The sequence below is a fragment of the Egibacteraceae bacterium genome (genome assembly GCA_040905805.1).
Lineage (GTDB): Bacteria > Actinomycetota > Nitriliruptoria > Euzebyales > Egibacteraceae > DATLGH01.
Window position 1 is genome coordinate 1 of record JBBDQS010000012.1, and the last position, 40,811, is coordinate 40,811.

General features: G+C 73.7%; 39 protein-coding genes. 17 read left to right on the forward strand and 22 right to left on the reverse strand.

The window, feature by feature from the left end:
- Positions 1-99 precede the first annotated feature (99 nt).
- Entirely contained in the window at positions 100-930 is an 831-nt protein-coding gene (gene otsB / locus WD250_02190; protein MEX2619006.1) for a trehalose-phosphatase, read from the reverse strand.
- A complete protein-coding gene (locus tag WD250_02195; protein MEX2619007.1) occupies positions 927-1,937 on the reverse strand; it encodes an NDP-sugar synthase in 1,011 nt (336 codons plus the stop codon). Before WD250_02195 ends, otsB begins: the two co-directional genes overlap by 4 nt.
- Positions 1,938-1,986: 49 nt before the next feature.
- Here WD250_02195 and WD250_02200 point away from each other — a divergent pair, with 49 nt between their 5' ends.
- Positions 1,987-3,912, forward strand: coding sequence for a DUF5995 family protein (locus tag WD250_02200; GenBank protein ID MEX2619008.1), 1,926 nt, complete (start codon positions 1,987-1,989; stop codon positions 3,910-3,912).
- A gap of 28 nt (positions 3,913-3,940) precedes the next feature.
- On the opposite strand, the gene WD250_02205 is transcribed toward WD250_02200, so the two are convergent.
- Positions 3,941-5,284 carry a replication-associated recombination protein A gene (locus WD250_02205; GenBank protein ID MEX2619009.1) on the reverse strand — a complete coding sequence of 448 codons (1,344 nt, stop codon included), beginning with the start codon at positions 5,282-5,284 and terminating at the stop codon, positions 3,941-3,943.
- Positions 5,285-5,343: 59 nt separating this feature from the next.
- On the opposite strand from WD250_02205, the gene WD250_02210 reads away from it, so the two are divergent.
- Positions 5,344-7,410: a protein kinase gene (locus WD250_02210; GenBank protein ID MEX2619010.1), complete on the forward strand. Its 2,067-nt coding sequence runs from the start codon at positions 5,344-5,346 to the stop codon at positions 7,408-7,410.
- Between the two features lie 3 nt (positions 7,411-7,413).
- Here the strand turns inward: WD250_02210 and WD250_02215 are convergent, their stop codons facing one another.
- The 5 genes from WD250_02215 to WD250_02235 form a co-directional block, all read right to left on the reverse strand.
- On the reverse strand, positions 7,414-8,319 hold the full coding sequence (locus tag WD250_02215; protein ID MEX2619011.1) for a glycosyltransferase family 2 protein: 906 nt from the start codon (positions 8,317-8,319) through the stop codon (positions 7,414-7,416).
- Entirely contained in the window at positions 8,309-9,157 is an 849-nt protein-coding gene (gene rfbD, locus WD250_02220) for a dTDP-4-dehydrorhamnose reductase (GenBank protein ID MEX2619012.1), read from the reverse strand. The genes WD250_02215 and rfbD overlap by 11 nt, the downstream gene beginning before the upstream one ends.
- Complete coding sequence (gene rfbB, locus WD250_02225) at positions 9,158-10,162, reverse strand: dTDP-glucose 4,6-dehydratase (protein MEX2619013.1); 1,005 nt, start codon at positions 10,160-10,162, stop codon at positions 9,158-9,160.
- Between the two features lie 75 nt (positions 10,163-10,237).
- Positions 10,238-11,110, reverse strand: a complete 873-nt coding sequence (gene rfbA, locus WD250_02230; protein ID MEX2619014.1) for a glucose-1-phosphate thymidylyltransferase RfbA — start codon at positions 11,108-11,110, stop codon at positions 10,238-10,240.
- A gap of 25 nt (positions 11,111-11,135) precedes the next feature.
- Positions 11,136-12,611 (reverse strand): LCP family protein, encoded by a 1,476-nt coding sequence (locus tag WD250_02235; GenBank protein ID MEX2619015.1) that lies wholly within the window; start codon positions 12,609-12,611, stop codon positions 11,136-11,138.
- A 198-nt stretch (positions 12,612-12,809) separates the two neighbouring features.
- Between WD250_02235 and WD250_02240 the strand changes: the two genes are divergently transcribed.
- Positions 12,810-14,105 (forward strand): TIGR03089 family protein, encoded by a 1,296-nt coding sequence (locus tag WD250_02240; protein ID MEX2619016.1) that lies wholly within the window; start codon positions 12,810-12,812, stop codon positions 14,103-14,105.
- 48 nt (positions 14,106-14,153) lie between these two features.
- Here the strand turns inward: WD250_02240 and WD250_02245 are convergent, their stop codons facing one another.
- Both WD250_02245 and WD250_02250 read right to left on the reverse strand, forming a co-directional pair.
- Positions 14,154-14,525, reverse strand: coding sequence for a CrcB family protein (locus WD250_02245; GenBank protein ID MEX2619017.1), 372 nt, complete (start codon positions 14,523-14,525; stop codon positions 14,154-14,156).
- Positions 14,522-14,956 carry a CrcB family protein gene (locus WD250_02250; GenBank protein MEX2619018.1) on the reverse strand — a complete coding sequence of 145 codons (435 nt, stop codon included), beginning with the start codon at positions 14,954-14,956 and terminating at the stop codon, positions 14,522-14,524. The genes WD250_02245 and WD250_02250 overlap by 4 nt, the downstream gene beginning before the upstream one ends.
- 71 nt (positions 14,957-15,027) lie before the next feature.
- Between WD250_02250 and WD250_02255 the strand changes: the two genes are divergently transcribed.
- The 7 genes from WD250_02255 (at position 15,028) to WD250_02285 (ending at position 21,954) form a co-directional block, all read left to right on the forward strand.
- The gene (locus WD250_02255) at positions 15,028-16,257 is read left to right on the forward strand and encodes a magnesium transporter (GenBank protein ID MEX2619019.1); all 1,230 of its coding nucleotides are present in this window, start codon (positions 15,028-15,030) and stop codon (positions 16,255-16,257) included.
- Position 16,258: 1 nt separating this feature from the next.
- A complete protein-coding gene (locus WD250_02260; GenBank protein MEX2619020.1) occupies positions 16,259-17,470 on the forward strand; it encodes a TrkA C-terminal domain-containing protein in 1,212 nt (403 codons plus the stop codon).
- A gap of 70 nt (positions 17,471-17,540) precedes the next feature.
- Entirely contained in the window at positions 17,541-18,002 is a 462-nt protein-coding gene (locus WD250_02265) for a hypothetical protein (protein ID MEX2619021.1), read from the forward strand.
- Positions 18,003-18,088: 86 nt separating this feature from the next.
- A complete protein-coding gene (locus tag WD250_02270; GenBank protein ID MEX2619022.1) occupies positions 18,089-19,303 on the forward strand; it encodes a RimK family alpha-L-glutamate ligase in 1,215 nt (404 codons plus the stop codon).
- A 64-nt stretch (positions 19,304-19,367) separates the two neighbouring features.
- Positions 19,368-20,093 carry a molybdate ABC transporter substrate-binding protein gene (gene modA / locus WD250_02275; GenBank protein ID MEX2619023.1) on the forward strand — a complete coding sequence of 242 codons (726 nt, stop codon included), beginning with the start codon at positions 19,368-19,370 and terminating at the stop codon, positions 20,091-20,093.
- On the forward strand, positions 20,090-20,905 hold the full coding sequence (locus WD250_02280; GenBank protein ID MEX2619024.1) for an ABC transporter permease: 816 nt from the start codon (positions 20,090-20,092) through the stop codon (positions 20,903-20,905). Before modA ends, WD250_02280 begins: the two co-directional genes overlap by 4 nt.
- Positions 20,902-21,954: an ABC transporter ATP-binding protein gene (locus tag WD250_02285; GenBank protein ID MEX2619025.1), complete on the forward strand. Its 1,053-nt coding sequence runs from the start codon at positions 20,902-20,904 to the stop codon at positions 21,952-21,954. The genes WD250_02280 and WD250_02285 overlap by 4 nt, the downstream gene beginning before the upstream one ends.
- Before the next feature lie 28 nt (positions 21,955-21,982).
- Here the strand turns inward: WD250_02285 and WD250_02290 are convergent, their stop codons facing one another.
- A complete protein-coding gene (locus WD250_02290; protein ID MEX2619026.1) occupies positions 21,983-22,546 on the reverse strand; it encodes a pyridoxamine 5'-phosphate oxidase family protein in 564 nt (187 codons plus the stop codon).
- 121 nt (positions 22,547-22,667) lie between these two features.
- Between WD250_02290 and WD250_02295 the strand changes: the two genes are divergently transcribed.
- Positions 22,668-23,270 carry an LmeA family phospholipid-binding protein gene (locus WD250_02295; GenBank protein ID MEX2619027.1) on the forward strand — a complete coding sequence of 201 codons (603 nt, stop codon included), beginning with the start codon at positions 22,668-22,670 and terminating at the stop codon, positions 23,268-23,270.
- 13 nt (positions 23,271-23,283) lie between these two features.
- Here the strand turns inward: WD250_02295 and WD250_02300 are convergent, their stop codons facing one another.
- The 9 genes from WD250_02300 to WD250_02340 form a co-directional block, all read right to left on the reverse strand.
- Positions 23,284-23,883 (reverse strand): response regulator transcription factor, encoded by a 600-nt coding sequence (locus WD250_02300; GenBank protein MEX2619028.1) that lies wholly within the window; start codon positions 23,881-23,883, stop codon positions 23,284-23,286.
- A gap of 572 nt (positions 23,884-24,455) precedes the next feature.
- Positions 24,456-26,318 (reverse strand): UvrD-helicase domain-containing protein, encoded by a 1,863-nt coding sequence (locus tag WD250_02305; GenBank protein MEX2619029.1) that lies wholly within the window; start codon positions 26,316-26,318, stop codon positions 24,456-24,458.
- A 157-nt stretch (positions 26,319-26,475) separates the two neighbouring features.
- Positions 26,476-27,633: an acyl-CoA dehydrogenase family protein gene (locus WD250_02310; GenBank protein MEX2619030.1), complete on the reverse strand. Its 1,158-nt coding sequence runs from the start codon at positions 27,631-27,633 to the stop codon at positions 26,476-26,478.
- A 457-nt stretch (positions 27,634-28,090) separates the two neighbouring features.
- Positions 28,091-28,267: a hypothetical protein gene (locus tag WD250_02315; GenBank protein ID MEX2619031.1), complete on the reverse strand. Its 177-nt coding sequence runs from the start codon at positions 28,265-28,267 to the stop codon at positions 28,091-28,093.
- Positions 28,264-29,196, reverse strand: coding sequence for a hydroxymethylglutaryl-CoA lyase (locus WD250_02320; protein MEX2619032.1), 933 nt, complete (start codon positions 29,194-29,196; stop codon positions 28,264-28,266). The genes WD250_02315 and WD250_02320 overlap by 4 nt, the downstream gene beginning before the upstream one ends.
- Positions 29,193-31,193 carry a biotin carboxylase N-terminal domain-containing protein gene (locus tag WD250_02325; protein MEX2619033.1) on the reverse strand — a complete coding sequence of 667 codons (2,001 nt, stop codon included), beginning with the start codon at positions 31,191-31,193 and terminating at the stop codon, positions 29,193-29,195. The genes WD250_02320 and WD250_02325 overlap by 4 nt, the downstream gene beginning before the upstream one ends.
- Positions 31,194-31,269: 76 nt before the next feature.
- Positions 31,270-32,058, reverse strand: coding sequence for an enoyl-CoA hydratase-related protein (locus WD250_02330; GenBank protein ID MEX2619034.1), 789 nt, complete (start codon positions 32,056-32,058; stop codon positions 31,270-31,272).
- Between the two features lie 122 nt (positions 32,059-32,180).
- Positions 32,181-33,809, reverse strand: coding sequence for a carboxyl transferase domain-containing protein (locus tag WD250_02335; GenBank protein MEX2619035.1), 1,629 nt, complete (start codon positions 33,807-33,809; stop codon positions 32,181-32,183).
- A gap of 88 nt (positions 33,810-33,897) precedes the next feature.
- Positions 33,898-34,269: a hypothetical protein gene (locus WD250_02340; GenBank protein ID MEX2619036.1), complete on the reverse strand. Its 372-nt coding sequence runs from the start codon at positions 34,267-34,269 to the stop codon at positions 33,898-33,900.
- Between the two features lie 162 nt (positions 34,270-34,431).
- Here WD250_02340 and WD250_02345 point away from each other — a divergent pair, with 162 nt between their 5' ends.
- Genes WD250_02345 through WD250_02355 form a run of 3 tightly spaced genes read left to right on the forward strand, consistent with a single transcriptional unit; the run spans position 34,432 to position 36,927 of the window.
- Positions 34,432-35,103, forward strand: coding sequence for a hypothetical protein (locus WD250_02345; GenBank protein MEX2619037.1), 672 nt, complete (start codon positions 34,432-34,434; stop codon positions 35,101-35,103).
- Positions 35,100-35,954: an LCP family protein gene (locus WD250_02350; protein ID MEX2619038.1), complete on the forward strand. Its 855-nt coding sequence runs from the start codon at positions 35,100-35,102 to the stop codon at positions 35,952-35,954. Before WD250_02345 ends, WD250_02350 begins: the two co-directional genes overlap by 4 nt.
- A 28-nt stretch (positions 35,955-35,982) precedes the next feature.
- Entirely contained in the window at positions 35,983-36,927 is a 945-nt protein-coding gene (locus tag WD250_02355) for a GerMN domain-containing protein (GenBank protein MEX2619039.1), read from the forward strand.
- A 13-nt stretch (positions 36,928-36,940) separates the two neighbouring features.
- Here the strand turns inward: WD250_02355 and WD250_02360 are convergent, their stop codons facing one another.
- Positions 36,941-37,648, reverse strand: a complete 708-nt coding sequence (locus WD250_02360; GenBank protein MEX2619040.1) for a DUF192 domain-containing protein — start codon at positions 37,646-37,648, stop codon at positions 36,941-36,943.
- Between the two features lie 33 nt (positions 37,649-37,681).
- A complete protein-coding gene (locus tag WD250_02365; GenBank protein ID MEX2619041.1) occupies positions 37,682-38,485 on the reverse strand; it encodes a biotin--[acetyl-CoA-carboxylase] ligase in 804 nt (267 codons plus the stop codon).
- Between the two features lie 57 nt (positions 38,486-38,542).
- On the opposite strand from WD250_02365, the gene WD250_02370 reads away from it, so the two are divergent.
- The 3 genes from WD250_02370 to WD250_02380 are packed head-to-tail and all read left to right on the forward strand — an operon-like array spanning position 38,543 to position 40,790.
- Complete coding sequence (locus WD250_02370; GenBank protein ID MEX2619042.1) at positions 38,543-40,099, forward strand: acyl-CoA carboxylase subunit beta; 1,557 nt, start codon at positions 38,543-38,545, stop codon at positions 40,097-40,099.
- Positions 40,096-40,584 (forward strand): PH domain-containing protein, encoded by a 489-nt coding sequence (locus WD250_02375; protein MEX2619043.1) that lies wholly within the window; start codon positions 40,096-40,098, stop codon positions 40,582-40,584. Before WD250_02370 ends, WD250_02375 begins: the two co-directional genes overlap by 4 nt.
- Positions 40,581-40,790 (forward strand): acyl-CoA carboxylase epsilon subunit, encoded by a 210-nt coding sequence (locus tag WD250_02380; GenBank protein MEX2619044.1) that lies wholly within the window; start codon positions 40,581-40,583, stop codon positions 40,788-40,790. The genes WD250_02375 and WD250_02380 overlap by 4 nt, the downstream gene beginning before the upstream one ends.
- Positions 40,791-40,811 lie beyond the last annotated feature (21 nt).

Genomic DNA, 40,811 nt, shown 5'->3' on the forward strand with positions numbered 1-40,811 from the left:
GTGCCGGGTGAGGCGGTCGCGAAGCGACCGCCATGGGATGCTGAGTCGCGCGGTCCCCGGGCCCCGGGCGGCAAGGATCGCCAGTGTCCCGATCACCCGCTAGCAGGGGTCAGGACCTGACACCGACCCCCCGTCGGGCACGAGCCCGTCGAGCAGGTCGCGCACCTGGTCGGGGGTGTCGAGACGGTAGTGGGCGGCGGTCGTGCGTGCGTCGTCTTCGCCGCACACCACCACGCCGATGCCGTCGGCGGCGATGGCGTCGAAGGCGTCCTCGTCGGTGACGTCGTCGCCCACGTACAGCGGGACGACATCGGGGCGGTCCAGGCCGAGGGCGTCCAGCAGCCAGCGCAGCGCCTTGCCCTTGTCCCACGCCACGGCCGGTCGCACCTCGAAGATCTTCTTGCCGCCGGTCTTGCGCAGCTGGCCCTCGGCGGCCGTGACGGCCTGGTCGACCGCCTCCTCGATGGCCTGGACCCGCGCCGGGTCGGCCTGGCGGAAGTGGACGGCGACGGCGAAGCGCTTGCGCTCCACCGACACCCCGGGGATCGCCCCGAGCACGTCCTCGAGCGCGGTCTGCGCCCGGTCGAGCGCGGGCAGGGCCTCGGGGGCGCGCTCGTGGCGCGCACCATCGGGCTCGACGATGTCGAAGCCGTGGCTGCCGGCGTAGGCGATGCCGTCGATGCCGACCATCGCCCGCACGTCGGCGAGGTCGCGCCCGCTGACGATCGCCACGGGCACCACCGCGGCCAGGGCGCGGATCGCCTCCCGTGTCGACGCGGGCAGGGTGGCATCGGCCGCATGCTCGACGATGGGGGTCAGGGTCCCGTCGTAGTCCAGGAACACCGCCGGCGTCACGCCGGCGAGACGCTCGGCGATCTCGGCGGCCCGGTCCACCGCCGAGGGCAGGTCGCGGATCGCTGCGCGGCTCATGCCGCCCCCGCGGGGATGCGCGTGCCGGCGGCGACGACCTGCCCGTCGGCCAGCACCACGTCGGGACCGACCACCGCGGTGGCGCCGATCCGGGCGCCGGGCCCGACGATGGCGCCGCGCACCTGGACCTCCGCGCCCACCGCGACCCCGGCGTGCAGCACGGCATCGGCCAGTCGGGCTCCCGGGCCCACGGTGCAGTCGGGGCCGACCACCACCCCCGGGCCGACGTCGGCGGTCGGGTCGACCTGCGCGCTGCTGTGCACCCCGGTGGCGCCCTGCAGGCGCAACCCCGCACCGAGCGGCCAGGCGCACCGACCCTCGAGCACCGCGCGGTGCCCGGCGAGGTAGCGCTCGGGGGTCCCGAGGTCCTGCCAGTGCGCGTCGGAGACGACGCCGAGCAAGCGCGCGCCGGCGTCGAGCAGCCCGGGGAACACCGCCCGCTCGAACGACAGGGGCCCGTCGCCGGGGAACCCGGCGAACACGTCGGGGGCGAGCACGTAGGTGCCGGCGTTGACCGTGTCCGCGTCGACGGTGCCCGGTGCGGGCTTCTCGACGAAGTCGCGCACGACGCCGTCGTCGTCGCAGACGACGACCCCGAAGCTCGTCGTGTCCCCGACGCGGGTCAGGGCCAGCGTGGCGGCCGCGTCGGCCTGCTCGTGCGCCGCGAGCAGCTCGGCGAAGTCCAGGTCGGTGAGGATGTCGCCGTTGCACACGAGCACCGGCCCGTCGGCACCAGCGCCCAGCAGCCGCCGGGCCGCGCCGGCGGTGTCCAAGGGGGTCTCCTCGGTGACCACCGTGACGTCGACGCCGTCGGCCTCAAGGCCCCGCCACGGGGTGGCGTCCGCGCCGACCAGGAAGGTCGCCCGGTCGCAGCCGACCTCGGCGAGGCGGCGCAGGAGGCCCACGGCGAAGGGCTCACCCATGAAGGGCAGGAGGGGCTTGGGCCGGGTGTCGGTGAGCGGGCGCAGGCGCGTGCCCTTCCCGCCGGCGAGGATGACGGCATGCATGGGTTCCCAGCGTAGAGCCTGCGAGCCGACCGCCTATCATCGCCGTGCCATGGGTGCAGACAGCGAGCCCTCGCCGGAGTCGGTCACGGCCGCTGCTCCGGGCGTCGCCGACGTGCGCATCGGCTTCGGCCAGCAGGACCCGCCAGCGGGCGGCTACACGCTGACCGGCTTCGACGACCGTCTCGCGACCATGGCCGAGCAGCAGGAGACCCTCGTCGGTGCCGGCGACTACCGTGCGGTGTTCCACCTCACCTACCTGACGTTCTCCCGGCGGGTGCGGGCGGCGCTCGCCGCCGGGCGTTTCGCCGACGCGGACTGGGCCGCGGACATGTCCTGCCGGTTCGTCGACGCCTACCTGGAACAGGTCCGCCGGTGGGGTCGGGGCGACCCGACCCAGTGCCGCGCCTGGCGGGTCGCGTTCGGCTCCGCCCAGTCGGGTCGGGCGAACGTCGTGCAGGCGATGCTCCTCGGGATGAACGCCCACATCCACTACGACCTGGCCTTCGTGACGCTGGGGGCGTGTCGTGCCGCCGGCGACCTCAGCGATCCGAGCCCGCCACGGCCCTCGATCTCGAGGGCCCGCGTGCCCGACGCCCGCTACCGTGACTTCCTGCTCATCAACCAGGTCGGGTGGGAGAGCATCCCCCACATCCAGGAGACGGTGCTGCGCACCTTCGCCCGGACGCTGGCGTGGGGCACCAAGCCGGTCGCGCGCCTCACCAGGACCCTGGGCCAGCGCCTGCTGATGGAGGCCCGGGACACCTCCTGGGCCCACACCAGCCTGCTGGTGCACGCCCCGACCGAGACTGATCGCGCGGCCGTCGCCGCGATGATCGATGCCCACGCGGCCAGCCACACCCACCTGGTCGCCGCCCTGACGGCCAACCCACGGCGCGCCGTCGGCGGGTCGCGGGGCTGGCGCGACCGCCAGACCGACCTTCCGGAGTCAGCCCGCGACCAGCTGCTCGCGATGGCCACGACCAACCCGGTCGTCGCCGACCTCGCGCTCCGCCAGCTCGCCTTCGCCGGCGCGGACCCGGCCGTGGTCCTGGACGCCCTGGTCGATGCGGACCAGGAGGAGCTCGCGGGCAACTTCGCGGCCATGGTCGCCCGGCACGCACCGGCGCGCCGGCGCAAGGACCTCGAGCGGTACTGGCGCCGTGGGGGTCGCCAGGCCCACGCCGCCCTGACCGTCGCCCTTGCCGGCGGGTACGTCGCCGCCGGGGACCTGCCCCGCCGCGCGGTCGCCAGGGTGCACGACGCCTGGCAGGCCGCCCTCGATGACGCCCGGCGATGCGTGGCTGTCCCCGAGATCGCCGCCACCCCTGACCTGGCCGAGGCGTTGCGGGACTACGAGCAGCGCCAGAGCGACCTGCTGGCCCGAACGGGTCGCCCTCCTCGACCGCTGCACGCCGACACCGCACCGCTGCCGCTCGTCCACGCACAGACGCTGCTCGCCGTCCATCCGGACCCGTGGGTGCGCGTATGCGCGGCGGGTCACGGGCTGACCGCGGACCACGAAGGAGGCCACGCCATGGCCCAGCTCATCGAGCAGGTGCTGTTCCTGAAGTCCACGGCCGTGTTCCTGGAGGTGGACCCCGCCTCGCTGCTGCCCGTGGCCGAGGAGCTGCAGGAGTGCACCTTCGGCGCCGGCACCGCCATCATCCGCAGCGGCGACTGGGCCGACGGCATCCACCTGATCACGGAGGGCCGCGTCCGGGTCACCCAGGACCGCGACGGCAGGCGGGTGGACGTGGCCGACCTCGGCCGTGGCGACGCCCTCGGCGAGCTCTCGGCGCTGAACGACGCCCCGGCGACGGCCGACTGCACGGCCGTCACCCCGGTCCGCACCGTGTTCCTGGCGACCGGCGTCCTCGCGCAGCTGCTGCACCAGCACCCACGCGTCGCCATCGGCCTGGTGCGCGTGCTGAGCCAGCGGCTCACCACGACCACCCTGATGCTGGCGGACGGCTGAGGCGTCCCGAACCGCAGGGCAGGGCGCGTCACTGCGGGGCGCGGCCGGCGCGCCAGCGGGCGAGATCGGGCTCGTGGCCGTGCGGGCCGGGCTCGTACAGGCGGCCCAGGCCGTCGGGGCCGTAGGGCTGGTCCACCCAGCCGCGCGGGTCGTCGTGGGGGTAGCGGTAGCCCGCCCCGTGGCCGAGCTTCGCGGCGCCCTTGTAGTGGGCGTCGCGCAGGTGCGCGGGCACCGGGGCGTTGCCGAGGCGGGCCACGGCCTCGTCGGCGGCCGCCAGCGCCAGGGTGACCCGGTTGGACTTGGGTGCCAGGGCGAGGTACACGGCCGCCTCCGCCAGCGCGAAGCGGGCCTCGGGCAGGCCGACGAACTCCAGCGCCTGGAAGGCCGCAACCGCGACGGTGAGCGCCTGGGGGTCGGCCAGCCCGACGTCCTCGCCCGCGAGGACGACCATGCGGCGCGCGAGGAACCGGGGGTTCTCCCCGGCGGTCAGCATCCGCACCAGCCAGTAGACCGCCGCGTCGGGATCCGACCCGCGCAGCGCCTTGATGAAGGCGCTGACCTGGTCGTAGTGGTTGTCGGCGGTCTTGTCGTAGCGCAGGTGGGGGTTGGCCAGCGCGGACCGCACCGCCTCGACGGTCACCGGGTCGGCCAGCGCCGCGGCGGTCTCCAGCCCGGTCAGGGCCACGCGGGCGTCGCCGTCGGCGGCCTCGACCAGCGCACCGAGCGCGTCCTCCTCCACGGTCACCCCGGGCAGACCGCGCTCGTCGCTGACCGCGCGGGCCAGCAGCGCCCGCACGTCGTCGGCATCGAGGGGCTCCAGGCGGTACAGCAGGCTGCGCGACAGCAGCGGCGGGTTGACCTCGAAGTAGGGGTTCTCGGTCGTCGCGCCGATCAGGACGACCGAGCCGTCCTCGACGCCGGGCAGCAGCGCGTCCTGCTGTGACGTGTTGAAGCGGTGCACCTCGTCGATGAACAGCACGGTGCGGCGCGGGCCGGTGGCGGGATTGGTGCGGCGGCCGGCGTGGGTGCGGCGGGCGCGGGCCTCCTCGACGATGCGGCGCACGTCCTTGACCCCTGCGGTGACCGCCGACAGCTCGGCGAACGCCGCCTGCGTCGACGCCGCGATGACGTGGGCGAGGCTGGTCTTGCCCGTGCCCGGCGGGCCCCAGAGCACCACGCTCGTGACCCGGTCGGCGGTGATCGCCGCGCGTAGCGGCCCCTTCGACCCCACCAGGTGACGCTGCCCCACGACCTCGTCGAGGGTCCGGGGACGCAGGCGCGCGGGCAGCGGGGCGCCGGACATGGCCGCGCCGGCCGGCGCCTCGGCGGTCCCCGCGCCGGCGGGGTCGTCGTCGAACAGTCGCTCGCTCATCCCGGGAGTGTCGCACCGTCCCCCGCCGGGTCGCCGGACCGATATGCTGAGGGCCCGTGATGAACGAGCTGCCGGTCGGAGCCCACCTCGCCGGCTACCGGATCGAGGGGGTAGCCGGTCGCGGCGGCATGGGCGTGGTGTACCTCGCCGAGCACATCCACCTCGGCCGCCGGGTCGCGCTGAAGACGCTGTCGGGCCCCCGCGGTGCCGACGAGGAGTTCCGGGAGCGGTTCATCCGGGAGTCGCGCATGGCCGCGCGGATCGACCATCCCCACATCGTGCCCATCTTCGACGCCGGGGAGGCCGACGGGTTGCTGTACCTGGCGATGCGCCTGGTGACCGGCGGGGACCTCCAAGGCATGATCGACGACCACGCTCCCCTGGCGGTCGACATGACGCTGGGCATGATGCGCCAGGTCGCCTCGGCGCTTGATGCCGCGCACGCGCAGGGCCTGGTGCACCGCGACGTGAAGCCGGGCAACGTCCTGTTGGAGCGCGCACCCGCCGAGCACGCCCCGCACTGCTTCCTGGCCGACTTCGGCCTCACCAAGCACTCCAGCTCGGACACGGCGCTCACGAGCGCCGGCCAGCTGCTCGGCACCCTGTCCTACGTCGCCCCCGAGCAGATCGAGGGGGCTGCGCTCGACGGCCGGGCCGACCAGTACTCGCTGGCCTGCATGCTCCACGAGTGCCTGACCGGGGCGCCGCCGTTTCGCACCGACAGCGACTCGGCGCTGCCCCTGATCGCCGCGCACCTGCACGACTCGCCGCCGCCGCTGAGCGCGGCACGACCCGACCTGCCCGGCGCCCTCGACGAGGCCCTGCAGCGGGCGCTGGCGAAGTCCCCGGCGCAGCGCTACCCCGACTGCACCGCGCTCGTGGACGCGCTCGAGGACGCGGCCGGCGCGCCCCACACCACCCCGGCGGTAGCGGTACCGAGGGAGCTCGAGGACACCATCGACTTCACCCGTGTCGACGAGGGCGAGCCCCCGACCGCGCGGGATCCCGCGCCGCCCCCGGCGGCTGCCACCCCGGACCCGTCCGAGGAGCAGACCTACACCGTCGACCGTCCCCAGCCGGCGGCGTCTCCGCGGCGCCCCGCCCCGCCGCCACCCGGAGGTCGGCCCACACCACCCCCCGCGCGGCGGGGACGGCTCGTGGCTGCGGTCGTCGGCGTGCTCGCCGTGCTCGCGATCGGCGGGATCACCGCCGCGCAGGTGCTCACCGGGGCGGAGACGTCGGCCGAGGACCCCCCGCCCGATCCCGACCCCGACCCCGAGCCTGACCCCGACCCCAACCCTGCCGAGACCGAGCCCGCCACGCCCACCGACGTCGCAGAGCTCATCGCCTTCGACAGCCAGCGTGACGGCAACCGCGAGATCTACGTCGTCCGTGCCGACGGCAGTGGGCTCCGCAACCTCACCCAGCACCCCGCCGATGACCGGCAGGCCGCGTGGTCGCCGGACCGTGACGAGATAGTCTTCGCCAGCAACCGTGGCGGTACCTTCGCGCTGTACGCGGTCCGGGTCGATGACGGCTCCGTCGAACAGCTGACCGATGGGGGGCCGGCAGGCGACTTCGATCCGACGTGGTCGCCCGACGGCCAGGCGGTGGCGTTCAGCCGCCAGGGGGCCGGCGGGCGTGATCTCTACGTCGTCGACGCGACCGGTGCGGAGCCACGCCCGCTGACCGGCGGGGAAGGCAGCGACGCGCGTCCGGCCTGGGCCCCCGACGGCACGCAGCTCGCGTTCCAGAGCGACCGTGACGGGCCGCTGGACATCTGGGTGATGAACGCCGACGGCACGGGGCTGCGCAACCTCACCGACCATTCCGGCACGGACTTCCACCCGTCCTGGTCGGCGGACGGCGAACGCCTCGTCTTCGGCAGTGATCGCTCCGGGGCCGACAACATCATGGTCGTCCGCGCCGACGGCAGCGGCCTGGACAGGCTCACTAGCTCCGAGGCCTACGACGACCTCGATCCGGAGTTCTCACCCGACGGACGGTTCGTCGTGTTCCAGTCAAACCGGGACGGCAACCACGAGATCTACGTCGTGGGCGCCGACGGTGGATCCGCGGTGCGGGTCACCGACCACTCCGCCGACGACCGCGATCCGGGCTGGTGACGCTCACCCGTGCGCGTGCGGCCGCCCGCGTAGCAACGACCACAGCATCGTGACCAGCACCCAGCCCGCCAGCCCGATCCGCAGCGGGAAGCGCAGCAGCCGGCGGGGCCAGGTGGCGTAGCGGCGCGAGAAGAACCGGTCGAGGGAGCGGGCGTGCTCGACCACCATGCGGAACCGCCGCCGGGAGACGGCGCCGCCGACGGCGTGGGTGACCTCGGCGACCGGGGAGAAGACGACGCGCCAACCCCGCCGGCGCAGACGGTCGCACAGGTCCACGTCCTCCACGAACATGAAGTAGGCGGGGTCGAAGCCACCGACGTCGTCGAACGCGTCCCGGCGCAGCGCCAGGCAGCAGCCGCTGACCCAGTCGACGTCGCGCTCGCTCAGATGATCCCAGTCGGTGAGCCGGTACGCCCGCGTCCACCGGTTGTCCGGCCTCCACAGGCCCAGCAGGGCATGGCCGATCGCCTGCCCCAGGGAGGGGAAGGCGCGGGCGGAGTGCTGCACGCGACCGTCGGGGAAGCGCACCATCGGCCCGAGTGCACCCACGTCCGAATGGGCCGCCAGGTGTGCGCCCATAGCCCGGACCGACCCCGGGGGGAAGAGGGTGTCGGCGTTGGCCACCACGACGACCGGTGCGGCGGTCAGCGCCACCCCGGCGTTGGCCGCCTGGCCGAACCCGACGTTGGGCAGCGCCAGGCGGCGCACGGTCGGGAACGCGGCGGCCACGGCCTGCATGCTGCCGTCGCTTGACCCGCTGTCGACCGCGACCAGCAGGTCGGCGCCCGCGGCCTCGAGGCTGCCCAGGCAGGCGAGCAGGTCCTCGCGCGTGTTGTGGTTGACCACGACCACGGCGACCTGCTCGGCTGCGCTGTCGCCGACCTCGGACCAGACGGGGTCAGCCGTCACCCCGGCCCATCTCCGCGAGCAACCGCTGCAACGAGGCCCGCCATGGCGGCAGGGGTGCCAGACCCGTCAGCCGCGCCAGGCGGTTGTCCAGGACGCCGAACGCCGGCCGCGGCGCCGGAGCCCCGAAGGCAGCGGTGTCGGTCGGGGTGAGGTCCACGTCCAGGCCGGCCTCCTCGAAGACCGCGCCCGCGAACTCGAACCAGGTGCAGTGCCCGGCGTTGGTGAGGTGGTAGGTGCCGTGACGGCCCGAGACGGCCAGGCGGCGGATCGCCGGTGCGAGGTCGAAGGTGAAGGTCGGCGAGCCGGTCTGGTCGTCCACCACCGCGACGGCCCCCCGCTCCTCGCCGAGTCGCAGCATGGTCCTGGCGAAGTTGCCCCCGTGGGCCCCGTGCACCCACGACGTCCGCACGATGTAGTGGGCCGGCAGCGCCCGGCGCACGAGCTGCTCCCCCGCCTCCTTGGTGCGCCCGTACACGGACTGCGGATTGGTCCGGTCGAACTCGGTGTACGGGCGATCCGCCAGCCCGTCGAAGACGTAGTCGGTGGACACGTACACCATCGCGGCTCCCGCCAGCGCGCACGCCCGGGCGACCCACCACGACCCGATCGCGTTCACCGACCACGCGGTGTCCGGTTCGGACTCGCACGCATCGACCTTGGTGAACGCGGCGGCATGGACGACCAGATCCGGACCGTGGTCGCGCACGGCCGCGACGACGGACGGCTCGTCGGTGACGTCCAGGGCGGCGTGGTCCACGCCGACGACCTCGTCGTCGGCGAACGCGGCGAGCAGGTCGTGGCCGAGCTGGCCGCCTGCCCCGGTGACCAGGACCCGCACCTAGGTCCTCAGCCCCTGACGGGCACCGGCCCCGCCCTGCTTGAGCGGCCGCCACCAGTCCTCCCGCTCGCGGTACCAGGCGATCGTCGCGTCCAGGGCGTCGGCGAACGAGTGCTCGGGCTTCCAGCCCAGCGCCCGGATCCGGCTGGTGTCCACGGAGTAGCGCAGGTCGTGGCCCGGGCGGTCGGCGACGTAGTCGACCCGGGCGTCGGCGGCGTCGCCGGTCAGGCCGAAGCGCTCGAGCAGCGTGTAGGTCAGCTCCTTGTTGCTGAGCTCGTTGCCGGCTCCGACGTTGTACACCGCGCCCTGCTCGCCCTCGGTCAGCACCAGCCACTGGGCGGCGCAGTTGTCCAGGACGTACGTCCAGTCCCGGACGTTGGCACCGGCGCCGTACAGCGGCACGTTGTGCCCGTCGATGAGGTTGGTGACGAACAGCGGGATGACCTTCTCGGGATAGTGGTAGGGACCGAAGTTGTTGGCGGTGCGCGTCACGGTGATGGGGTAGCCGTAGGTGACCCCGTAGGCCCGCGCGAGCAGGTCCGCTGCGGCCTTCGACGCCGAGTACGGCGAGTTGGGCTCCAGCGCATCGCCCTCCACGAACGACTCCGGCTCGGCGACCGAGCCGTAGGTCTCGTCGGTGGAGATGTGCAGGAAGCGCCCGACCTCGAGGCGCATCGCTGCGGTGAAGAGGGTGTTCGCGCCGGCGACGTTGGCCTGGATGAAGTCGTCCGAGTCGGTGATCGAACGGTCGACGTGGCTCTCGGCAGCGAAGTTGACGATCGCGTCGTGGCCGGGCAGCGCCTCGGCGAGCAGGGCGGCGTCGTTGATGTCGCCATGCACGAACGTGTACCGGGGGTCGTCGGCGACGTCGACGAGGCTCGCGAGGTTCCCGGCGTACGTCAGGCGGTCGTAGTTGGTGACCCGGACGTCGGGCTGGGTCGCCAGGACATGGCGGATGAAGTTGGAGCCGATGAAGCCGGCCCCGCCGGTGACGAAGATGCGCATGGTGCTCCTCAGCGTGATGGCAGGCCCGACCAGCCTTCCACAATCGGGGCCGGCGGGCGAAGCGGGGCGGCGCGGCTAACCGTCCTCGGCCGCCAGGCTGCGCACGTAGGCCCCGTAGGAGGACTTGCCCAGGCCCGCGCCCAGGTTGGCGAGCTGGTCGCGGCCGATGAAGCCCATGCGGTAGGCGACCTCTTCCAGGCAGGCGATGCGCACACCCTGCCGCTGCTCCAGCACCTGCACGAAGGTGGCGGCGTCGAGCAGGCTGTCGTGGGTGCCGGTGTCGAGCCACGCCATCCCGCGTCCGAGGTTCACGACCTTGGCCTTGCCGGCCCGCAGGTAGATGTTGTTGACGTCGGTGATCTCCAGCTCGCCGCGAGCCGACGGGGCGAGGTCCTTCGCGATCCCGACCACGTCGTTGTCGTAGAAGTACAGCCCGGTGATGGCCAGGTTGGACTTGGGCTGCTCGGGCTTCTCCTCGATGGACAGCGCGCTGCCGTCCGCTGCGGACTCGACCACGCCGTAGCGCTGCGGGTCGGTGACGGGGTAGCCGAAGAGGGTCGCCCCGGCCACGGTCCGGGCCTCGCGCTGGAGCATGCCGGCGAACCCGTGGCCGTGGAAGAGGTTGTCGCCGAGCACCAGGCAGGCGTCGTCGGTCCCCACGAAGTCCGCCCCGATCACGAACGCCTCCGCGAGACCCCGCGGCTCCGGCTGCTCGGCGTAGGAGAAGGCGACGCCGAGGCCCGTGCCATCACCGAGCAGCCGCCGGAACATCGGCAGGTCGGCCGGCGTGGAGATGACCAGGATGTCGCGGATCCCGGCGAGCATCAGCACCGAGATCGGGTAGTAGACCATCGGCTTGTCGTAGACGGGCAGCAGCTGTTTCGACACCGCCAGCGTCACCGGGTGCAGACGCGTGCCGCTGCCTCCCGCGAGGACGATCCCCTTCATGGACGACTCCGACTCGAGGTGGGGGTCAACACCGGTGCTCCAGCGCCGTCGCGCCCGCGAAGGTCGGTTCCGGCTCCGGCTCGTCGGCGGCCACCGAGGTCGACTCCGGCTGACCGTCGTCATCGGCCGGGTCGGTCGGGTCGTAGTCGCTGCCGAGCACGACGGTGAACGGCTCGCCGGGCTCCCCGACCTCCACGACCGCTTCCGTGAAGGCGCCGGCGACGAGCTCGGCCTCCTCCAGCAGCTCCCGTGGGTGGAGGACGCGCACGCTCTCGTACCCGAACCGGTCCGCGTTGCCGGTCTCCTCGACCGTGAACCCGCGGCCTTCGAGCTCCTCGGCTGCGGCGGCTGCCATCCCGGCCACACCGGTGCCGTTCAGGACCGTCAGGGGGGGCACGTCGCTCGCATCGACCTCCTGCGGCTGCTCGCGCCCCAGGTCGTCGGGCGCGGCGCTGCCCTCCCGGAAGGCCACGAACAGCTCCTCGGCCTCGTCCTCGTCGACGACCGCCATCGCCGCGCCGTTGATGCTCCGCGGCGTGGCCGGGACGACGCGGGTGTCCAGCCCGTCGGTGGTCAGGTTGCGCAGGCTGAAGGCGATCCGGCGCATGTCTGCCAACGACAGCTCCTGGTCGGTCTCGACGGCGCTGCCGGCCGCGCTGACGAGCGAGAAGAGGCGCGGCACGTTCAGCAGGGTGCCCGCGCTGGCGACCTCGCCCAGGAGCTCGCGCAGGAAGCGTTGCTGGCGGGCCATCCGTCCGAAGTCGTTGTCGATCTTGCGGGCGCGCACGAACCCGAGCGCGTCCGTCCCGTCAAGCGTCTGGCACCCCGGCTCGAGGTCCAACCCGGCGTAGCGGTCCCGCAGCCCCGGCTCCTCGATGTACATCGTCACCCCGCCGAGGACGTCGACCACATCGATGAACCCGGCGAAGTTGACCTCCACGTAGTGCTGGATCGGGATGTCGGTGAGCTCCGTCACGGTGTCCACCAGGCAGGACGCTCCGCCCGTGCCGTCGGCCTCGCCGATGCCGTAGGCGGCGTTGATCCTGCCCTCGCTGCCGTCACAGCGCGTGACGAGCAGATCTCGGGGGAAGCTCAACAGCGAGGCGTGTGCGCGGCCGGGGTCGAGCTGGAGCAGCATGACCGTGTCGGTGCGGCCCCCGTCGACCCGGTCGGTGCCCAGCGCGACCAGCTGCTCGTCGGTCAGCCCCCTGCGGCTGTCGTCGCCGACCAGCAGGACGTTCAGGATCCCGGTGGTCTCCTCGATGTCACCGATCGCCTCGGCCGGACCGGCCAGGTTGGCGACGTCGACCCGGCCGATGGACCGTTCGCCGTACCAGAGCAGCGCACCGGCGGTGGTCAAGGCCGTCAGGCCCATCACGAGGACGAACGCGCCGACGAGCATCCCGATGCGCCGGAGCGACCAACGGCGTCCACGGCGACCGCCCCCACGTTCGAGGGGGCCGAACTCGCCGGGAGGCAGACTGTGGCCGATCTCGGGCACGGGAAAAGGTCGTCCTTCTGGAGCCGTCTGTCGGGTGGGCTGGTCTCCGCTGTGCGCAGATGTACCGGGACAGTGCGCGGATCAGCAGCGCGCGACCCACAGGGCCAGGCCACAGGGGGAACCGTACACGCTGCCCCGTCGCCACTCCACCATCCCCGGTCGGTCGGGGGTGGCCATTCGGCCGCTACCATCCTCGCCATGCCTTCCGGTTACACCCCGCCCGAGGACGCGCCGCCGTCCGCCCGCAACCTGGGCGCGTTGGCGTCCCAGCAGGTGCGCACCCGTGGACACGCCCCCTTCATCACCTTCTACGACGATGCGAGGGGGGAACGCACCGAGCTCTCCTACGCCACCTTCGACAACTGGGTGTCCAAGACCGCCAACCTCCTCGTCGAGGAGCTGGAGGTCGGCCGGGGCGACCGCGTCGCCACCCTGCTCGGTAACCACTGGACCGCCGTCGTGGTCGCCTTCGCGTGCTGGAAGGTGGGATGCAGCGTGGTTCCGGTGGACGCCGACCCCGGCATGCTCGCCGCGTCCGGCGCCGCCACGGTGGTCGCACGCGAGGATCTCGTCGGTGGGCTCACCCAGGACGCCGGCGGCGCCGACCGGCCCCAGGTGGTCGTGGTCGGTCAGGGCATGGGTGGGCGCCTGTCGGGGACAGCCGCGTCGCCCGAGGACGCCGTGGCCTACGGGGAGGAGGTGCTGGCCTTCGCCGACGACTACGACGACCCCGACGTGGGGCCGCCAGACGAGGCGCTCCTGGTGCTGCCGGCCGGTGGGTCGGGCCCGCCGGCGGCCGTCCGTCTGACGCAGGGCAACCTTCTGGCCGCCGCCGAGGCCCTCGCAGCCTGGGGGCTCGGGTCCGACGATCGGCTGCTGTGCACCCGGGCGGTCCACCTGCCCGACGGGCTCGTCCTCGCCCACCTCGGCGCCTTCGCGGCGGGCGCATCGGTGGTGCTGACGCGGACGTTCGACCCGTCGCGCCTCTGGCGCCGGGCCGCGGACGAACGCGCCACCCTCCTGCACCTCGCCCCGGCCCACCTGGACCAGCTCGAGGCCGGCAGCCCGCCCGAGGGGCTGCGCTGCGCCCTGGTGCCGGCGGGCGCCGACCCCGGGGTGACCGCCGGTGTCCGCGAGCGCCTGCCCGTCGTCGTGGGGCACGGCCTGGCCGAAGCCACGAGCATCTCGACCCTGTCCCCGCCGGCTCCCGACGCGGACACGCGGGCGTGGCTGGAGGAGGCCGCCGGGCGCCCGGTCGGCGCCGTCACCGCCCGCGCGGCTGTCGCGGCGCTGGATGCCGCTGGCGCGCCACTGGACCACGGTGCCGAGGGTCGTCTCGGGATCGGCGGGCCGGTCGTCATGGCCGGGTACGACGGGCGCCCCGACCTCGACGAGCGCGCCCTCGGGTCAGGCTGGTTCGCCTCCGCCGAGCGTGGTTACACCGACGTCGGGCCCGACGGCGCAACGCACGTGTTCGTCACCGGACCCGCATAGCCCGCATGCGGGCAGGGCGCCGAGGCGGGCCGGCGTGGTGGGGCCAGTTCAGAGGAGCGCCGCGGCAGCCGCCAGCCCCACGCCGGCGGCCGCGAGGCTCGCGAGGAGGTTGGCCGCGATGTTGACCAGCGCCGCCGGGACGTGCCCGTCGGCGACGAGGCGGACCGTGTCGACGGCGAACGTCGAGAAGGTCGTGAAGCTGCCGGCGAAGCCGACCCCGGCCACCAGCCCCACGGTGGCGGGTGCGTCACCGAACAGGACCGTGCCCGCGACCACGCCGCCCACGAGCGAGCCGCCGACGTTCACGGCCAGGGTGCCCCACGGCCTGGCGCCGCCGGTGCGGTGGGCGATGGCCCAGTCCACGAGGTAGCGGGCCGACGCGCCGAGCGCCCCCGCGACCGCGACCGCCACGACCGTCACGGCTGCTCGACCCCTCTGCGGCCACGGGCGCCCAGGGGCCGCCACCGACCCGCGGACGCCCCGAGGAAGGCGGCCGCCAGACCGACGACCACGGTGGCGGTGGCGTAGAGGCCGGCCACGGCCCACGACCGGGCGGCCAGCAGCAGGCTCAGCTCGACCGCGAAGGTGGAGAAGGTCGTGTAGGCACCGAGCAGCCCGGTGCCCAGCAGCGCACGCCCGTAGCGGCTGGCGGGCCGGTGGTGCTGGAGCACCGTCAGGAGCGCCCCGAGCAGGAAGGCCCCGGTCACGTTCTCGACGAGGGTGGCCCACGGGAAGCCGCCGGCGGCCGTCGGGAAGGCCGCGACGCCAGCCGCACGGATGGACGCTCCGGCCGCGCCACCGATGGCCACGGCGGCGACCATGCGTGCCGGCGGCAGGGGGGTTGCTCGCATCGCAGAGGAGGGTAGGTGATGGGGCGGGGGGCGTAGACTGCCGCGGCCACCCGGCGGAAGGACCACGCTCGATGCGGATCAACCGCGCGCTGCCGCGGGAAGTCGTCGGCTACTGGAGCCAGGAACGGCGCACCTTGCGGCAAGGCTTCGTCGCGCTGGCGATCTCGTCGGGGGTCGGCATGGCGGCTGGCGCCGTGCTGGGCTCCATGGACGAGCTGCTGGCGGCACTGCCGGGTCTGCTGCTGCTGGTTCCGGCGGCCATCGGCATGCGCGGGGCGATCTTCGGGGCGCTGGCGGCCCGTCTCGGCACGGGCATCCTCACCGGACAGTTCACCACGGCCTGGGACCGCCGGTCGTTCACCGCGCAGAACGTGGAGGCCGCGGCGCTCCTGACGCTGTTCAGCTCCGCGCTGGCTGCCGTCGCGGCGCGCGCCCTGGCATCCGCCTTCGGGTTGCCCAGCATCGCGGTGTGGAAGCTGATGGTGATCTCGATGGTCGGCGGCCTCCTCGCCAGCGTGTTCATCCTGCTGATGGTGATCGCGCTGGCACGCACCGCGCAACGGCGGGACTGGGACATGGACGCGATCGGCGCGCCGCTGGTCACCACCGTCGGCGACATCGTCACCCTGCCGGCGCTCGTCCTGGCGACGTTCCTGGTCGCCGACGCCCGGGTCAGCGCGGTGCTGGGCGGCCTCCTGCTCGCCGGGGCGGTCGCCGCGGTGTGGTTCGGCCTGCGCAGCCCCGGCCAGATCACGCGCCGGATCATGCTGGAGAGCCTGCCGGTGCTCACCTACGCCGCGATCGTGGACATCCTCGCCGGTGGCGTCCTGGAGGCGCGCCTCGACGCGTTCGTCGACAGCCCGGCGCTGCTCGTGCTCATCCCGCCGTTCATCGCCAACTGCGGGTCGCTGGGCGGCATCCTGTCCGCGCGCCTCGGCAGCGAGCTGCATCTCGGTCTCATCACGCCGCGGAGCTGGCCCGAGAAGGTCGCCGCCTTCGAGGGCTCGATCACCGTCCTGTTCAGCATCACGGCGTTCAGCGGCGTCGGGTTGGTCGCGCACACGGTCGCGGTCCTGTTCGGCTTCGACTCCCCTGGTCTTGCCACCATGATCGGGATCGCGCTCCTCGGCGGGCTGCTGGCCTTCTTCTTCATGTTCGTGGTGGCCTACTACGCGGCGACCGCGACGTTCCGCTTCGGGTGGGACCCCGACAACCACGGCATCCCCATCGTGACCGCGACCATGGACTTCCTCGGGGTCCTGTGCTTGGTTGCGGCGATCTCCTTGTTCGGAGTGATCTGACATGCGACGCAACGTGAAGGAACTGATCGTCGAGGCGAAGGACGCCTCCGAGCTCATGGTCGATCTGGCCTACGCGGCCGTGTTCTTCGGCGACGACGACCTGGGTCGTGAGGTGCTCCGTCTGGAGGACCGCATGGACGCCGCGGTGCACGAGCTGCGGGTGATGTGCATGCTCGCCGCCCGCTCACCCGACGACGCGGAGTCGCTGGCCGGGGTGCTCGGCATGGTCAACTCCATGGAGGAGATCGCCGACGCCGCCGAGGACATCGCGCGCGTGGTCCTGAAGGATCTCGACGTGCCCGGCGAGCTGCGCGACGACCTGCGCCACGCCGAGGAGGTCACAGCCCGCGTCAAGCTGCGCCCGGACAACCAGCTGGCCAGCCGCGCCCTGCGCGACCTCATGCTGCCGAGCGCGACCGGCATGTGGGTGATCGCGATCCGCCGCGACGTGGACTACCTGTACGGGCCCTCGGGCGACACCGTGATCGCCGACGGCGACGTCCTGTTCCTGCAGGGCCCGGCCGAAGGGGTGGACCGGGTCCGCGAGCTCGCCGGTGGGGAGCCGTTCGGTCTGCAGCGGCCGGCGCAGCCCACACGGCTGACCGACCTCGACCGCGCGGTCGACCTCCTGGTCGAGCTGAAGAACGCCACCGAGGTCGCCGTCGGCCTGGCCTACTCGGCCATCCTGTTCCGCGACCGGGGCCTGGTCGGTGAGGTCTCCACGCTGGAGGACCAGTGCGACGACCTCTACTACGAGCTGCAGCGGTGGGTCCTGCGCGCCGCGAGCGGCCTGGACGACTCCGAGCACGGCGAGCTGCGCGGCCTGCTGCAGATCGGCAACTCCTCCGAGCGCATCGCCGACGCGGCCCAGAACATGACGCGTCTGGTGGAGTCCGACGAGGAGCCCCACCCGGTGGTGGCCGTGGCGCTGCGCGAGGCAGACGAGATCGTCGCCGACGCCATGGTCGGCCCCGGCTCGCCCGTCGAGCAGCAAACCCTGCGCGAGCTGTCGCTGGAGACCGAGACCGGCATGTACGTCCTGGCGATCCAGCGAGGCGGCCGATGGCTGTACCGACCTCGGGGCCGGCGCCAGCTCCAGGCCGGCGATCGCATCCTGGCCACCGGCCCCGAGGAGGGGGTGGCCCGCCTCCGCGCGCTCCTGGGCGATGTGCGCGACTACGATGCCGAGCAGGAGGACCCCTCCGTTGGGTGAGCCGGCATGTCCCGCACGGATGAGCCGGCGCCCGAACGGGAAAGCTCCGGGTGCGCAGGAAGGAGCAGACGTGAGCTTGGACCTTGACCCCACGCCCCTGGCGGGCACCACGCTGGCCGCCGGCCAGATGCTGCCCGACGTGGTGTTCACCGACGCCCGCACCGGGCGCCGATGGCGCCCGTCCCAACTGCGCCAGCGGGCCGCCCAGGTGCTGTGCTTCCTGCACGACGACTGCCGGCCCTGCGATGGTGTCCTGGCACGCCTCGACGAGCGCGAGGCGGACCTGCGCTGGTCGGACGCCGAGGTCCGGGCGGTGCGCGCAAGCCCCACCGACGGGCCCTTCCCGGTGCTGCTGGACCCGGAGGGGCGGGTCTGTCGTCGGCTCCTCGGCCCCGACGGGCGTCGCCCCACCCTGATCGTGACCGACCGCTACACCGCGGTGGCGGACGCCTATCCCGCGCCCGAGCACGCCTTTCCCGAGGTCGACACCGTGTTGCGGTCCCTGCGCCTGCTGGCCTGCGACTGCGAGTAGGCGCGGTCGGGGGCGGGGACCGGTCGAGACCCCCGGCACGTCGCGGTATACAAGGGAGGCAGACCTCGACGCGAAAACGGTGACGCATGAAGCTGGCGATCCTGTCCCGAGCTCCCGAGAGCTACAGCACGCGGCGGCTGAAGGCCGCCGCACACGAACGTGGGCACAAGGTGCGGGTGCTGAACACCCTGCGGTTCGCGATCGACCTCACCGGCGACGAGCCCGATCTCCAGTACCGCGGGAAGTCGTTGTCGCACTACGACGCGGTCCTGCCCCGCATCGGCGCGTCCATCACGTTCTTCGGCATGGCCGTGGTCCGCCAGTTCGAGCAGATGGATGTCTACACCCCCACCACCGCGGCGGGGATCGCCAACTCGCGCGACAAGCTGCGCGCCATCCAGATCCTGTCGCGCCACGACGTCAGCATGCCGGCGACCGCCTTCGTGCGCGACCGCGCCGACGTGCTGCCCGCGGTGGAACGCGTCGGTGGCGCACCGGTGGTCATCAAGCTGCTGGAGGGCACCCAGGGCATCGGGGTGATCCTCGCGCCGGACAAGAAGGTCGCCGAAGCGGTCATCGAGACGCTCCAGAGCACCAAGCAGAACGTGCTCATCCAGCGCTTCATCGCCGAGAGCAGGGGCAAGGACCTGCGCGCCTTCGTGGTCGGTGACCGCGTCGTGGCGGCGATGCGACGCAGCGCGCAGGGCGACGAGTTCCGCTCCAACGTGCACCGGGGCGGCTCGACGGAGATCGTCGAGCTGGACGAGGCCTACCGCACGGTGGCGGTCAAGGCGGCACAGATCATGGGCCTCAAGGTCGCCGGTGTCGACATGCTCGAAGGCGCGGACGGCCCGCTGGTGATGGAGGTCAACTCCTCACCGGGCCTGGAGGGCATCGAGACCGCCACCGAGCTCGACATCGCCGGTGCTATCATCGACTACATCGCCAACCAGGTGGCGTTCCCCGAGTTGGACGTGCGCCAGCGGCTCACCGTCAGCGCCGGCTACGGCGTGGCCGAGCTGCTCGTCCGGGAGGGCGCCGACATCCTGGGCAAGACCATCGCCGAGTCGGGCCTGCGGGAACGGGACGTCACGGTCCTGAACCTCACCCGCGACACCCGCGTGATCCCCAACCCCAAGGGGAGCCGCGAGCTGGAGGTCGGCGATCGTCTGCTGTGCTTCGGCAAGCTGGAGGCCATGCGTGACCTCGTCCCCGCCCGTCGGCGCAAGCGTGCCCGACCCAAGGTCCAACCGCTGCCCGACGACCCCATGCTCGGCGAGGACGACGAAGCCGGCGCGTGACGGCCTCGTCGCTGCCGGTGCCCGACCCCGGAGCCGGCGCGGGCGGTGGGCGGCGCTGACCGCCGTGGTGGTCCTGACCGCCTGCGGGGCGGGCGAAAGGCCGGCGGCCGGCGACCCCACGCGCCTCACGGTCTTCGCCGCGGCGTCGCTGACCGACGCGTTCGCCGAGCTCGCCGACGCCTTCGCGGCTGACCACCCCGGCGTCCGGGTCGACGTCAACGCCGCCGGCAGCCAGACCCTGGCCCACCAGATCAACCAGGGCGCGCCCGCTGACGTCTTCGCCTCGTCCGCGGCCGAGCAGATGGCCGTCGTCGAGGAGGCGGGCAACCTCGCCGCGCAACCCCGGGTGTTCGCCGCCAACCGCCTGGCCATCGCGGTCGAGGAGGGCAACCCGCGGGGGGTTCGGGGTCTGGCCGACCTCGCCGACCCCGACCTCGTGGTCGCGCTGCCCGGCGAACAGGTGCCGGCCGGGGCCCACGCCCGCCGCGTGCTCGACGCCGCCGGGGTCACGGTGGAACCCGCGACGCTGGAAGCCGACGTGCGCACTGCTCTGGGGCGGGTCGTGCTCGGCGAGGCCGACGCCAGCGTGGTGTACGCCAGCGACGTCGTCGCGGCGGACGGCCGGGTCGACGGGGTGGCCATCCCCGAAGGCGCCAACGTCACCGTCGCCTACCCCATCGCGGCGCTGGCCGGTCCGGCCGATCCCGCCGACGCGCGTGCCTTCGTCGCGTTCGTCCTCGGCGAGGAGGGGCAGGCCATCCTCGCCCGGCACGGGCTGCGGGCACCGTGAGACGCGATCGGCCGCCGGACGCCGACCACCGGCAGGGTGGCCTGCCCGCCCCGGTGCTGGCGCTCGGCATGGTCGGCCTGGCCCTCCTGCTGCTGCCCCTGGCGGGGCTGGTCGCCGGCACCCCGTGGCGCCAGGCGGGTGCGCTGCTTGGCGATCCCGCCGTCGGCGCCGCACTGCGCGTCTCGCTCATGTCCTCCCTCGCCGCGCTGGCGCTGGCCACCGTGCTGGGGTTGCCGCTGGCGCTGCTGTTCGCCCGCTACGACTTCCCGGGCAAGCGCATCCTGCGCGCCCTGGCGGTGCTGCCGATGGTGCTGCCCCCCGTCGTCGGCGGGGTGGGCCTCCTGCTCGCGTTCGGTCGCCGCGGGCTGGTCGGACGCCCGCTGGAGGCCCTGACCGGTGTCACCATCCCCTTCACCGGCGCCGCGGTGGTGCTCGCGGCGACGTTCGTGGCCATGCCGTTCCTGGTCGTCAGCGTGGAGTCCGGGCTGCGGATGCTGGACCGCCGCTACGAGGATGCCGCCGCCACGCTGGGCGCCAGCCGGTGGACGACGTTCCGGCGCGTGACCGTGCCCCTGCTGCTGCCGTCGCTTTCGGCGGGCATGGCCCTGTGCTGGGCCCGCGCCCTCGGGGAGTTCGGGGCGACGATCACCTTCGCCGGCAACCTGCCGGGTCGGACCCAGACCATGCCCCTGGCGGTCTACCTGGAGCTGGGCCGCAACCCCGAGGCGGCGTACCTGCTGAGCCTGGTCCTCCTGGCTGTGTCGGTGCTGGTGCTCGTAGCGCTGCGCGACCGGTTCCTGGGTGGCTCATGAGCCTTTACGCCCGCGTCGCGCTGGCCCATGGCGACCTGCGCCTGGACGTCACCATCGCCGTGGCCGCCGGTGAGGTCGTCGCCGTCCTGGGCCCCAACGGGGCCGGCAAGACCAGCCTCCTGCGGGCCCTGGCCGGACTCCTGCCGCTTGCCGACGGACGGGTGGTCCTCGACGGGCGGACGCTCGAGGACCCCGCCGCGAACGTCCGCGAACCCGCCGCGCGCCGCGCCGTCGGCATGGTCTTCCAGGACCAGGTGTTGTTCCCCCACCTGTCCGTGATCGACAACGTGGCCTTCGGGCTGCGCTGCCGCGGGGCGGGCAGGATCCAGTCGCGCTCCGCCGCCGCGGCCTGGCTGCAGCGTGTGGGATTGTCCGCCCAGGCCGGTCACCGACCGCGGGCCCTGTCCGGAGGGCAGGCGCAGCGGGTGGCGCTGGCCCGCGCGCTAGCCAGCGCCCCGGACCTGTTGCTGCTCGACGAGCCGATGGCCGCCCTGGACGTCGAGGCCCGCCAGACGGTGCGCCGCGAGCTACAGGCCCACCTGGACGCGTTCGCCGGTCCGTGCCTGCTGGTCACCCACGAGCCGCTGGAGGCACTGGCGCTGGCCGACCGGTTGGTGATCCTGGAGGGCGGCACGGTCGTGCAGGACGGCCCCGCCGCCGACGTCGCCCGGCGACCGCGTTCGGACTGGGTGGCACGCCTGGTCGGCCTCAACCTCTACCGCGGTGTCGCGGCCGGCCACGACATCACCCTGACCGAGGGTGCGCGCCTGCACAGCGCGGACGCCGGCGACGGCGACGTCTTCGCGGTCGTGCACCCCCGCGCGGTGGCGCTGCACGTGGCACCACCGAGCGGCAGCCCCCGCAACACCTGGCAGGGCACCGTCGCCGCGATCGACCTGCACCGCGACCACGTCCGGGTGCACATCACGGGACCGCTGCCGATCGTGGCGCAGATCACCCCCGGCAGCCTCGCCGAGCTCTCCCTGCGTGAGGGGGTCGCGGCCTGGGTGTCGGTCAAGGCTTCCGAGGTGGAGCTGTTCCCTCGCTGACCCCCGCCCCGCGGGGGCGCCGAGACGGTCAGCCCTCGGCGCGGTCGGGGGCGGGGTAGGCGGGCAGCCCGTCGATGCTGGACGCATTGCGCTCGGCCCGGTAGGCCACCAGACCGTCGGGTCCCTTCTTCTCGCTCCACCGGTCGAGCACGTCGCGGGGGCCCTGAACCTCCAAGAGGGGCACGCCGTACCCGCAGGACGACGAGATGCGCGTCACCGCCACGCGGATGTAGGCGCGGGCGCCGACGTGCGGCGGGAAGCGCTGGTCGAGCGTCGCGTACGCCGGCTCGTCGGGCAGCACCACCTGGCCGCGGCCGTGGAGCCGCACGATGCGCGGGGGACCCGAGAACGCGCAGGCCATCAGCACGATGCGCCCGTTGTCGCGCAGGTGCGCAATGGTCTCCGAGCCGCTGCCGGTGAGATCCTGGTAGGCGACCTCGTGCGCACCGAGCACCCGTAGGGTGTCCATGCCCTTCGGCGACACGTTCACGTGCCCGTCGAGCGCTCCCGGCGCAGTCGCGACGAAGAACACCGGCTGCGCCTCGAGCCACGCGCCCAGCTTCGGGTCGATGCGATCGATCTGCTCGGCCATCCCCCGCACGCTACCGCGTCGCCGGCGACATGCCCATGGCGCGCAGGGAGCGCCTGTCCATCCGACAACGTCCCGCCCCCGTTGCATCAGAATAGGCTTGCCGACCTACCGGAGGTCATCCATGAAGAAGGTCCTGTTCGGTCTCGTGGTGCTGCTCGCCGTGGCGGCGCTGGCCGTGGAGCTGGTCGCTCCGCAGCTGGCGAGCGCCCGCATCGAGGAGCGGGTCCAGGAGCAGACCGCGGGCGCGCTGGGCGTGTCCGCGCGGGTCGGTCCGTTCCCGGTGGTCACCCGGCTGCTCGCCACCAACGAGGTGCCGCGCCTGAGCGTCACCATCGACGAGGTCGTCGGGCAACAGCTGCCGGTGGCGGCGGTGCGCTTCGAGCTCGAGGGCGTGTCGCTGGACCGCGACGCCCTGTTGGGCGGGCAGGTGCGGGTGCGCGCCATCGACCGCGGGCGGGTCACCGCCGTGCTGGACCCCAACGTGCTGACCGACGCCCTCGGCGTGCCCGTGCGGATCGAGGACGGCCAACTCGTGGTGGAGATCGCCGGCACCCGGCGCACGCTGCCCTTGGACGTGCAGGGCGGCGCCGTGCGCCTGCCCGCCGGCTTGCCCGACATCGCACTGCCCGACATCCTGCCGTGCGCCCCCGACGAGACGGCCACAGGCGGTGACCGCATCGAGCTGTCCTGCACCATCGACGTGCCGCCGCCCTTCCTGCAGTAGCGCGCCGGAGCGGCTAGATCCAACCCCGCTCGGCGGCGATGCGGGCCGCATCGAACCGGTTCCTGGCGCCGACCTTGGCCATGGCCGTGGACAGGTAGTTGCGAACCGTGCCCGCCGCGAGGGAGACCTGCTCGGCGATGGCCGCCACCGGCCCCCCCTGCATGGTGAGCCGGAGCACCTGCGCCTCCCTGGGGGTCAAAGGGGACTGCGGCACGGTCAGGGCGCGGGCGGCGACCTCCGGGTCGATGTAGCGGTTGCCCATCTGCACGTCACGCAGGATGCTGACGAGGCGCTCGGCCGGCGTGGTCTTGGGGACGAACCCCTGCACCCCCGCCTGCAGGGCGCGGCGCAGCACCGCGGGGCGTGCCTGACGGGTCACGATGACGATCGGCACGTCCATGCGCGCGCGGATGTCCGCAGCGGCCTCGATGCCGTCCCTGCCCGGCATGAGCACATCGAGCACCACGATGTCGGGCCGGTGCTCCAGGGCCTGTGCCACGGCGCAATCGCCGTTGCCGACCGCGGCCACGACCTCGACGTCCGCCTCCTGCTCGAGCAGGGCGACGAACGCCCCCCGAAACAGGTCCTCCTCGTCCGCCAGCACGATTCTCACGGCGGGGGAAGGTGGCGTCGCCCGCGTGCGCTCCAACAGAACATGGTCATCGTTGTCTCCCATGAGAACTACACCGGTGTGCAGTATACGGGGGGGCCTGCGCGCGCGAACCCGTACGCTGTGGTGGTGACCTCGATCGAGGGTCGGCGCCGTCCGTGGCGCCGCCGAGCCGTCCTGGGAGGGCCGCTGCGCATGAGGGTCCGACGCGTGTCGGTGGTGGTGCTCGTGCTCGTCGCTGTGGCGTGCTCCTCGGACGATACCGGATGGACGAGCCGCGCCGTCGGTGACGTGGTGTTCGACCACCCGCGCGCCTGGGTCGTCTACGAAGACGAGGACACCCGCATCGAGGACGCCCTGGTCGAGGTCGTCGACCAGGACAACAACGGCGTCGCCGTCTACCGCTACCGCAACACCGCAGACGGGTTGACGACGCTCACGGACGCCTTCGAGCAGGAGCTGGAGGCCGTCGACGGGCAGATGGTCACCGCGGGCCCCGCGGACGTCCACGGCGCCCCGGAGGCCGTGCTGCTGCAAGCCGAGCTCGAGTACGACGAGGGTGACCGGTCGCGCCCCTACCGGCTGTCGCGGCTGCTCATCGAGCGGGACGACGTCATCGTCGAGATCCGCAGCCGCGAGCCGGTGGCCGGCGGGGACCCAACGCTCCAACGGGTGCTCGACTCCGTTCGGGTCGCCGACTGACCGCAGCCCGCCGGGAGCCCCCTCGTATGCAGGACGGTCAGGCGCTGGGTCGGCCGGGTGCAGGCGACGTAGAGGCCGCGCAGGCCCCGCTCCTCGACGATCGCCGCCGGCTCGACCACGACGACACTGTCGAACTCCAGGCCGCGGACGTCCTCGACGGTGTGGACGACGGCGTGCCCGCCGGCCCACTGGCGCACCGCCGCCGCCATGGCGCTCGGGGCCACGACCGCCACCGTGCCGCCAGCCTCCACGAGACCGGCCACCGTCGCCGCCAGCGTCCCCGGCAGCACCGACCGCTCGACCCGCTCGACCTCCGGGTGCGCCCCGGTCCGGCGCACCGACCGGGGGGGTCCCAACGCCGGGGTGGTGACGGCCAGCATGGTCCCCGCCCACTCCATGATCTCGGCCGGCGTGCGGTAGTTGACCGTCAGCGCGCGGATGGTCGAGCGGCCGCGGGCACCCACGAGCAACCGGGCGACGTCCTCCCAGCTGCCTGGCGTCCACACCCCGCCGGCCTGCCCGAGGTCGCCCACGATCGTCATGGACCGCGACGGGCACCGGCGGGTGAGCATCCGCCACTGCATGGGGGTCAGCTCCTGCGCCTCGTCGACCAGCACGTGGGCGAAGGTGCTGGCCTCCTCGTCGGTGGTCAGGCAGGCAGCGAGCTCGTCGAGCAGCGCGAGGTCGTCCGCGCTCCACGCCGCGTCGGTCGGACGGACCAGCAGCGCCTGCTCCGCGTCGGTCAGGATGCCGGCGGCGGCGTGCCGCAGGCGGCGTGGCGAGGCGAACAGCTGCCGCACCACGGCCCGGGCCAGGAGCGGCGGCGCCTCCCCGCCCCGTGCCCGCCCCCGAACATGTCGGGCCACGCGCGCGAGCACCGCCGCCATGCGCCCGTCCGCCTTGACCACCGCCGCCTCGTGGGCGTCGGCGGCACCGACCGGCGGAAGGCCCGGCAGGTCCGCCAGGCGGCCGAGGCGCACGCTGTCCTCGCCGAGGGAGGGCAGCACCTCCCCGATGGCCCGCAGGAAGCCCGGGGTCGGGCCGACCAGCAGGACCCGGCCGTGGTCAAGGCGCCCGCGGTGCGTGTAGAGCAGGTAGGCGGCGCGGTGCAGGGCGACGGCGGTCTTGCCGGTGCCCGGCCCGCCCTGCACCACCAGGACGCCCTCCAGCGGCGCCCGCACGACCTCGTCCTGCTCGCGCTGGATCGTCGCGACGATGTCGCGCATCGTGCCCGTGCGCCGGCGGTCGAGCGCGGTGAGCAGCGCCGCCTCGCCAACAAGCGCCAGCTCGCCGCCGGCCGACTCGGCCAGCAGCTCGTCGTCGAGGTCCACCACCTGCCGGCCGCGGCAGCGGATGTGCCGGCGGCGCGTGACCCCGAGCGGCTCGGCGCCGGTCGCGCGGTAGAACGACGCCGCAGCCGGGGCGCGCCAGTCGAGCACCAGCGGTTCGAACGCGGCGTCGGCGACCGCGACCCGCCCGATGTGCACGTGCCCCCCGTCGTGCAGGTCCAGGCGGCCGAACACCAGCGGTTCCTGACCGACCTCCAGCGCGGCGAGCCGCCGGGCGCTGGTCTCGACGAACACGTCACGGTCGAAACGGGCCTGGTGCGTGCCGCCCGCGCCGAGACGCACGACCCCCGCCGCGAGCGTGCGGGCCCGATCGCGGAGCGCGGCCAGCCGCGCGTACGCACGGTCGACATGGCCCTGCTCCGCGGTGATCTCCGGGTGACTGGTCACCTGCTCCCCCCTCACCTGCTCCCCCCTCACCGGCTCCCCCCTCACCGGCTCCCCCCGCACCTGCTCCCCCCTCATCCCTCGTCGGCCAACCGTCGCACCCTGCCCCACACCCGGCCCTTGCGGCAAGGGGTCCCCCGTGTGGGAGAATGGACGTGGCCTACAGGGGCAGCCCGAGCGAGCGGGCGACCAGCAAGCGCTGGACCTCGCTGGTGCCCTCGCCGATCTCGAGGATCTTCGCGTCCTGGTAGAAGCGGCCCACGGGGTAGTCGGTGGTGAACCCGTACCCGCCGAAGACCTGGCAGGCCCCGCGGGCGGCGTCGACCGCCGCCTCGGTCGCGAACAGCTTGGCGACCGACGCCGCCCGCGCGAACGCCTGGCCGGAGGCCGCCAGCCAGCAGGCGTAGCGGTACTGGTTGCGGGCGAGCTGGGCGGCGACCTCCATGTCGGCGATCGCGAACGCGACGCCCTGGTTGGCGCCGATCGGGCGCCCGAAGGCCTCGCGCTGGGTGGCGTAGGCGACGCACTCGTCGATGCAGCCCTGGATCAGCCCGACCGCCAGGGCGGCGATGGCGATGCGGCCCTCGTCCAGGATAGCGAGGAAGTTGGCCAGACCCCGGCCCTCGTCGCCGAGCTGGTGATCCGCGGGCACCCGGCACCCCTCGAAGGCCAGGTCGCGGGTGTCGCTGGCGTGCCAGCCGACCTTGCGGTAGCCCGCGCCGACCGTGTAGCCCGGCGTGCCGGTCGGCACCACGAAGTTGGTGACCTGCCGGCGGCCGTCGACCTCGCCGGTCCCGGCGGTGACCGTCACGAGCGCCGAGATGTCGGTGCCGGCGTTGGTGATGAACTGCTTGGCGCCGTCGATCACCCACCCGTCCCCGTCGCGCACCGCGGTGGTCCGCAGGGCCGCGGCATCCGTGCCCCCGCCCGCCTCGGTGAGCCCGAACGCGGCGAGATGCTCCCCGCGCGCCAGCGGCGGTAGCCAGCGCTCCCGCTGCGCCGCGGAGCCGAACCGGAAGATCGGCATCGCCCCGAGCCCGACCGCGGCCTCCAGGGTCACCCCGAGGGACTGGTCGACCCGGCCGATCTCCTCGATGGCCAGGCACAGCGACAGCAGGTCCCCGCCCATCCCGCCGTACTCCTCGGGGAAGGGCAGCCCGAACAGGCCCATGGCGCCCATCTCCGCGACGAGGTCGAGCGGGAACGCACGGTCGGCGTTCATCGCCTCGGCGCGCGGGGCCACCCGCTCGACCGCGAACGCGCGCACCACCTGGCGCAGCTCCTCCTGCTCGGGCGTGAGCGCGAACGACAGCGCCATCGATGATCCCTTCGAGGGGCGGCAGGCCCTCGGCAGTCTACGAGCCGGCGCTCGCTGATCCCGGCTGCCCTCCCGCCCCGGTACGCCAAGGCGGTCCGCGCGACGACGACGGGCGTGCTGTCCCCCCGGACCTGCGGGCCATGGGGCGTATTGGGTAGCCGGGGCTACCCGCACGCCTGCTCACAACCCGGACCTCGCAGATCTTCGGGTCTGCCTCTGGTTACCGGCCGGTAGATGGGGTCTCAGCGACATATCTGTCCCTCCCACCCCATCTACCGCCGGGTAACGTCGGTTGCGCGCAGGCCCACCTCGGTGACGTGCACGGCATCATGCCCGTGCCGATCGCGCAGCCGGGCCGCCGCCTCAGAGGTGAGCGGCGGCGTCGTCCAACGCGAGGCCATGTCGCGAGTACGCAGGTCGCTCTCGGGCGCCAGGGTGGCGATGCGCGGATCTTCGCTCAGCGGCGACGGGCGACGTTGGCGAGCAGCACCGCGATCGCCACGAGCAGGCCCGCGACGAGGACCAGGCGGGCCACCCCCGCCAGCGCGGTCAGCGCCAGGTAGGCGACGAAGACGAGTACCGCGACGAACAGCAGCCCGCCGCCGCGGCCCGCCCCGCCGGGGCCGGCCCTCACGTCTGCCTCCACGCACGCACGACCCGGGAGGGGCTCGCCTTGCCGAGCTGGCCCTCCATCCACCTGCTGGTCGCCACCAGGCGGGCCAGGTCGACGCCGCTCGCCACGCCGAGCCCATCGAGCATCCAGACGAGGTCTTCGGTGGCGAGGTTGCCCGTGGCCGACTGCGCGTAGGGGCACCCGCCCAAGCCGCCGGCGGCGGCATCCACCACGGTCACGCCCGCCTGCAGCGCGGCCAGCGTGTTGGCCAGCGCCTGGCCGTAGGTGTCGTGGAAGTGCACCGCCAGGCGGTCGGGGCCGACGCCGTGCCGGCCGAACGCGGCGAGCAGCGCCGCGACGTGCCCGGGCGTGCCGACCCCGATCGTATCGCCGAGGCTCAGGGCGTCGCACCCGAGGTCCAGCAGGCGCCGTCCGACCGCCACGACGGCCTCGACGGGCACCGGCCCCTCCCACGGGTCACCGAAGCACATGGACAGGTAGGCGCGCACACCCAGGTCCTCGGCGCGGGCTCTGGCCACCACGGGGGCGAACATCGCGATCGACTCCTCGACGCTGCGGTTGAGGTTGCGCTGCGCGAAGGTCTCCGTCGCGCTGCCGAAGATGGCGACGTCGTGCGCACCCGCCGCCAGGGCGCGATCCAGACCGCGGTCGTTGGGGACGAGCACGGGGAAGCGGGCGCCGGCACCCTCGGGCAGGCCGGCGACCACCGCGTCGGCGTCGGCCAGCTGGGGCACCCACCGGGGCGGTACGAAGCTGGTCGCCTCGATGACGGACAGGCCCGCGTCGGCGAGGCGGCCGATCAGCTCGAGCTTGACCGCGGTCGGGACGGTCCGCGGCTCGTTCTGCAGCCCGTCGCGCGGGCCGACCTCCCAGATGGTCACCCGCTCGGGCAACCCCGCCAGCACGACCGGGTCCGCCGCGCGGGTCATGGGGTCTCGCCCTCCCGCGGGTCCACGACGGCGAGGAGCTGATCCATGCCGACGGTGTCGCCGACGCGCACCGCGAGGGAGACGACCGTGCCGTCGCTCGCCGCGGTGATGGGATGCTCCATCTTCATCGCCTCGACCACGGCCAGCGTCTGGCCGAGCCGCACCACCTCACCCTCCGCCACGTGCACCGCCGCCACTGTCCCCGGCATCGGCGACAGCAGCGCACCGCCGGTCGGCACGGCCGCGTGGCGCGCGGCCACGATCCCCTGCTCGTCGGCCAGCGCCCACGTCCCGACGTCGGGCGCCGCGAGCCACACCGTGCCGTCCGCTGTCGCGGTCGCGAACGTGGCCTGTTCGCCATCGACCGCCACGACGAGCCGCGCGCCGTCCCGGTGCGCGGTGGCGGGCAGCGCCGGACCGTCGTCGAGGCGCACCTCGGCGGCGGCCGGTGTCCCCCGCACGGCCACAGTCACGAGCCGACCGCCGGCGCGCACCCGCCACCGCGCCCAGGCGTGCGCACCGACGCGCCAGCCGTCGACGGCGTCGAAGGGGTCTGCCCCCGCACGGGCGGGGGCGAGGTCGAGGAGGCGGACCAGTCCCGCGGCCGCGAGCAGCAGGTCGGGGACGGCAGGAGGGCCCGTCTGCTCGACGTGGCGCCGGACCAGACCGGTGTCGAGCGTGCCGGCCACGACCTGCGGGTCGGCGAGCAGGCGGGCGAGGAACGCCGTGTTGGCCGTCACGCCGAGCACGACCGTGCGCTCCAGGGCGCGCCGCACCCGTCGCAACGCCGCCGGGCGGTCGGCGCCCCAGGCGATGACCTTGCCCAGCAGCGGATCGTACGTGCTGCCCACCGCGGTGCCGGCGACGGCCCCGGGGTCCACGCGCACGCCCGGACCCGACGGCCACGAGCACTCGAGCAGGGTGCCACCGGTGGGCAGAAACCCCCGGACCGGGTCCTCGGCGTACACGCGCGCCTCGATGGCGTGGCCCTGCGGACGCAGGTCGTCCTGGGTGCACGGCAGCGGCTGCCCCGCGGCGACCCGCAGCTGCCACTCCACCAGGTCCACGTCGTAGACCGCCTCGGTGACAGGGTGCTCGACTTGCAGGCGGGTGTTCATCTCCAGGAAGGCCGGGGTGGCGTCGGGGTCCGCGCCGTCCACGAGGAACTCGACGGTGCCGGCCCCGACGTAACCGCAGGCCACGGCCACCGCGACGGCGCTGCGGGCCATCCCGTCGCCGGCAGCGCGGCTGATCGCGGGGGCCGGGCACTCCTCGACGAGCTTCTGATGGCGCCGCTGCAGGCTGCACTCGCGCGCACCCAGGTGGACCACGCCGCCGTGCGCGTCGGCGAACAGCTGCACCTCGACGTGGCGTGCGACCGAGACGTAGCGCTCGAGCAGGAGCGCATCGTCCCCGAACGCGGCGCGGGCCTCCCGCCGCGCCGCTGCGAGCGCCTGCGCCAGCTGGTCCGGTTCCGTGACGACACGCATGCCCTTGCCACCGCCGCCGGCTGCGGCCTTCACGATCAGGGGGTAGCCCACGTCGCCGGCCGCCGCGGCCAGCGCCGCGTCGTCCATGTCCGGGGCGTGCACCCCGGGGACCACCGGAACGCCCGCGGCCTCGACGATGGCCTTCGCGCTGCGCTTGTCCCCCATGGCCTCGATGACCTCGGGGGGCGGACCGACGAAGGCGACCCCCGCGTCGGCGCACGCCCGAGCGAACCCGGCGTGCTCGGCCAGGAAGCCGTAGCCGGGATGGACCGCCTGCGCGCCGGTGCGCCGGACCGCATCGAGGATCCGCTCGATCGCCAGGTAGGAGGCGGCGGCGGCGGGCGCAGGCCCCAGCCACAGGGCGATATCGGCGGCCTGCACGTGGGGGGCGTCGACGTCAGCGTCGCTGTACACCGCGACCGCTCGTATCCCGAGCGCGCGCAGCGTCCGGATGACGCGCACGGCAATCTCCCCGCGGTTGGCGACCAGGACCGTGTCGAACATCATCGCGCGGCCATCACGCGGGACCGTGCAGGAACAGGGCCACCACACGGCCCCGATCCACAACGCAGTCCAGCGCTATTCACGAGTCTCGCGCCACCCACGGGGGCGTGGCCCCCTCCAGGAACGCCGCCATGCCCGCCTGGCCCTCCGCGCCGGCCCGCAGCCCGGCGATCAGCTCCGCCATCTCGGCGGCGACATCGTCGAGCGGTCCCATCGCCTGGTCGGGCAGCCGCTTGGCGACGGCGACCGCCTGAGGTCCGGCACGCCGGCAACGGTCCACCACGGCCGCGACGGCGGCGTCAAGCGCGGCACCGTCGGCCGCGACGTCGTGCACCAGCCCCACCTCACGGGCACGGGGCGCACCGAAGCGGGCGCCGGTCACGAAGGCTGACCGGGCGAAGGACCGCCCGACCTTGCGCACCACGTAGGGAGCGATCACGGCCGGAGCCAGCCCGAGGGCGACCTCGGTGAACGCGAAGGTGGCCCCGGCGACCGCGACGGCGACGTCGCAGACGGCGACCAGGCCGGCGCCGCCACCGATGGCGGGACCCTGCACCCGCCCGACCAGCGGCTTCGGCAGGTCGTCGAGTGCCTGCAACATCCGCGCGAGGCGCATGGCGTCCGCGACGTTGTCCTCGTAGGACGCCTCGCGAGCCCTTTGCATCCACTGGAGGTCCGCGCCCGCGCTGAAGGCGTCACCGGCACCCGTGAGCACGACGACCCGCACGTCGTCGTCGCGGGCGAGCTCCACAGCAGTGTCGTGCAGCAGGCCGACGAGGCGGTCGTCGAAGGCGTTGCGGACCGCCGGGCGGTTCATCGTGACGGTGGCGACCCCGCGCTCGTCGCGGGCGACCTCGAGCTCGGTCACCGACTGCCTCGCATCCCTGGACGCATCCCGCGACCCTACCGCCGCACGGTGCGCGTCACGGGTAGTCGTCCCGGGACGATGAGCGTGCCACCGGAGAAGTCGCCGGGCCACGCCCCACCGGGTCACATCCGGAAGACGCCGTAGCGAGCGCGCGCGATGGGGGCGTTGGCGCACGCCGACAGGGCCAGACCGACAATGGTGCGCGTGTCGGCTGGGTCGATGACGCCGTCGTCCCAGAGGCGAGCCGTGGCGTAGTAGGGGTGGCCCTGGCGCTCGTACTGGGCGCGGATCGGCTCCTTGAACGCCTCCTCGTCCTGCGTGGACCAGGCCTGCCCGGCCGCCTCGGCCTGCTCCCGGCGGATGGTCGCCAGGACGGTGGCGGCCTGTTCGCCGCCCATCACCGAGATGCGCGCATTGGGCCACGTCCACAGGAACCGCGGGTCGTACGCCCGTCCGCACATGGCGTAGTTGCCCGCCCCGAAGGACCCGCCGACCACGACGGTCAGCTTGGGCACCGCGGCGCACGAGACGGCCGTGACCATCTTCGCGCCGTCCTTGGCGATCCCGCCCGCCTCGTACTCGCGGCCGACCATGAAGCCGGAGATGTTCTGCAGGAAGAGCAGGGGTATGCCGCGCTGGTCGCACAGCTCGACGAAGTGGGCGCCCTTCAGCGCGGACTCACTGAAGAGGATGCCGTTGTTCGCCACGATCCCGACGGGGTGGCCGTGGACACGGGCGAAACCGGTCACCAGCGTCGAGCCGTACAGGGCCTTGAACTCGTGGAACCGGCTGTGATCCACCAGGCGGGCGATGACTTCGCGGACGTCGTAGCGGGTGCGGGGATCCACGGGCACCACCCCGTGCAGCTGCGCGGGATCGACGGCGGGCTCGGCTCCCGCAACCCGCTGCCACGGGCACGCCGACCGCGGGCCGAGCGACGCCACGATCGACCGGACCAGCGCCAGTGCGTGCGCGTCGTCGGCCGCCAGGTGGTCGACGACCCCCGACGTGCGGGCGTGCAGGTCACCGCCGCCGAGCTCCTCGGCGGTGACGACCTCGCCGGTGGCGGCCCGCACCAGCGGCGGCCCGCCGAGAAAGATGGTGCCCTGCTCGGCGACGATGATCGTCTCGTCGCTCATCGCCGGGACGTAGGCGCCACCGGCCGTGCACGAGCCGAGCACCGCGGCGACCTGCGCGATGCCCGCCGCGGACAGCTGCGCCTGGTTGTAGAAGATCCGGCCGAAGTCGTCGCGGTCGGGGAACACCTCGTCCTGGTGGGGCAGGAAGGCGCCGCCGGAATCGACCAGATACAAACACGGCAGGCGGTTGGCGAGCGCCACCTCCTGGGCCCGCAGGTGCTTCTTCACCGTCATCGGGTAGTAGGTGCCGCCCTTGACCGTCGCGTCGTTGGCGACGATGACGGCTTCCCGGCCGGCCACGCGCCCGACGCCGGTGATGATGCCGGCACCGGGGGCATCGCCGTCGTAGAGACCGTGGGCGGCCAGGGGTGACAGCTCCAGGAACGGGCTGCCCTGGTCGACCAGCATGTCCACCCGGTCGCGCGGCAGCAGCTTGCCGCGGGCGGTGTGCCGTTGCCGCGCGGTCTCGCTGCCGCCCCGCGCAGCCTCGCCCAGCCGGGCCCGCAGGTCGGCGACCAGGGCCCGGTGCGCGGCCTCGTTGTCCCGGAAGGCCGCGGACTCGGGGTCGGCGGTGCTGGTGAGCACCTCGCCGAGGGGAGCACCGTCGTGCATGGAGGTCAGGCCGCTCGCCGGGATGGGGGACGCATCGCCTGTCAGCCTAGTGGCTGCGGCGGCCCGGCGGTCGGCGGCACCGCCGAGGCTACTCCGGCAGGGGCGGGAAGCGGTAGGACAGCGCCACGGCCGTGCCGAGGACCCAGAGGGCGCCGCCACCGAAGGACAAGGTGGTCCACATGCTCGCCGCCGAGTAGAAGGACTCGACGGTCCAGACCGCCGTGGCGACACCCAGCGCGATGAGCGCCAGCCACACCACCGTGGTCAGGACGAACCGGCGCACGCGCGTGGCACGCCGCCGCCGGGCAGCGCGGGGGTCGGACGGTGCCGGGTCCACCGCCACGCCGGCCAGCGGGTCCGGCCTGCTCTCCTCCACCTGCGCTCTGGCCTCCACGGCGAAGGCCGCGATGATGTCATCGGGGATGTACAGCACGTCGGTGTACAGCGGATCGCTCCACATGGGAACTCCTTCGCGGTCAAGCCCGGGGCCACGACACCCGGGTGCGGTCCCTTATGGCTTCGGCAGACTCGGAAGATCCTTGACCGCGCCACCGTGGCCGATCGTCGGGGCCTGCCGGCCGTCGGGCCCCGGGCGCCCGGCGCGGCGTGGCATGATGCGGGGGTGGGAAAAGCCGCTGCCCGGCGGGGGGTGACCGCCGCGCTGTGCGCGGTGGCTCTGGTCGCCTGCACCGGCGCGGACCAGGTCGAGTCCCCCGAGGCTGACCGGGACCCGTCGCAGACTCGAGCGCAGACGGCCGCGTCCGCCCCCGGCGAGCCCACCATCACCCCCGCGGTGCCCTTCGACCTGACCGTGGACACCATCACCCTGGTCGGCATGAGCAACGCCGAGATCCGGGGCGCGGCGGCCCCCCCGGCCGACGACGGCGCCGCGGTGCGCGCCGTGGCGGGGGCCCGCGACGTCCTCGCGGCCTTCCTCGACGCGCAGTTCGTCGCCGCGGACACGCGCTTCACCGCCGGCCCGATCGACCGCCTGCTGTCCGCGCGAGCCCTGGGCACGATCAGCGAGCAGGCCCGGGCGGGTCTCGGGCAGGTGGCGCTGCCCGTGGCGCGCACCGTCACGGGGCCCGCATCCGCCCAGGCGCACGTCCTGGTGCACGGCGGCGAGGTGGACGCGGTGACGCTCACCTACGAGGCGCTGCTGACCGTCGTCCGCCCCGACGACAGCGCGGCACCCGCCACGCTGTCGGGCGCGATGACCTTCATCCCGACCCCCGAGGGCTGGCGGGCCGACGCCGTGGAGGCCACCAGCGACCTGCCCGAGGTGACCTCGTGAGGCGGCTCTGCGCCCTCCTGGCGATCGCCGGCTGCCTGCTCGGCCTGGTCGGTGCGGCAGGCGCCGCCACCGTCGCGCACCGCGCCTCGGTGCACCCCGCCCACGCCCAGGACGGCCTGCTGACCATCCTGGCGATCGGTTCCGACCTCGGGCCCCCGCACCGGCCCGGCGACCCGCTGCGGGGACGTGCCGACGGGGTGCACCTGATCGCGGTGGACGCCAGCGCGCGCCGCGCGACCGTGGTGAACATCCCCCGGGACACCTTCGTCGCCGGCGCCAAGCTCTCCGACCAGCTGTTCAACCTCGGTCCCGAGGGCTTCACCGCGACCGTCGCCGCCTTCACGGGCGTGCGCATCGACTACTGGGCCCTCATGACCTTCCGCTCGATCGAGAACGTGGTGGACGGCCTCGGCGGGGTCCTGGTCGACGTCGACCAGCCGATGTTCGACCCGTTCTCCGGCTCGAACTTCTCGCCGGGCCCGCAGCGGCTCGCGGGCCATCAGGCGCTGTCGTTCGTCCGCAACCGCCGCTCCGTGGCCGGCGGGGACTTCGGGCGCACGCGCAACCACGGCAACCTCATGCGCTTCACGCACGCGCAGATCCGTGCCGAGGCCACCGACCTGCCGCAGCTCGGACGCATGGTCGCGCTCTTCGCCCGCAACACCGTCACGTCCATCCCGCGCTCCGAGCTGCTGCCGCTGGCCCGCCTGGCCCTGCAGATCGAGCCCGCGCAGGTGCTGCAGACGCCGTTGGGGGGCTCGATCGGCGTCGGGCCGGGCGGCTCGTCGATCGTCCACCTGCGACCGGGTGACGCCTTCGACCGGATCCGTGCGGGGCAGGTCGGCCCGTAGCCACCCTCGCCCACGTTAGAATTCGGGGATGGACCGCTACCTGCGACACCGCCTGATCATGGCCGCTGCCGTCGTCGTGCTGCTGCTCGCGGCCTGTGGCGAGGACGCCGACGACGAGCCGACCGGCATGTCGTCGCCGTCGCCCGAGGCGACCGAGAGCGCTGAGCCCGACTCCAGCCCCTCCCCCACCCCGGACCGCACCGAGCAACCCGATCCCGCGGACGACCCCACGAACGACGCGGTCACCGGAGGGGGCCAGGCGTCGGTGTGGTTCGCGCGCCAGAGCGAGGCCGGGATCTGGCTGGAGCCCGAGACACTGCCGCTTGACCCGGGCACCGAGCGGGTCCTGCGGGCCGTGGTCGAGGCGGTCGTGGACGGTCAGAGCGCCCACCCGGCGCTGACCAGCCTGGTACCGGCCGGGACCGAGGTCCTCGACGTGCGGATCGAGGACCGGGTCGCGGTCATCGACCTGTCCGGCGACATCGCCGACGCCGGCGGCAGCTCGGCGCAGGAGTCGGCGCTGGCCCAGCAGCTCGCGCAGACGGCCACCCAGTTCGAGACCGTCGACGCTCTGCGCCTGCTGGTCGACGGCCAGCCCATCGACGAGCTGTGGGGGCACCTGGACTGGTCGCAGCCGCTCACCGCCGACCCGGCCGCGGTCGCGCCCATCATCATCGAGCAGCCCACCTGGGGGGCCGTGCGCCCGCCGGGCCCCGTCACGGCGTCGGGCTCCTCGGTGACCTTCGAGTCCACGGTGGAGCTGCGCCTGGTGGCGCCCGACGGCACGGTGGCCGAGGACACGTTCACCACCGCGGCGCAACCCGACGTGGGCCGACGGGGGCCGTGGAGCCACACCTTCGACACCGAGGCGACCACGCCGGGCACGTGGACGATCGAGGCCATCGAGCCCGACGCCTCGGATGGAGAAGGTCGCCCCCCCTACACCACCAGCGTCGAGTTCACCGTCGGCTGAGCGGCTCGCTGGCCTACGTGCCCGGTCCCAGGGTCGCGGGGATGGCGACCCGCCAGCCCGGCTCCCCGAGCCCGAGGTCGGCGAAGCGGCCCTGGTTGACCTCCAGTGCGGCCCGGTAGGCCACCCCCGGGTCGTGCACCGGGCACGGGTCGGCCTCGCAGGGGTCCATGTCGAGGATGGCCAGCACCGTGCCGTCCTCGGCGAGGAACGCGATGGACAGCGGGATGAGCGTGTCGCGCATCCAGAACCCGCCGGTCCGGTCGTCCGGGAACATGAACAGCATGCCGGCCTCCTGCGGCAGCTCCTCGACACCCATCAGCCCCTGCTGGCGCAGGTCGGGGGTGTCGGCGACGTAGACGGGCTTCGGCACGTGGACGCCGTCCGGGTCGAGGATGACGCTGGACCGGCTGAAGGGCGGCAGTGGCTCGAGCGCGTCCCGCTCCGGCTCGACGTCTGCCAGCGCCGCGGCGATCTTGCGGTCGACGTGGCGGTCGTAGCGGTGCAGCATCGAGGCGACCTGGTCGCGCAGGATGGTGGCGCGCGGCTGGAAGGTCCCGTCGCCGAAGCCTTCGATGATGCCGTGCTCGTCGGCCCAGTGGATGCCCGGGGCGTGGACGCTGGTGTGGGGGACGTCGCGGAAGACGTGGGTCGCACCCGCCATCCCCGCCACACCGACGAGCACGGCCGCCGCCAGGGCCAGCAACAGCACGGAGTTGCGCACGACACGGGCCTTTCCTGGGAGCGCCGCCCCCGGTCACGGGCGTGCGCAGGGTCCCCAGGTTAACGGCGCCCGGACGTGCTCCACGTCCCCGGCCCAGAGCCGGTGCAGCGTGCCCAGACGGTCACGCAGCTCGAGCAGTCCGTCCTCGCCCACCCCCTCGGCCACGCCGAGGAGCACCTGGTCCCCGCGGGTGAGCCGCACCGGTTGCCCGATGGTCGCGCACCGGGCGCGGTAGGCGTCCAGGAAGCCGGTGGGCTGCTCCTGCCAGTCGAGGTAGCGCCGGCCGAACAGCCCCGCGAACGCGGCGAGCACGCGCCAGCGGCCGACGGGCGCACCGCCGGCCTCGGCCAGCGACGTCGCATCCGGCGCGTCCGCCGGTCGTGGGTGGTCCCGCCAGTCGACGTTGACGCCGACGCCGAGCACGACGGCGCCGTCGGCTGCGGTCTCGGCCATGATGCCCGCCCCCTTGCGGCCGCCGAGGAGCAGGTCGTTGGGCCACTTGAGCGCGACGTGCGGGCAGTAGCGATCGGCCACCTCGGCAAGCGCCACGCCGGCCAGCAGGGGCAGCAACGCGAGCACGCCGGCCGGCGCCGCGGGGCGCAGGACGCAGCTGACCAGCAGCGATGTGCCGGCCGGCGCCTGCCACGACCGCCCGCGCCGCCCCCTCCCGGCGGTCTGCGCATCCGCGATCACCAGGTGCATCTCCGGCGCCCCGTTCCGCGCGGCCGCCAGCGCCTGCTCCTGGGTGGAGGCCAGCTCGGCATGCCACTCCACGCCGGCCACCAGCGACGGCCCGTCGACGAGGGACGCGACGAGAGCTGGGGGCGGGCCGGACATGGCCCTACTGTCGCACCTCCTACAATCCGGCGGCGTCCACCCAGGAGAGAGCAGACCGTGAGCCAGACCACCGAGGAGAAGCTCCAGGAGCTGCGCCGGCGGGTGCGCGAAGCCGAGCACGCCGGCTCCGAGCAGGCTGTGGAGAAGCAGCACGCGAAGGGCAAGCTGACCGCCCGGGAGCGCATCGACCTCCTGCTCGACGCCGGCTCGTTCACCGAGACCGACCGCCTCGCGGTCCACCGGGCCACCGGTTTCGGCATGCAGGACCGCGCGGCCCCCGGCGACGGCGTGGTCACCGGCTACGGCATGGTCGCCGGTCGCGAGGTCTGCGTCTTCAGCCAGGACTTCACCGTCTTCGGCGGGTCGCTCGGCGAGGTGTTCGCCGAGAAGATCGTCAAGATGATGGACCTGGCCGTGCGCATGGGCGTGCCGGTCATCGGCATCAACGACTCCGGCGGCGCGCGCATCCAGGAGGGCGTGGTGTCCCTCGGAGGCTACGGCGACATCTTCTACCGCAACGTGCAGGCGAGCGGGGTCATCCCCCAGATCTCAGCCATCATGGGCCCCTGCGCGGGCGGCGCCGTCTACTCCCCGGCCATGACCGACTTCGTGTTCATGGTGAAGGAGACCTCCCACATGTTCATCACCGGTCCGGAGGTGATCAAGACGGTCACCGGGGAGGACGTCACCTTCGAGGACCTCGGCGGGGCGATGAGCCACAACACCCGGTCGGGCGTCGCGCACTTCGCCGCCGAGGACGAGCAGGCGTGCATCGACGACATCGTCCACCTGCTGTCTTTCCTGCCGGCGAACAACCTCGAGGAACCGCCGCGTGTCGTGCCCTCCGACCGGCCCGACCGCGCCGACCGCGAGCTCGACACGCTGGTCCCCGACTCCTCGAACACCGCCTACGACATGCGTGCGATCATCGGCCGCGTCGTCGACGACGGCGTGTTCTTCGAGGTGCAGGCCCACTGGGCCGCCAACATCGTGATCGGATTCGCCCGGCTCGACGGCTACCCGGTCGGCGTGGTCGCCAACCAGCCCATCCACCTGGCGGGCACGTTGGACGCCGCGTCCTCCATGAAGGCCGCCCGGTTCGTGCGCACCTGCGACGCTTTCAACATCCCGGTCGTGACCTTCGTGGACGTGCCCGGGTTCCTGCCGGGCACGGCCCAGGAGTGGGGGGGCATCATCCGCCACGGGGCCAAGCTGCTGTACGCCTACTGCGAGGCGACCGTGCCCAAGCTCACCGTCATCATCCGCAAGGCCTACGGCGGGGCGTACGACGTCATGGGCTCGAAGCACGTCGGGGCCGACGTCAACCTCGCGTGGCCCACGGCGGAGATCGCGGTGATGGGACCCCAGGGCGCGGTCAACATCCTCTACCGCAAGGAGCTCGACGAGGCCGCGGACCCCGCCGCCCGGCGGGCCGAGCTCGTCGAGCACTACGACCGCGAGCTCGCCAACCCGTGGAAGGCCGCGGAGCGGGGCTACCTCGACGACGTGATCGAGCCCAGCCGGACCCGGCCGATGCTCATCGACGCGCTGCGGTTCACCCGCACCAAGCGCCAGGTCCACCCGCCGCGCAAGCACGGGAACCTGCCGCTGTGACCGAGTTCCCCACCGCGCCGCTCGACCGCCCGACCCGGACGGTGACCGTCGCGGTGCTCGGGCTCGTCCTCGGGGTCATGGCGCTCACCGGGGTCACCGCCGAGGACCCGGCCAGCCGTGCCCTGTCCGTCGGCCTCGGCGCCCTGATCCTGCTGCTCGCCTGGGGCTACGCACCCGGCGTGCTCGTGGTCGACGGCCGGGTGCTGCACGTCCGCCGGCGGCTGTTCGGCCGCAGGGAGTTCACCGTGGCCGGGCGGGTCCACCGCCCCACGTGGCAGGTCGGGCTGCGCTCGGTGCGCAAGCTCGGATCGGGTGGGCTGTTCGGGTGGTACGGGTCCTTCTGGCGGCCCGGGGTCGGCTCGTTCCACGCCTACGTCACCGACCGGTCCCGCTCGGTGCTGTGCGAGACCGACGACGGCCCCGTGGTCGTCAGCCCCGCCGACCCCGACGCGTTCGCAACAGCCCTGCGCGAGGCGTCGTCGTGACCGGTGCGCCCCGGCATCTGCGGGTGGTCGCGGGGACCCCGACCGCCGAGGAGATCGCGGCCGTGGTCGTCGCGCTCGGCGGCGCCGCGACAGACCGGCGTCGGCCCCCACGACCACCGGCGGCCGCCTGGGCCCGTGCGGCGCGCCGCGAGGCGCTCGGCGCGCGTGCGCCCCGCAGTCCCCAGGACCTGCTCGGCCCGCTCTGAGCGAGCTTCGCCCCCCCCCCC

What these genes read in the sequence shown, in the direction of transcription:
- otsB (MEX2619006.1), bottom strand. Translation starts at nt 930, where the DNA reads ATGAGCCGCGCAGCGATCCGCGACCTGCCCTCGGCGGTGGACCGGGCC.
- WD250_02195 (MEX2619007.1), bottom strand. Translation starts at nt 1,937, where the DNA reads ATGCATGCCGTCATCCTCGCCGGCGGGAAGGGCACGCGCCTGCGCCCG.
- WD250_02200 (MEX2619008.1), top strand. Translation starts at nt 1,987, where the DNA reads ATGGGTGCAGACAGCGAGCCCTCGCCGGAGTCGGTCACGGCCGCTGCT.
- WD250_02205 (MEX2619009.1), bottom strand. Translation starts at nt 5,284, where the DNA reads ATGAGCGAGCGACTGTTCGACGACGACCCCGCCGGCGCGGGGACCGCC.
- WD250_02210 (MEX2619010.1), top strand. Translation starts at nt 5,344, where the DNA reads ATGAACGAGCTGCCGGTCGGAGCCCACCTCGCCGGCTACCGGATCGAG.
- rfbB (MEX2619013.1), bottom strand. Translation starts at nt 10,162, where the DNA reads ATGCGCATCTTCGTCACCGGCGGGGCCGGCTTCATCGGCTCCAACTTC.
- rfbA (MEX2619014.1), bottom strand. Translation starts at nt 11,110, where the DNA reads ATGAAGGGGATCGTCCTCGCGGGAGGCAGCGGCACGCGTCTGCACCCG.
- WD250_02240 (MEX2619016.1), top strand. Translation starts at nt 12,810, where the DNA reads ATGCCTTCCGGTTACACCCCGCCCGAGGACGCGCCGCCGTCCGCCCGC.
- WD250_02250 (MEX2619018.1), bottom strand. Translation starts at nt 14,956, where the DNA reads ATGCGAGCAACCCCCCTGCCGCCGGCACGCATGGTCGCCGCCGTGGCC.
- WD250_02255 (MEX2619019.1), top strand. Translation starts at nt 15,028, where the DNA reads ATGCGGATCAACCGCGCGCTGCCGCGGGAAGTCGTCGGCTACTGGAGC.
- WD250_02260 (MEX2619020.1), top strand. Translation starts at nt 16,259, where the DNA reads ATGCGACGCAACGTGAAGGAACTGATCGTCGAGGCGAAGGACGCCTCC.
- WD250_02270 (MEX2619022.1), top strand. Translation starts at nt 18,089, where the DNA reads ATGAAGCTGGCGATCCTGTCCCGAGCTCCCGAGAGCTACAGCACGCGG.
- WD250_02285 (MEX2619025.1), top strand. Translation starts at nt 20,902, where the DNA reads ATGAGCCTTTACGCCCGCGTCGCGCTGGCCCATGGCGACCTGCGCCTG.
- WD250_02290 (MEX2619026.1), bottom strand. Translation starts at nt 22,546, where the DNA reads ATGGCCGAGCAGATCGATCGCATCGACCCGAAGCTGGGCGCGTGGCTC.
- WD250_02295 (MEX2619027.1), top strand. Translation starts at nt 22,668, where the DNA reads ATGAAGAAGGTCCTGTTCGGTCTCGTGGTGCTGCTCGCCGTGGCGGCG.
- WD250_02310 (MEX2619030.1), bottom strand. Translation starts at nt 27,633, where the DNA reads ATGGCGCTGTCGTTCGCGCTCACGCCCGAGCAGGAGGAGCTGCGCCAG.
- WD250_02320 (MEX2619032.1), bottom strand. Translation starts at nt 29,196, where the DNA reads ATGACCCGCGCGGCGGACCCGGTCGTGCTGGCGGGGTTGCCCGAGCGG.
- WD250_02325 (MEX2619033.1), bottom strand. Translation starts at nt 31,193, where the DNA reads ATGATGTTCGACACGGTCCTGGTCGCCAACCGCGGGGAGATTGCCGTG.
- WD250_02335 (MEX2619035.1), bottom strand. Translation starts at nt 33,809, where the DNA reads ATGCACGACGGTGCTCCCCTCGGCGAGGTGCTCACCAGCACCGCCGAC.
- WD250_02340 (MEX2619036.1), bottom strand. Translation starts at nt 34,269, where the DNA reads ATGTGGAGCGATCCGCTGTACACCGACGTGCTGTACATCCCCGATGAC.
- WD250_02355 (MEX2619039.1), top strand. Translation starts at nt 35,983, where the DNA reads ATGGACCGCTACCTGCGACACCGCCTGATCATGGCCGCTGCCGTCGTC.
- WD250_02365 (MEX2619041.1), bottom strand. Translation starts at nt 38,485, where the DNA reads ATGTCCGGCCCGCCCCCAGCTCTCGTCGCGTCCCTCGTCGACGGGCCG.